Below are 56761 nucleotides of genomic sequence, written 5' to 3'. Positions count from 1 at the left end.
GCCACCTCCTCGTCGAGGACGTGCCCGGGGTGGGCAAGACGATGCTCGCCAAGGCGCTCGCCCGCGCCACGGGCGTCACCGTCCGGCGCGTGCAGTTCACCCCGGACCTGCTGCCCAGCGACCTGACCGGCGTCAGCGTCTACGACGCGGAGGCCCACCGCTTCGAGTTCAAGCCCGGGCCCGTCTTCGCGCACGTGGTCGTCGGGGACGAGATCAACCGCGCGTCGCCCAAGACGCAGTCGGCGCTGCTGGAGTGCATGGGCGAGCGGCAGGTGACCGTCGACGGCACCACCCACACCCTCGCCCGGCCGTTCATGGTGGTCGCCACGCAGAACCCCGCTGAGATGGAGGGCACCTACCCCCTGCCCGAGGCCCAGCGCGACAGGTTCATGGCGCGCGTGTCCATGGGCTACCCGAGCGCGGCCAGCGAGCTGGCGATGCTGGGGTCCCACGGCGCCCGCGACCCGCTCAGCGACCTCGAGCCCGTCAGCGACCCCGGGGAGCTGCGCCGCGCCATCGCCACCGCGGCCGCCGTGCACGCCTCCCCGGCCGTGCAGCAGTACCTGCTCGACATCGTCACCGCCACGCGCGCGCACCCGGCCGTCGCGCTCGGCGCCTCCCCCCGCGCGAGCCTGCACCTGCTGCGGGCCTCCCGGGCCGTCGCGGTGCTGGAGGGGCGCGAGCACGTCCTGCCCGACGACGTGCAGTCCCTCGTCGTGCCCGTGCTGGCCCACCGGCTCGTGCTCTCCCCCGAGGCCTCGGCGGTGCGGCGCACCGCGCAGGACGTCCTGGCCGACCTCGTGCAGCGCGTGCCGGTGCCCGCGTCCGCGAGGGCCTGACGCCGCCGTGGCGCCAGGTCCGCGCCCGCCGCGTCCCGGGCGCCCCGCCACCGGCCGCGCCGGCGCGCTGCTGCGCTCGGCGGGGCTGACCCGGCGCGGCCGCGCGCTCCTGGTGACCGGGGTGCTGCTCGGCGCGGCGGGGCTGTGGCTGGGCCAGCAGGCCCTGCTGCGCACCGCCCTGCTGGTGCTGCTGCTGCCGCTGGCCTCCCTGGCGCTGGCGGTCTTCGCGGGCACGAGCACCGCGGTGAGGCGCACCACCACGCCCGCGCGCGCGGTGGTCGGCCAGCCCTGCCGGGTGCGCCTGGACCTGCGCAACCCCGGCCGCGTGGCCACCCCCGTGCTGCTCGCGCAGGACGTGCTGCCGGCGGGCTGGCCCCGGGCTCCGCGCTTCACCGTCGACCCGCTGCCGCCGGGCGGGCGCGCCGCGGTGGCCTACTCGGCCACCCCGCCGCGGCGCGGCCACCACCGGCTCGGCCCGCTGCAGGTGCGCGTGACGGACCCGCTGGGGCTGTGCGAGCTGCCGGTGCGCGCCGGCGGTCGCGACGACGTGCTGGTGCTCCCCGCGACCTCCGCGGTGCCCGGAGGCGCTGCGCTGCTCGCCGGCAGCGGCGGCGACGACGCCGGCGGCGGGGCGGGCACCGCCAGCGGCGAGCGGGGCATGAGCACCCGCGAGTACCGCGCCGGGGACGACCTGCGCCGGGTCCACTGGCGCTCCACCGCGCGCCGCGGCGAGCTCATGGTGCGCCAGGACGAGCAGCCCCGGCAGCGGCGCGGTGCCGTGGTGCTCGACCGGCGCCCCGGCGCCTTCCCCGACCCCGGTGCCTTCGAGGCGGCGGTCTCGGCAGCCGCCTCGCTCGCGCTGTCGCTGCACGAGGCGGGCGCCGCGGTGCACCTCGAGCTGGGGCGCGCCGACGGGGCGCCCGCGGCGGCGGCCGCGGGCCGCGAGGTGCTGCTGGAGCAGCTGGCGCTGGTCGAGCTGGGTGAGGAGGCCTCCCTGGCCTCGGCCCTGGCCGGCGCCGTGGGCGGGCGCAGCGAGCCCGGCGCCCGGGACGGCGTGCTGGCCGTGGTGGCGGGCACCCTCTCCCGCGCCGACGCCGAGCTGCTCGCCGGCGTGCAGGGTCCGGGCAGGCCGCCGGGGGTCCGCCGGCGCGCCGCGGCGCTGGCCGTGCTCGCCGGGCCGCCGGCCCCGGGCGCGGTGGAGGCGCTGCTGGGCGCCGGGTGGGCCGTGCTCGACACGTCCGAGGGCGAGCCCCTGGCGGACGCCTGGCTGCGCGCCCGGGAGCCCGCCGCCTCCGGGGCCTCCGCGGCGCCGTCCCGCGTGGCCGCCGCTGCCGGGGGGACCGCGCCATGAGCTCCACGGGTCGTCTGCGCCTCGCCGCTGCCGCAGCCGTGCTGGCCACCGCCGCCGGGCTGCACCTGGTGGTGCAGGGCGCCGCCTGGTACGTGCAGGTCGTGCTGGCGGTCGTGGTGGTGGCCGCCGCCGGCGCCGCCGCCTCGGCGCTGCGGCTGCCCGCGTGGGCCGGCGCGCTGGCCCAGCCGGTCGCGCTGGTGGTGGTGCTCTGCGTGCTCTTCGTGCCGGGGCAGGCCGTGCTGGGGCTGCTGCCCGGCCCCGAGGCCCTGCGCGCGCTGTGGGCGCTGGCGCAGGAGGGCCGCGAGACGATCCGCAGCCAGGCCGCTCCGGTCGTCGCCGAGCCGGGGCTGCGCCTGCTGGTGACCGCCGGGGCCGGCGCCGTGGCCGTCGTCATCGACCTGGTGGCCGTCGCGCTGCGCTCCCCGGCCCTGACGGGTCCGGTGCTGCTGGCCGTGCACGCCGTGGCCGTCGTCTTCGCCCCCGGCGGGGTCTCGTGGGGGTGGTTCGCCCTGGCGGTGGCGGCGTGGCTGCTGCTCCTCGCCGCCGACGCCGGCTCGCGCGCTGCCGCCTGGGGCCGCCGCGTGCAGCAGCGCCGCCCCGGCCCGGCGTCGGGGCGCGGCGCCGGCGGGGCGCTCGGGCTGACGGGCGCCGCCGGTGCGGTGGCCGTGGCGGTCGTGGCGCTCGTGGCCGCGGTGGTGGTCCCGCCCCTGGTGCCGGGCACCACCTCGGTGGTGCTGGTGGGCGGCAACGGCCAGGGCATCGGCGGCGCCGCCGCCAACTCGGTCAACCCGCTGCTCGACCTGCGCTCGGACCTGGAGAGCCAGGGCACCGCCGAGGTGCTGCGCTACCGGACCAGCGCGGTCTCCCCCGTGCCGCTGCGCATCGTCACCGTGGACGACTTCGACGGCGACGTCTGGCGCCCCACCGCCATCGACCCCTCGCAGACCCGCGCCCTGCGCGACGGCATGCCGGCCGTGCCGGGCCTGGCCGAGGGCACCCCCACCACCGACGTCACCTACGACGTCACCGTGCAGGCGCTGCGCCAGCAGTGGCTGCCCACCCCGTACCCGGCCCGGCAGGTGCAGGTCGACGGGGACTGGGTGGTCGACACCAGCACCCTCAACATCCGCGCGCAGGGGCGCACCGCGACCCAGGAGGACCAGGAGTACCAGGTGGTGCAGGCGGCGGTGGCGCCGACGCCGGAGCAGCTGCGCGACGCGCCCGCCCCTCCGGCCGACGTCGTCGAGCGCTACACCGCCCTGCCCGAGGACCTGCCGCCGCAGCTGCGCGAGACGGCCCTGCAGGTGGTCGGGGGGGAGACCAGCCCGTTCCTGCAGGCCAGCGAGCTGCAGCAGTGGTTCCGGACCACGGGCGGCTTCTCCTACTCCCTGGAGGCGCCCGAGCCGCGCTCGGCCAACGCCCTGGTGGACTTCCTGGCCGACAAGACCGGGTACTGCGTGCACTACGCCTCCGCCATGGCCGTGATGGCGCGCACGCTGGGCATCCCCGCGCGCGTGGCCGTCGGGTTCCTGCCGGGGGCGACCCTGGGGGACGGCTCCTGGCAGGTCACCCTGCAGGACGCGCACGCCTGGCCCGAGCTGTACTTCGAGGGGGCGGGCTGGGTCCGCTTCGAGCCCACCCCCAGCGCTCGCACCGGCACCGCGCCGGCGTGGACGCAGGCCCCGGTGACCCCCGTCGTCCCCAGCGCGCCGGTCGACGGCAGCAGCGCCTCGGCCGCGGCCCCCAGCTCGACCACCTCCTCCTCGGCCTCGCCCACCAGCAGCGCGACCACCGCGCCCGGTGCGCAGCAGCAGGACGACGTGCCGTGGTCGGGCCTGCTCGTGGCGCTGGCCGTGGTGCTCGGGGTCCTCGCCGCCCCGCTCGCGAGCCGGTCGCTGGTGCGGCGCCGGCGGTGGCGCCGGGCGGGCTCCGAGGCCGCTCGCGCCGAGGCCGCCTGGGCCGACCTCGTCGAGCAGATCGGTGACCTCGGCGTCTCCCTCCCGCCCTCCCGGACCCCCCGGCAGGTGGGCGCGAGCCTGCGGGAGGGCCTGGCGGGCGAGGGCGAGCACAGCGCGCAGGCCCAGGCCGTCGCCCGGCTCGTCGGAGCGGTCGAGGGCGCGCGCTACGGGGCGCCGGCGGACGCCGAGCGGCGCTCGGGCCGCTCGGGCGGCCGGGCCGGCCCGGGCGGGGGCACGGCGCTGGCCGAGGACGTCCGCGAGGTCGTGGGGGCCGTCGTGGCCCAGCGACCCGGCTCAGCGACCTGGCGCTGGCGGCTCCTGCCGCCCTCGGGGGTGGCGCACCTGCGGCGCTGGGGGCGCGCGCTGGTGCGGCGCGGCTGACCCACCGGTCCGCCCGTCCACCGGTCCGCCGGTGTGACGGTCCGCCGGTGTGACGGTCCGCCGGTGTCATGACGAGGAGAGGCCCGCCCCTGCAGGGACGGGCCTCTCCTCGTGGTCAGGGCCAGGACAGGGCCCCGGCGCGCGGGCTCAGCCCCAGCGGTCGTCGCGGCGCCGGTCCCAGCGCTGCTCGAGGCGCTGCATGAAGGTCCCGGAGCGCCGGGCCCGGCCCGGGCGCTGGTGGCCCGCCGAGGGGCGGGGCGCCGGCTGGCCGTCGGCTCCGACGACCCCCACCGGCCCGCCCTCGGTGCGGCCGCCCGCGCCGGAGACCGCGTAGAGGATGCCCGCCAGCATCACCAGGAAGGCGATGCCGCCGATGCCGTACACCCAGCCGCGGTGGGCGGCGGGGATGAAGACCACGGTGGCCACGAGCGCCGCGAGCCCCGCGACGGCGACGCTGACCCCGACGACCACGCTGCGCCGGCCACCGCCCTGGCGGCGGGGGCCGCGCATGGTCGAGGCGAAGCGGGGGTCGTCGGAGAGCAGCTGCTGCTCCATCTGCTCCAGCAGACGCTGCTCGTGCTCAGACAGCGGCACTGCGACCTCCTGCGGTCATCACTCCGGGACCTCAGGATAGGCGCCGCCGGGGGGTGGGGAAAGCCAGTCCTGCACCCTGCGCGCTACGTGTGCGCAACACCGCATTCGCTGTCCCACCTGCACCACCGTCCCCATCTGCACCACGCTGACGGGCGCGCGCGAAGGGCGCCGGCGGGGATCACGAAGGGCTTCCTCCGCGTGCTCCCCCACCGCTGCCCGGCCGCGGCACCAGCAGCGATGCGGGGGCCACCGCGCCGCTGCCGAAGCGGCGCCCTGCCGCGTCCACGGCCCTCTCGGCCTCGCGCCAGCCCCGCTCGGGCTCGTCCAGGCGCAGCTGGCGCGGCACCCGCTCGGCGTCGACCAGGCCCTCCACGCGAACGCCCACCAGCCGGATGCGCGCCCGCTGCAGGCCCATCGCCGCCCACAGGGCCGCGGCGGCGGCGTAGACCTCGCGCCCGGAGTCGGTGGCCTCCCGCAGCGTCCGCGAGCGCGTGACCGTGGTGAAGTCGGCGAAGCGCACCACGAGCACCACCGTCCGCCCGACGTGACCGTCCCGGCGCAGGTGGCGGGCGACCCGCTCGGACATCCGCAGCACCTCGCGCAGCACCACCTCGGGGTCGTCGACGTCCACGGCGAAGGTCTCCTGCGCGCCCGTGCTCCGCTCGGCCACGGCGGCGCTGGGCACCACCGGACGCGGGTCGCGACCCCAGGCCAGCTCGTGCAGGGAGGACCCGAGCGCGTCACCGAGCGCCCGGCGCAGCGTGGCCGACGGCGTGTGCGCCACCTGCCCCACCGTGTGCAGCCCCAGGCGGGCCAGGGCCTCCTGCGTGCGCTCCCCCACCCCCCACAGCGCGCTGGTGGGGAGCGGGTGCAGGAAGGGGACCACCTGGTCGGCGGGCACCACCAGGGCGCCGTCGGGCTTGGCGCGACCGGAGGCGAGCTTGGCGACGGCCTTCGTCGTCGCCAGGCCCACCGAGCAGGTGACGCCCTGCTCGTCGGCCACCCTGTCGCGCAGCTCGGTGGCGATCTGCAGCGGCGTGCCCCAGCGGCGCACCGCGCCGGAGACGTCGAGGAAGGCCTCGTCCATGCCGAGCTGCTCCACCACGGGGGTCACCGAGGTGAACAGGGCGACGACGGCGGCCGAGACCGCGGCGTACCGGTCGGGGTCGGGCGGCAGGACCACGGCGTCCGGGCACAGGCGGCGGGCCCGGCTCATCGACATCGCCGAGTGCACGCCGGAGCGGCGCGCCTCGTAGGTGGCCGAGAGCACCACGCCGCGGCTCGACCCGCCGCCGACGATGACGGGCCTGCCCCGCAGGTCGGGTCGCTCCAGCAGGGAGACCGAGGCGTAGAAGGCGTCCATGTCGACGTGCAGGACCGTGCACCCGGCGCTGGCGTCGCCCGGGGTGTGCTGGCGCAGGCCGGCGACGGAGGCTGCCACCGCCGGGTCGAGCCCCGCCCTGTCGAGCTGGCTGCGGCTCACGCTCCCCCACCCCCGCCCGCTCCCCTGTCCGCAACCAGGCGCTCGGCTGCGGCTCCAACACCCTCCAGAACCGCAACCAGGCGCTCGGCTGCGGGAAGCGGAGGACGACGACGGGGGCGTGCGGCGTCGAGGAGGCGAGCGGTCACCACCCGGCGCTCCCGGAGCTGGAGTGCCACAGCTTGCGCGGGGCGCTCCGGCCGGGGCCGCCGCGCTCGTCCTCGAGGAGGTCCTCGAGGGCGTCGTCGGCCGACCGCTCGGGCGCTCCAGCGCCGCCGCCGTCGCCACCGGCGGCCGCGCCGGCGGCGGACACCCGCGTGTTGCGGGTGTCGCTGCCGGGCGGGGCGACGTCGGCGTACGGGGAGAGCAGGAAGCCGCTGGCGTGCACGAACACCCGCCGCGGCGAGGCGCCCCCCATGCCGCCGGCGCGGCGCGCGCCGTCGTCGTCGGGGCGTCCGGCACCAGACCGGCCGGCGCCGGGGCGGTCACCGACCGGCAGCCCGCTCGCCGCAGCGGCCGCCAGCGCGGCCTCCTCCTGGGCCGCGGCCTCCCGGGTGCCCGCCCCGGCGTACCGCTCGTCGCGCTGGCCCGGGCCGGAGCGACCGGCATCGATCCCGGGCACCGCGCCGTCGTCGCGGCCCTGCCCGATGACCCGCGAGGGCGCCGCGACGGGCCGGCTCGACCGGGACGCCGCCGCCCCCGCCACGGCCGCCGCCCCGTAGCCGGCGGCGGGCTGCCCGGCCATGACCCGGCGCACCCCGTCCACCCCGTGCTCGGACCAGACCCGCCACAGCGCCGGCATCGCCCACGCGCCCGTGGCGCGCAGCGACACCCCGCGCGGGCCGGTGCGCCGCAGCTCCCCGCGCACCACCAGCAGCCACGAGCCGAAGACGGTCGAGGCGTAGGGGCCCTGCGCGTCCTCGAAGAAGGTCGCGTCGAGGGGACCGGTGGAGTCGTCCAGGGTCAGGAACACCACCCGGCGCCCGGAGCGGATCGGCGGGGTCTGCGTGGCCACCTTCACGCCCGCCACCAGCAGCTCGCTGCGCGAGCGCTGGTCGCGCAGCGCGCGCGAGCGCACCACGCCGAGGGCGTCGAGCATCGGGGCGTAGGCGGAGACCACGTGGTGGCTGGCGTCCAGGCCGAGCACCTCCAGCTCGGTGCGCACCTGCTCGGCCGCGGTCATCTCCGGCAGGCCGGACGGCTCGACGTCGCCGGGGGCGTCGCCGAGGTCGAGCGCGAGCTGCACGTCCTCGCCCTGTGCCGACTTTCCTCGATCGTCGCGGGGGGACCGGGACGACGACGACCGGGTCCGGGCGGCGCCGCGCTCGAGCGCGCGGGTGTGGCGGTCGAGGTCGGCCACCTGCAGCAGCAGGTCGCGCCGCGTCACCACGCCGCGCCGGCGCACCGGCGCGGTCAGCCCCAGCCCGTAGACCGAGTCGAGCGCGCCCGTGAGCACGAGCCGCTCCAGAACCGGCCGGGAGGGGCGGGCGCGGTTCCACAGGTCGGCCAGCGAGTGGTAGGGCTGACCGGCGACGATGCGGGCGACCTCGGCGTCGCTGATGCCCTTGACCTCGGCCAGCGACAGCCGGATGCCCCAGTCGCGCCCGTCCGGCACGGCGGCGTCCAGGCGGTAGCGGCTCGCGAACGGGCCGTACCGCTCGGAGGCCTCCCGCTCGCCCCAGCGCGGCGGCTGCACGGGCGCCGGCCGGGGGCGCTCGTCGTCGTCGCGAGCCGGGCCGGCGGGGAACTGCTGCAGCACCGCGGGCGGCGGCTGGTCCCAGGGCGCCACCGGCTCCACCCGGTACTCGCCGGTGGAGGCGTTGACGTCGAGCGGGAGCACCGCGATGCCCATGGTCCGGGCGTCGTCGAGGATGAGGCGCTTGGGGTACATGCCCGGGTCGTGGGTGAGCACCCCGGCCAGGAAGTGCGCCGGCCAGTGCGCCTTGAACCACGCCGACTGGTAGGTGGGCAGCGCGAACGCCGCCGCGTGGGCCTTGCAGAACCCGAACGAGGCGAAGGCCGCCAGCACCTCCCAGATCCGCTGCACCTCGGCCTCGCTGAACCCGGCCGCGAGCGCGCGGGGGCGCCACCAGGTCTCCACCTCGGCCTGCCCGTCGCGGGTGCCCAGGGCCCGGCGGACCTCGTCGGCCTGGGTGAGGCTCACCCCGGCGGTCTCGGCGACGATCTGCAGCACCTGCTCGTGGAAGACCACCACCCCGCAGGTCTGCTCCAGCGCCGGGCGCAGCCGCTCGTGCAGGTGGTCGGGGGCCGCCCAGCCCTGCCGGGCGGCCAGGAACGGGGTGACCATGTCGGACTTCACCGGCCCGGGGCGGAACAGGGAGATGTCGATGACGAGGTCGGCGAAGTCCTGCGGGGCGAACTTGCCCACCAGCTCGCGCTGCCCGGGCGACTCGATCTGGAAGCAGCCCAGCGTGCGGGTGGAGCGGACCAGGCGGAAGGCGTCCTCGTCGTCCAGGGGCAGGGCGTCGAGGTCGATGCGCTGGCCGGTGCTGCGCTCCACCTCGGCGGTCGCGTGCGCGAAGGCCGACTGCATGCGGATGCCCAGCACGTCGAGCTTGAGCAGGCCCATCACCTCGACGTCGTCCTTGTCGAAGGAGCTCATGGGGAAGCTCGTGGCGGACGGCTGCACCGGTGTCCTGTCGAGCAGCCCGGCGTCCGAGAGCAGCACCCCGCACGGGTGCAGCGCGGTGTGGCGGGGCAGCCCGTCCAGGCCCTCCACGAGGTCGTAGAGCAGGTCGAGGCGGGCGTCGGCCAGGCCGGAGGCGCGCAGCTCGGGCAGGTCGCGCAGGGCGTGGCGCACGTCGCGGGCGCGCAGGTGCGGGAAGGCCTTGGCGATGGCGTCGACCTCGCCCGGCGGCATCCCGAGGGCCGCGCCGACGTCGCGGACGGCGTGGCGCACCCGGTAGGTGTCGGTCATGGAGACGGCGGCCACGCGGTCACCGCCGAAGCGCTCCAGCACGGCGTCGTAGACCTCGGTGCGGCGGGCGGACTCCACGTCGACGTCGATGTCGGGCAGCTCGGCGCGGGCGGTGGTGAGGAAGCGCTCCATGAGCAGGCCGTGGGCGATGGGGTCGACCCCGGAGATGCCGAGCAGGTGGTTGACCAGGCTGCCGGCGCCGGAGCCGCGGGCCGCCACGCGCACGCCCAGGCGGCGGGTCAGGTCGCACACCTCGGCGACGGTGAGGAAGTAGGTGGGGAAGCCGAGCGCGCCGATGACGGACAGCTCCTCCTCCATGCGCGCGCGCACCCGCTGCAGGTGCGCCAGCGAGGCGCCCGGGTAGCGGGTGTGGACGGCGGCCTCGCAGCGGGCGCGCAGCACCGCGCCGGCGTCCTCCACGGTGCGCACGGCCGGCCCGGCCACCAGCCACGGCTCGGGCAGGTGGACGGCGCCGACGCCGAGGTCGGCGCGCGGGTCGAGGTGGCAGCGCGCGGCGAGGCGCTCGGTGTCGGCCAGCAGCTGCGCGGCGCCACCGGCCTCACCGGCGCGGGGGGTGCCGGCGGTGGTGGCGATCCGCTCGGCGAGGTCGCGCATGGCCGCGGCCGGCTTGAGCCAGCCGTGGCCGGTGGCCCTGTCGAGGTGGCGGCTGGACAGCGGCACCAGGCGGCGGGCGGCGTCGAGCACGTCGGCGGTGGCGGCGCCCTCGGGGCCGGCGTGGCGCACGGCGTTGGTGAGGACGGCGGGCACCCCGGCCTCGCGGGCCAGGGCCAGGGTGCGCGCGGCGTGCCCGAGGCTGGCGGGGGTGCCCTCCGGGCCGAGGTGGCAGACCACCTCCAGGGCCAGGCAGCCCAGCGGCAGCGCGGAGTACCAGTGCGCCAGCAGCGCCCGGGCCAGGTCGGGGCGGCGGGCCAGCAGGGCGCGGCCGACCTCGCTGTCAGGCCCCAGCAGCACGGTGATCGCCGGAGCGCCGGAGGCCGGGTCGAGCGCGTGCTCGGCGACCTCGGCCAGCGTGGTCACGGGCGTGCCGCGCCGGCCGCCGACCGCGCTCAGCGAGCCGGGCGCCTCCCCGCGGGCGTGCGCGGCGGTGGACAGCCGGCACAGGCGGGCCCAGCCGGCGCCCGTCGGCAGGGGCGGGTCGCCCGGGTCGGGCGTCCAGCCCGCCGCGGCGGTCAGGGAGGTGCTGCTGCCGTGGGCGAGGACGACGACGCGCGGCAGCCGCGCGTCGACGGCGGCTCCGCCGCGCACCGGCGTCCGGCTGGTCCCCGGTCGGTGGCCGGCCCGGTCTGCCCGGCCGCTCAGGTCGCTGGGCTCGACGGCGAGGTCCATCCCCAGCACGGGGACGACGCCCTCCTGGGCGCAGGCGACGACGTGCTTGACGGCTCCACGCAGCCCGTCGCGGTCGGTGAGGGCCAGGGCGCGCTGGCCGTCAGCGGCGGCGCGCTCGACGAGGGCGGCCGGGGTGTCGGTGCCGTGCTGGAGGCTCCAGCCCGAGGCCACGTGCAGGTGCGTGAACGGCGGTGACGGCGGCACCTCGCTCCTCCCCGGCCGGCCCGCGGTGAGCTCCGCGGGGCAGCAGGCCGGGGAAGGTCGGCCTGGTCGAACGCGTGTTCGACTCCACGGACACTACACGCCCCTCGGCGCCGCGCGCAGGCCGACCGCGACAGGGGTGCTCCACCCGGGTGACCCGCGTCGGGAGATCCAAGTGGTTGCCGGCGACAACCGGGCGTAGCGTCGCGCCGCCGTCGAGGACGCGGCACGGAGGAGGAGGACCATGGCCACCGCCAGCCCTGCACCCGCGGGCGCCGCAGGCTCCATCAGGAGCCTGATCCCGGCCCGCATCGACCGCCTGAGGTGGTCGCCGTTCCACACCCGGATGATCATGGCGCTGGGGACGGCGTGGATCCTCGACGGGCTCGAGATCACCATCGCCGGCGCGGTCAACCCGATCCTGCAGGAGAAGGCCACCCTCGCCATGTCCTCCGCGCAGGTCGGGCTCATCGCCACCGTGTACCTCATCGGGGAGGTCGTGGGCGCCCTCGTCTTCGGGCGCATCTCCGACGCGCTGGGCCGCCAGAAGCTGTTCCTGGTCACCCTCGGCGTCTACCTCGGGGGCAACGCCCTGACGGCCTTCACCTGGAACGGCGAGACCTCAGGGCTGGTCTTCCTCTACCTGACCCGGTTCATCGCAGGCGCGGGCATCGGCGGCGAGTACGCCGCGATCAACTCGGCGATCGACGAGATGATGCCCGCGAAGTACCGCGGCCGCGTCGACATCGGCGTCAACGGCACGTACTGGGCCGGCGCCATCCTCGGCACCCTCGGCACCTACTTCCTCCTCAACGAGCTGCCCCTGACCTGGGGCTGGCGCGCCGCCTTCCTCATCGGCCCGGTGATCGGCATCGCGATCTGGGGTCTGCGCAAGCACCTGCCCGAGAGCCCGCGGTGGCTGCTCATGCACGGCAAGGAGGAGGAGGCCGAGGAGAACATCGCGCGCATCGAGCGGCAGGTGGAGGAGTCCGGGCAGCAGCTCGCTCCCGTCGACGACGACCGCGCGATCGAGGTCCGGCCCGCTCCGGCGCAGGGCTACATCACCCTGACCCGGGTCCTGTTCAAGACCTACCCGTCGCGGGCGACGCTGGCCGCCACGCTGATGATCACGCAGTCGTTCCTCTACAACGCGATCTTCTTCACCTACACGCTGGTGCTCACCAAGTTCTACGACGTGCCGGCGGGCAGCACGCCGCTGTACCTGATCGGGTTCGCGCTGGGCAACCTCGCGGGGCCCCTGCTGCTCGGGCACCTCTTCGACACCCTCGGGCGCAAGAAGATGATCTCAGGGACGTACCTGCTGTCCGGCGTGCTCCTGGCGATCACGGCGGTGATGTTCAACGCCGGCATCCTCAACGCCGTCACGCAGACCATCGCCTGGGCGATCATCTTCTTCTTCGCCTCGGCCGGGGCCAGCTCGGGCTACCTCACCGCCAGCGAGCTGTTCCCCATGGAGATCCGCGCGCAGGCGATCGCGGTGTTCTTCGCCATCGCCCAGCTGTTCGGCTCGCTGGGCCCGGTCTTCTACGGCGCGCTCATCGGCGAGGGCGACGACCCGGGCAAGCTCTTCATCGGCTACCTCATCGGCGCGGGCGTGATGGTCATCGGCGGGATCGTGGCGGCCGTCCTGGCGGTCGACGCCGAGGGCAAGTCGCTCGAGGACGTCACCGCGCCCCTGTCCGCGGTGACCAGCCGGCCCCGGGCCACCGGCTGACCCGTCCGGCGTCGGACGGGGCCAGGAGGAGCACCGCGTCTTCCGGCGCCGCAGGACCCGGACACAGCTCGGGAGTGGGGGTGAGGAGGGGCCACCCCCACCCGGGCTGGCACCGGCGCACGGGTCAAGCCGCGTCGCCACGCCGGCGCGTCATGTCGGAACGCAGCCGCGTCGCGTCGGAACCCTGGCGCGTGCTGTCGGAACCGGGGTCTGGTTCCGACATGACGCGCCAGGGTTCCGACCACGACGGGCGCGAGACCTTCGCGCGCGCCGCCCCGCCGCGCGGGCTGCTCGGGGACGGGCCCGCCGGGGCCGGCCGCCGCGTCAGCCCAGGCCGCGGTGGGAGCTCCAGAGCTCGGCGGCGCGGGCAGCAGCAGCCTCGACCAGCGCGGCCAGCTCCGGCCGGTCGGTCGGCACGGGGAAGGAGACGTACCCGCCGCGGCCGCCGGCCACGGGGCGGCCGTAGGCCTTGACCGCCAGGTGCCCGTCGGGCAGCAGCCGCACGGTCAGGGTGGTGAGCACGAACTCCTCGCCACGGCGCACGTCGGTCCAGCGCAGGTCCTCGGGGACCGTCGCGTTCACCGCCAGCCCGTTCAGCTCGACCTCCGCGCCGGCGCCCTCGCTCACGGGCGAGGCCGCGCAGGCACCTCGGGGCCATCCGCGCCGGGAGCCCCGGCCGGCACCCCGACGGGCAGCTCAGCGGGCAGTCCCGCGGCCAGTCCGACCGACGTCCCGACCGGGGCTCCCGGCGCTGCGTCGGCGCCCGGACCCACCCCGGGCAGGCCCTGCGCCGCGGCGTAGGAGGCCGACAGGCGCCGGTACTGGGGGCTGGCCAGCGCCAGGAGCGTGGCCACCAGGCCCATCGCGCCGATGACGACGAACACCAGGGCGATGGCGCGGGCCTGCCCGGTGCCGAACCAGCCGCCGATCGCCCGCGCTCCCGCGCCGTCCCCGCTCATCAGGGGGACGACGACGAACTGCGTCAGCGGGCCGACGAGGAAGGCGGTGACCGGTGCCGCGGCCTGCTCGACGCTCTGGGCGAAGCCGAAGACGCGTCCCTGCCGCTCGTAGGGCACCACGCGCTGGAGCACGGTCTGCTCCGCCGCCTCGGCGAAGGGCATGAGCAGCATGAACACCGCCATGGCCACCGCCAGGCTGACCACCGAGGCGACGAGCGGGAAGAGCATCGTGGCCGTCCAGGCGGCGACGTTGACGAGCAGCAGCAGCCTCACGGGCCGGGTGCCCAGCCCGAGGCGCGCCACCAGCAGGCCACCGACGATCATCAGGGCGCTCAGCCCGCCCCACAGCAGGCCCCAGACCTGCACCGAGACCAGCGAGAGGCCGTAGGCGTCCATGAGGGCCATGAAGCCGCCGCCGATGAAGTTGTTGAAGCAGCTGAAAGCGATGAGCGGCACCAGGCCGGGCACGCCGCGCACCAGCCGCCAGGTGCCGCGCAGGTCCACACCGCCGGCGCCGCCGGCGCCACCGGACGGCCCGACCGCGCTGGCGGGCCCCTCGCCGGCCCCGACCCCGTCCCCGTCGTCGGCCCCGTCGTCGGCCCCGGCCCGCTCACCGGGGGGCAGCGGCGCACCCGGTGCGGGCTCGGGGACGTCGACCCGCGCCAGGTGCACCACCGACGCGGCGAGCACGACGAGGGCGAGCAGCAGCACGTGGAGCATCCCGCCGGAGGCCACGAGCACCCCGCTGATCACGGAGGTGACGAGCATGGAGGTGCCGCTCACCGTGCCCACCAGGCCGTTGGCGCGGTCGCGCCGGTCCTCCGGGACGAGCAGGGTCACCAGGGTGGGCAGCGCGATGGCGCGGGGGTTGCCGGCGATCACCCCGAGCATGAGCAGCACGATGAACGCCCACAGCTGCCAGGACCCTACGTCGCGGAAGGCCTCGGCCGGCGTCAGCAGGTACAGCGCCAGGCACACGGCGTAGACCGCTGCCGAGACCAGCGCGGAGGCCTGCATGACGGCGCGCTTGCGGTGGTTGTCGACCAGGCTGCCGAACCAGATGCCGGTGGCCGCCGTGGCGACCACGAAGATCCCCGCGATCATGCCGGTCGCGAAGACGGACCGGGTCTCGAGGAAGACCCAGAACGTGATGGCGAACCACACCGTGTAGTTGATGACCGACACCACGGCGCTGCTCGCCAGCAGGTGGGCGAACACCCGCTGCGTGCCGTGGCGCAGGTCGAGGCGGGGCGGGACCGGCGCTGCCGGGTCGGCGGTGCTCACTGCGGCTCCTGAGGGGTCGGGCGTGCCGTCACCACGATGACCGCCGGAGCCCCCGCCAGTCATCGGGTTTCTCCGCGGACGCGCTCAGCTGGCGGCGAGCGGCAGGCCGCCCAGCCACACCCGCACGTCGAGCAGGTCCGCGACCAGGGCGGTGAAGGCCTCCGCCTGGGCCAGGTGGGTGTCGGCCTCGGGGGCCAGCACGGCGGCGCCGCGGCCGCTCTCGACGGCCGCGCGGCGCTCGGCGGCGGCGCCGAAGTACAGCGCCCACCCCTCGACCTCGGGGGCGAGGGCGACCAGCGACTCCCAGACGTTGACCGGGCCCCTGCGGCGCCCGCCGACCACCTGACGGGCGGCGACGACGGCGGCACCGGCGCGCAGCGCGGCGAGGTGCGCCTCCACGAAGCGCTCCGCCGGGTCGGTGGCGGCAGCGGCCAGCGACAGCTCGGTGGCGGCGCGCTCGAGCAGCCTGACAGCACCCGGAGGGGCGGGCGCCTGCGCGGCGGCGGGGCCGCGGGGCCTCACGGCCGCCACGTCAGTCCACCACCCGGACGAGGCGCCAGCGCCCGCCGTCGTCCTGGTCACCGCGGGCGGCGGCCGGCTCGCAGGCGAGCTCGAACGTGCCCGGCTCGACCCCGAAGCCGGCGCTGGCGACCACGCGCCACACCTGCTCGTCAGCGGCTGGCCCAGCGGGCCTCGCGCCCCGCTCGCGGGCGAGGGCGCTGCTGCCGCTCACCTCGACGGCCTCGCCGCGCAGGGCCCTGGCCGCGACGCCCTGCCACCACGGCAGGCGCGCGCTCCACGTGGCCAGCACCTCGCGGACCACGAACAGGCGCCCGCGCCACACGAAGGCCGTGGGCGCGCCGGGCTCCCCGCGCCCACCGCTCTGCCCGACCCTCACGTGCACGACCTCGTCGAACGACCGGCTCACAGCTCCTCCTCCTGAGGCACTGGCGGCGCGGCCCCGGGGCTTCCCCTCCCCGGTGGCCGCGCCCACCGTCACCGAACACGTGTTCGACAGCAGCAGTGAACCGCTGGTCACGCCGCTCGTCAACCCGCTGTCCATGGCGCAGACGCTGCCACCGGGGTCCGACAACGCGCTCCGACCTGCAGCGACGCCCTGGCGGCCTCCCAGCGGCGGCCGAGCGGGGCGAACGGGTGTGCGGGCTCGGCTCGGCCGCACGGGTGGACCGCGGCTACCGTGCTGCCGTGGCAACCGAGCGCGCCGACGCCGGCAGCGTCCCCGCGTGCGCGGTCCTGCACCTCTGGCGCGTGCCCACCTCCGCCGTCCCCGTCGCCGTGGCCAGGATGGCCCTGGACCGCCGGCGCCTGCGCTCCAGCGGGGCGGCCTTCTGGAAGCTCCTGGGCACCGGGGACGGGCGCACCTTCACCCCTCGCGACGCGGACCCGCACCACTGGGCCGTCCTCACCACCTGGGACGACGAGGCGGCCGCGACGGCCTTCGAGCGCTCGCCGGTGGTGCGCGCCTGGGACCGGCTGGCCGCCGAGCGCCTGCGGGTCGAGATGGTGCCCGTGGCCAGCCGCGGCCAGTGGTCGGGTCGCGAGCCGTTCGGAGACCCCGCGCCCACCCGCGCCGGGGCCACCGGCCCGGTCGCGAGCATCACCCGCGCGCGGATCCGCCTGGGCCGCGGACGCTCCTTCTGGGGCGCCGTCCCCCCGGTCTCCGCCGACCTCGGCGCCGTCCCCGGCCTGCGCCTGGCGGTCGGCATCGGCGAGGCCCCCGTGGGGCTGCAGGGCACCTTCAGCCTCTGGTCGGACTCGGCCTCGCTGCGCGACTTCGCCCACCGGCGCGCCGCCCACCGCGACGTCGTGGCGCGCACCGCACGGGAGCGCTGGTACGCCGAGGAGCTCTTCGCGCGCTTCTCGGTCCGCTCGCTGGAGGGCACGCACCGCGGGACCACCCCGTGAGCGCCGCCGGTACCGCGCAGCTGCGCCGGCCGCTGCCCACGGCCCGCGGGCAGCGCGCAGCGCTCGTGCTGGCCGCGGTCGCCGTCCTGCTCCAGGTCGCCCACCCGCTGCTGTCCGGGGACGTGCTGACCACCGCGACGGTGGTGTCCGTGCTGGTCTTCGCCGCGGCCTCCCTGGTCAGCGCCGCGGCCACCCACGGCGCCCGGGCGGCGGTGGTCCTGGCCGCCGGTGCCGGCGGGGTCGGGCTGCTCGCCGAGGCCGTGGGGGTCAGCATCGGCTTCCCCTTCGGCGACTACGCCTACGCGGGGACGCTGGGCCCGCAGGTGCTCGGCGTGCCCGTCGTGGTGCCGGCGGCCTGGCTGATGATGGCCTGGCCGACCGCGCTCGCCGGCCGCTCCGTGGTGGACCTGCTGCGCCGCCGCGGCGTCCCCGTCCCGCACTGGGCCGCGGTGCCCCTGGCGGCGTGGGCGCTGACGGCGTGGGACCTCTCCCTGGACCCGCAGATGGTCGCCGCGGGCCACTGGGCCTGGGAGCACCCGGCGCCCGCGCTGCCGGGGATCCCCGGCATCCCGCTGACCAACTACGCCGGCTGGCTGCTCGTGTCCCTGGTCGTGCACGCCGTCCTGCACCTCGGCGTCCCGCGCGGCGTGCGGCCGGGGGTCTCCCCCGCGGCCGCCCTCGGGGCCGGGGCGCCGGCGCTGCTGCTCGGCTGGACGTGGCTCGGCTCGGCGCTGGGGAACGCCGTCTTCTTCGGGCGGCCGTGGGTGGCGCTGTGGGTGCTCGTCGTGATGGGCGTGGTCGCGCTGCCGGCGCTGGCCCACCTGCGCCGCCGCCGACCGGTCCCCGGCGCGCCCCCCGCCACGGGCGCGTGAGCGCCGGGCTGCGGGCGGTGCAGGCGGCCAGCGCCGCCGCCGTGCTCCTCGCCGCCCACACCGCCGTCAACGCCGCGCTGCTGCGGCGCCCGGCCGGCGCCCCGCCCCCGGTGGCCGAGCGGGTCAGCGTGCTGCTGCCCGTGCGCGACGAGGCGCACCAGGTGGGCGGCGCCCTGGCGGCGGTGCTGGCGAGCACCGGCGTGCCCGACCTGGAGGTGCTCGTCCTCGACGACGGCTCCGCCGACGGCACGGCCGCCGCGGCGCGGGACGCCGCCGCTGGCGACCCGCGGGTGCAGGTGCTGGCCGGAGCGCCCCTGGCGGCGGGCTGGCTGGGCAAGCCGCACGCCCTCGCGCAGCTGGCGCACGCCGCCACCGGGTCGGTGCTCGTCTGCCTGGACGCCGACGTCCGGCTCGCCCCGCGCGGCCTCGCGGCCACCGTCGACCTGCTGCGCCGCCACGGGCTGGCGCTGGTGAGCCCCTACCCGCGCCAGGTGGCGGTGACGCCGGCGGAGCGGCTGGTGCAGCCGCTGCTGCAGTGGAGCTGGCTGGCCACGCTGCCGCTGCGGCTGGCCGAGCGCTCACCGCGCCCGTCGCTGTCGGCGGCGAACGGCCAGCTCATGGCGCTCGACGCCGCGGCGCTGGAGCGCGCGGGAGGCTTCGCCGCGGTGCGCGCGGAGGTGCTCGACGACGTCGCGCTGGTGCGAGCCGTCAAGGCCGCCGGCGGCCGCGGCGGGGTGGCCGACGGCACGGCGCTGGCCACCTGCCGGATGTACGACGGCTGGCCGGCGCTGCGCGACGGGTACGCCAAGTCGCTGTGGTCGGCCACGGGGTCGCCGGCCGGGGCCGCGGCGCTCGTGGCGGCCCTCGCCGCCGTCTTCGTGCTGCCACCGGCCGCAGCCCTGACGGGCCTGGGCGGGCGCGCGGGGCGGTGGGCGGGCCTGGCCGGGTGCGCCGCGGGCGTCGCCTCGCGGGCGGTCGCCGCCCGGCGCACCGGCGGTCGCGCCTGGCCGGACGCCCTCGCGCACCCGGTGTCCGTCGGCGTGCTGTGCGCCCTGGTGGTGCGCTCCTGGCGCCTGCGCCGCACCGGCGGCCTGGCCTGGAAGGGCCGCGCGCTGCCCTGAGGTCGCCCGTGGGTGGATCCGGTCCCGTCCCTCGCGGGCGCAGGGTGGCCCTGGTCCCGTCTGACGGGACCAGGGCCACCCTGCGCCCGCGGGGGGCGGGCGCCTACCGTGGCGGGCGTGGCCCGGGTGATCGTCGTGGGCGCGGGCCTGGGCGGGCTCGCCGCCGCAGCGCGCCTGGCCGCGCTCGGCCACGACGTCACCGTCTGCGAGCAGGCGGACGCCGTCGGCGGCAAGCTCGGCTGGTACGAGCACGAGGGCTTCGCCTTCGACACCGGGCCGAGCCTGCTCACCTGGCCCGACCAGCTGCGCCACCTCTTCGCCGCCGCCGGCGCCCGGCTCGAGGACGCGCTGGACCTGCGGCCGGTGGCACCGACCGACCACCGCTTCACCGACGGGTCCCGCCTCCACCTGTCCGACGACCTCGGCCCCGGCTGGCGCCGCCTGCTGGACCGCGCCCGCCGCATCTGGGAGGCCACCGAGGGCCCGTTCCTGTCCTCCCCGCTGCACGGTCCGCGCACGCTCGCCCGCCTCGCCGCGGGCCGCGGGGGCGTGAGGGCGCTGGCCACCATCGCCCCCGGCACGTCGCTGCGGGCCCTGGCCGAACAGCACCTCGACGACCCCCGGCACGTCGCCCTGGTCGACAGGATGGCCACCTACACCGGCTCCGACCCGCGGCGCGCCCCGGCGGCCCTGGCCTCGGTGCTGCACCTGGAGCTCACCGGTGGCTCCTGGTACGCACCCGGCGGCCTGCGGCGGGTGGTCGACGCCGTCGCCGACCTCACCCGCGAGCGCGGCGCGCGCGTGGTGGTCAGCGAGCGGGTGGAGGAGGTGCTGGTCGAGGGGGGTCGAGCCGCGGGCGTGCGCCTGGCCGGCGGACGGCGGCTGGCGGCCGACGTCGTCGTCGCCAACGCCGACGCCGCCGCGCTGTACGGCGTGCGCACCCCGCCCGGGCAGCACCCGCTGCTGCCCGCCGGGGCAGCGCGGCGCACCCGCGGCGCGCGGGCCGGCCTGGCCGCGACCACCCCGTCGCTGTCGGGGTTCGTGCTGCTGCTGGCCCTGCGCGGGCGCACGCCGGACCTGGCCCACCACACGGTGCTCTTCCCGGACCTGGCCGGCGCCGGCTACGACGACGAGTTCGACGCCGTCTTCGGGTCGGGACGACGACGGGGGCGCAAGAGCGCGGTGCCTGACCCGGCGGTCTACGTCAGCGCCCCCGACGACCCCGCGCTGCGTCCCCACGACGACGCCGAGGCGTGGTTCGTGCTGGTCAACGCCCCCCGTCACGCCCCGCACGACCCGCGCGCCGGCGTGGACTGGCGCGCACCGGGGTTCGCGGACGCCTACGCCGAGCACGTGCTCGCGGTCATGGCGGCCCGCGGCCTCGACGTGCGCGACCGCGTGCTCTGGCGCCAGGTGCGCACCCCGGCCGACCTGGAGGCGGCCACCGGCAGCGTGGGCGGCTCGATCTACGGCTCCTCCAGCAACGGCGCGCGCGCGGCGTTCCTGCGCCCTGCCAACCGCTCCCCCGTGCCGGGGCTGCTGCTGGTGGGCGGCTCCAGCCACCCCGGCGGCGGGATCCCTCTGGTGCTGGCCTCGGCGGCGATCACCGCGGGCCTGGTCGGCCCGGCCTGACCTCCAGCGGCTCAGGGCAGGCGGACCAGCAGCTCCCCGTGGAGCAGGGCGATCCACCCGTCCTCGGCGCCCGCCCAGCGCCGCCAGGACGCGGCGACCTCCTCCAGCTGGGCGGCCGTCGCGGCGCCGGTGGCAACGGCCTGCTCGGCGAAGGCCGACGCCGTCGCCCGGCCCGCCCACGACGTGCCCCACCACTGGCGCTCGGCGGGTGAGGCGTAGCACCACGCCGACGCGCTGGCCGTGACGCTGCCACCGCTGCCGCCGTCGCCGGTGAGGCCCGCCGCGCGGGCCCAGGCGAGCAGGCGCCGCCCGGCGTCGGGCTCCCCGCCGTTGCCGCGCGCCACCCGCTGGTAGAGGTCCAGCCATGCGTCCAGGCCCGGCTCGGGCGGGTACCAGGTGGTGGCGGCGTAGTCGACGTCGCGCACCGCCAGCAGCCCCCCGGGGCGCAGCACGCGCGCCGCCTCCCGCAGCGCGCCCACGGGGTCGGGCAGGTGCTGCAGCACCTGGTGGGCGTGGACGACGTCGAAGGTCGCGTCGGCGAAGGGCAGCGCCAGGGCGTCACCGGTCACCCACTCGACCGCGGCGCCGCGCCGCTCGGCCAGGGCCGCCGCCTCGGCGAGCACGCCGGGCGCCGCGTCGAGGCCGACCACCCGGCCGGGCGCGACGCGCCCGGCGAGGTCGACGGTGATGGTCCCGGGGCCGCAGCCGAGGTCGAGCAGGTCCAGGCCCGGGCGCAGGTGGTCCAGCAGGTAGCCGCAGGAGTTCTCCGCGGTGCGCCAGCGGTGGGAGGCCAGGACCGGCTCGGCGTGCCCGTGCGTGTACGTGCTCACACCCCGAGCGTGCACCTGCGTCTCACCCAGCGGAACCCGCGTCTCGACTACTGAGACGGTAGGGACCGGCGCACCGCCACCAGCAGCTGCAGCAGCCCGACCAGCGCGGCCACCGCCGCCGCCCACGCGCCGACGCCCGCCCACGTGGCGGCGACCTGCGGGTAGGTGCCGCAGCCCAGGGCGAACATCGCCGCCACCGCCACGCGCGTCGGGCGCTCGGAGACGGTCACCGCCCCCGGCCCGGCCATCCCCTCGGCCTGGGCGCGGGCGCGCACGTACTCGTGCAGCTGGCCGGCGCCCAGCGCCACGAGCACGGGCAGCGCGGGCGCCCCGAGCAGCCACAGCACCCCCAGGGCGGCGGCGTCGGCCAGGCGGTCGCAGGCGGCGTCGAGCACCGCACCGCTGCGGGAGGCCGTGCCGCCCAGCACGGCGACGGCGCCGTCCAGGCCGTCGGCCAGCGCCGCCGCTGCGAGCAGCAGCGGCACCAGCAGCGCCCACCGGCCCCCAGCGTGCACCTGCGCGGCCGCGGGGACCAGCGCCACCAGGGCCAGCAGCAGGCCCACCACCGTGATCGCCGAGGGCCTCACGCCCGCCGCGGCCAGCGGTGAGGCCACCGCGCGCACCCCGCCGAGCCAGGCGCGCACCAGGGGCGAGGCCGCGGTGCCGCCGTGGGCCGCTGACCAGCGCCTCAGGTGCTCCTCGCGGGTCACCTCCCGCGCCCCACCGGCCACAGCTGGTGACCCTAGACGGTGACGCGCGTCCCTCGAGGGGCGCCGACCGTCGATCGCGGGCCCCGGTCCCGCATAGGCTCCCCGCGTGAGTCCGGCCCACGTCCTCGACGCCGATGACCTGCGGGCGCGCGTGCAGACCGAGCTGGACGCCGTCCTGGCGGGCCAGGCGGCGGTCCTGGCCGACGTCAGCGACGACTGCGACGCCCTCGTGGCCGCCGTCGCCCGGCTGGTCGCGGGCGGCAAGCGCCTGCGCCCGGCGTTCTGCTGGTGGGGCTGGCGCGGCGCCGGCGGCGACCCGGCCGACCCCTCCGCCGGCGAGGCCGTCATCCGGGTGGCCACGGCGCTGGAGCTGTTCCAGGCGGCAGCGCTCATCCACGACGACGTCATGGACGCCTCCGACACCCGGCGGGGCATGCCCGCCACGCACCGCTACTTCGCCAGCATCCACGGCGAGGGCCGCTGGGACGGGGACGCCGACAGGTTCGGCGACGCCGGCGCGATCCTGTCCGGGGACCTGTGCCTGGCCTGGTCCGACGAGGTCTTCCGCAGCGCGCAGCTGACCTCTGACCGCCGCCGCGAGGCCGAGCTGGTCTTCGACCGGATGCGCACCCAGCTCATGGGCGGGCAGTACCTCGACATGCTCGCGCAGGCCGCACCGCTGCGCCGCATCGCCGCCGCCGCCGTGCACGGCGGCGGGTCGGGCGGCGCCGCCCCCGCCCCCCGCCGCAGCGACGACGGGGCCGGGCCCGAGGCGGCCGACGAGGCCGCCCTGCGCCGCGCCGAGGCCGACGCCCTGCTGCAGCGGGCCCGCCGCGTCATCTGCTTCAAGAGCGCCAAGTACTCCGTCGAGCACCCCCTGCTGGTGGGCGCCGCCCTCGGCGGCGCCGGCCCGGACCTCACCGAGGCCTACTCCGCCTACGGCCTGGCCCTCGGCGAGGCCTTCCAGCTGCGCGACGACGTGCTCGGCGTCTTCGGCGACCCCGCCCAGACCGGCAAGCCGGCCGGGGACGACCTGCGCGAGGGCAAGCGCACCGTGCTCGTCGCCTGCGCGCTCGGCGCCTCCAGCGCCGCCCAGGCCGACCTGCTGCACCGCCACCTCGGCGACCCCCGCCTCGACGCCGACGGCGTGGCGGCCCTGCGCCGCGTGATCGTCGAGACCGGCGCCCTCGCCCGCGTCGAGGAGATGATCGACGACGGCGTGCGCCGCGCCCGCGAGGCGCTGGCCGCGGCCCCCGTCACCGCGCCGGCGCGCGAGGCGCTGGGCGCCCTCGTCGTCGCCGCCACCTCGCGCGCCGCGTGACCCCCTCCGCGCCGGCACCCCGTCCCCACCCCGACCCACCGCTCCGCGTCCAGCCCCAGGCCAGGAGGCACCCCGTGACCGCGCTCTCGTCCCCCCTGCTCAGCACCTCGCCCGGCGTCGCGCTGCGGCGCGCCGCCGACGCCGTCATCCCCGGGCGCCAGCGGGGCGTGGTCGGGCCGACCGACCACGTCGTCGTCGTCGGCGCGGGGCTGGCGGGCCTGTCCGCCGCCATGCGGCTGGCCGGTGCCGGCCGGAAGGTCACCGTGGTGGAGCGCGAGGCGCACCCCGGCGGGCGCGCCGGCCGCCTCACCGTCCCGGCGCCGGACGGCGCGGGCGACTACCGCTTCGACACCGGCCCCACCGTGCTGACGATGCCCGACCTCATCGCCGACTGCTTCGACGCGCTCGGCGAGGAGATGTCCGACTGGCTGACGCTGGAGCCGGTGAGCCCGCTGTACCGCGCGAGGTACGCCGACGGCTCCTCCCTCGACGTCCACGCCGACCCCGAGGCCATGACCGAGGAGATCCGCCGGGTCTGCGGGCCGGAGGAGGCCGCGGGGTACGAGCAGTTCGTGCAGTTCGTCTCCGAGCTCTACCGCGCGGAGATGCGCACCTTCATCGACAGGAACATCGACACCCCGCTGGACCTGGTCCGCCCCGACCTGCTGACGCTGCTGCGCCGCAAGGGCTTCTCCAAGCTCGCACCGGTGGTGGCGCAGTACCTCAAGGACGACCGCCTGCAGCGCGTCTACTCCTTCCAGGCGCTCTACGCGGGCCTGTCCCCCTACGACGCCCTGGCCATCTACGCCGTCATCGCCTACATGGACTCCGTGGCCGGCGTCTTCGCCGCCCGCGGCGGCATGAGCGCGGTCCCCTCGGCGATGGCGGCGGCCGCTGCCGCGCACGGGGTGGAGTTCCGCTTCTCCACGACGGTGGAGAGCGTGGAGCACTCCGGCGGCCGCGCCACCGCGGTCATCACCTCCGGCGGTGAGCGGATCGCCGCGGACGCCGTCGTCCTCAACCCCGACCTGCCGGTGGCCTACCGCGACCTGCTGGGCGTCAAGCACCGCCGCCTGCGGCCGCTGGTGTACTCCCCCTCCTGCTACCTCATGCTCGCGGGCTCGAAGGCCTCCTACCCCGACACCGCCCACCACACGATCCTGTTCGGGCGGGCGTGGAAGGAGGTCTTCGAGGAGCTCACCGGGGGCCGCCTCATGAGCGACCCCAGCGTGCTGCTCTCCACCCCCACCGTCAGCGACCCGGGCCTGGCCCCGGACGGGCGCCACGTCTACTACGTGCTGTTCCCCACCCCGAGCCTGTCCGCGGGCGCCAAGCACGGGCTGGACTGGAACGAGGTCGCCCCGCGCTACCGCGAGCACGTCATCGCCACCCTCGAGCGGCGCGGCTACCCCGGCTTCGGCGACGGCATCGAGGTGGAGGACGTCACCACCCCGCTGGACTGGGAGGCCCGCGGCATGGCCGACGGCGCACCCTTCGCCTCCTCCCACACCTTCGGGCAGACCGGGCCGTTCCGCCCCGGCAACCTGTGGGGGGAGAACGTCGTGTTCACCGGCTCGGGCACCCAGCCCGGCGTCGGGGTGCCCATGGTGCTGGTCTCCGGCCGCCTGGCCGCCGAGCGCATCACCGGCCGCGACCCGCGCTACCGCTCCCGCGCGTGGCGGTGAGCGGGCTGAGCAGCACGACGACGGCGGCGTCATCGCCGTCCCCGTCGTCCTCGCTGCGCCGCAGGCCGCCCGGCAGCTCCAGCCTGGACGCCGCCGGCGTCAGCGACCCGCAGCTGCGCGCCGACCTGCTGGAGTGCCGCCGCCTGCACGCCGAGCACGGCAAGACCTACTTCCTGGCCACCGCGCTGCTGCCGCCGGCCAAGCGGCCGTGGGTGTGGGCGCTGTACGGCTTCGCCCGCTACGCCGACGAGTTCGTCGACTCCCTCACCGACCCCGACCCAGACGCGCTGGTCACCTGGTCCGACGGGTTCCTGGCCAGCCTCGACGGGCGCGAGGAGCCGACCGAACCTGTGGGCCGGGCGATGCTGGCCACCGTGCGGCGCTGGGACGTGCCGCTGAGCACGGTGACGGCCTTCCTGGAGTCGATGCGCGCCGACATCACCACCACGCACTACCCGACCTACGCCGACCTGCAGGGCTACATGTACGGCTCGGCCAACGTCATCGGCCTGCAGATGCTCCCCGTGCTGCAGCCGCTGCCGGGCGCCGAGGCGGAGGCCGCCCGCCGCGCGGAGCTGCTGGGCGAGGCGTTCCAGGTGAGCAACTTCATCCGCGACGTCGGCGAGGACCTCGACAGGGGCCGCACCTACCTGCCCGACGAGCACCTGGCGGCCTTCGGGGTGACGCGTGAGCTGCTCGAGGCCGGGCGCCGCGCCGGCCCGGACGCCCCGCTGGACCGGCGCGTGGCGGAGCTGCTGCGCTTCGAGGTGGCCGAGAACCGCAAGGTCTACCGCGAGGCCGAGCCGGGCATCGACCTGCTGCACCCCACCAGCCGCGACTCCATCCGCTGCGCCTTCGAGCTGTACGGCGGGATCCTCGGCGCCGTGGAGGACGCCGGCTACCGGGTGCTGGCCCAGCGCGTGTCCGTGCCGGTGCCACGCCGCCTGGCGGTGGCGCTGCCGGCGCTGGCCCGCGCCCGCGCCGCCCGCCGGGAGATGGCCCGGTGGAAGGCCCTCCCCCGCCAGTGACTCCCCCTCCCCCCGTGATCATGGGCGATCGGCCGCCGCGGAGTGGCCGGTCGCCCATGATCACGGGGACGGGACCGTGGGCGCGGTGAGGGCGCAGGACCGGGAGGTGCTGCGGCTCGCGGTCCCCGCCCTGGGCGCGCTGCTCGCCGAGCCGCTGTTCCTGCTGGCCGACTCCGCCATCGTCGGCCGCCTCGGCGTGCTCCCGCTCGCCGGCCTCGGCGTGGCCGGGGCGCTGCTGGCCACCGCCGTGTCGGTCTTCGTGTTCCTCGCCTACGGCACCACCGCCACCGTCGCGCGCCGCGTGGGCGCCGGCGACCTGCGGGCCGCGCTGCAGGGCGGTGTCGACGGGATGTGGCTGGCCCTCGGCCTGGGCGCGGTGGTGGCGCTGGTCGTCTTCGCGGCCAGCGGGCTCCTGGTCGACGCCCTCGGCGCCTCCGAGGCCGCGCGCCCCTTCGCCCGCACCTACCTGCACTGGTCCCTGCCGGGGCTGCCCGGGATGCTCGTGGTGCTGGCCGCCACGGGCGTGCTGAGAGGCCTCCAGGACACCACCACCCCGCTCGTCGTCGCGGTCACCGGTGCGGTGGTGAACACCGCGCTGAACCTCCTGCTCGTCCACGGCGCCGGCCTCGGGGTGGCCGGGTCCGCCGCGGGCACGGCGCTCACGCAGCTGGGCATGGCCGCTTGGCTCGCGGCCGTCGTCGTGCGCGGGGTCCGCCGCGAGACGGGCTCGTGGGCGGCCCTCGCCCCCCGCGGGCTCGGGGTGCTGCGCAGCGCCCGCGACGGCGTGCCGCTGCTGGTGCGCACCCTGGCGCTGCGCGCCGCGCTGCTGCTGACCACGTACGTGGCGGCGCGCCAGGGCGACGCCGGCATCGCCGCGCACCAGGTGGCGGGTGTGCTGTGGACCACGACGGCGCTGGCCCTGGACGCCCTCGCCATCGCCGCGCAGGCGCTGGTCGGGCGGGCCCTCGGGGCGGGGGACGCCGTCGGCGCCCGCGCCCAGGTGCGCCGCCTCGTGGTCTGGGGCGCGGGCGCAGGGGCGGTCATGGGCCTCGCGCTCGCCGTCCTCGCCGTCCCCGTGGCCGGGCTGTTCACCCCTGACCCGCAGGTCCGGTCCGCGCTGGCCGCCGCGACCGTGGTCCTGGCGTGCTGCCTGCCGCTGGCGGGCTGGGTGTTCGTGCTCGACGGGGTGCTCATCGGCGCCGGCGACGGCCGCTACCTCGCCGGCGCGAGCCTGGTGTCGGCGGCCCTGTACGCGCCGCTGGCCCTGGCCGTGCTCGCCTGGGCCCCGCCGGGGCGCACCGGCCTGGTGTGGCTGTGGGTGGTCTTCGCCGGTGCGTACACCGCCGCGCGCCTGGCCACGCTCGTGCCGCGCGAGCGCGGCGGCGCGTGGCTGGTCACCGGCGCGGTGCGCTGAGGCCGCCCGAGGCGCGCCCCGCCGGGCGGGTCAGTAGCCGAGCACCTGCGCCCGGCGGCGCACGGGGGCGATGCGGTTGGCCCGCAGCGCCTCCGCGGGGGCGCAGCCGAGCGCCTCGTCCGGGGTGAACAGCCACCGCAGCGCCTCGGCGTCGCTGAAGCCGGCGTCGAAGAGCACCGTCAGGGTGCCCGGCAGGCTGACCATCGGCTCGGGCTCGACCAGCAGCGCGGGAACCTGCAGCACCTTGGGGCTGCCGCGGCGCACGCCCAGCAGCAGGTGCTCGTCGAGCATGCGCCGCACCTTCGGGACGTCGCTGTCCAGCCTCTCGACGATGTCGGGGACGGTCAGCCAGCCGTCGTCGGGGACCAGGGAGGAGAGCAGCTCGAGCTCCTCGGACGTGTCAGCCACGCCGCAGAGCCTGCCACCGACCGGCTTGTGGAGAGACGCCACCCGGCGGCGGAGCGCGACCGTAGACTCCCCGGCGTGGCGACAGCGGTGAAGGACCCCCTCGTCGGGCGCCTCATCGACGCCCGCTACCTGGTGCACGACCGCATCGCCAGCGGCGGCATGGCCACCGTCTACCTGGCCACGGACACCCGCCTGGAGCGGCCCGTCGCGCTCAAGGTCATGCACAGCCACCTGGCCGCCGACGCCTCCTTCGTGGCGCGGTTCACCCGCGAGGCCAGGTCCGCGGCACGCCTGAGCCACCCCGGCGTGGTGTCGGTCTACGACCAGGGCGCCAGCGACAGCACGGTCTACCTGGCCATGGAGTACATCCCCGGCCGCACGCTGCGCGACCTGGTCGCCGCGTCCGCGCCGCTCACCCTCGGTGACGCCCTCGACCTCATCGAGGAGGTGCTCGACGGCCTGGCCGCCGCGCACGCGGCGGGCCTGGTGCACCGCGACGTCAAGCCCGAGAACGTCCTGGTCGGCGACGACGGCCGGCTGCGCGTGGCCGACTTCGGGCTGGCCCGGGCCGCCACCACCGCCACCGGCGGCGCCACGAGCACCCTGATCGGCACCGTCGGCTACCTCGCGCCGGAGCTGGTGCTCGACGGCGCCTCCGACGAGCGCGCCGACGTCTACGCCGCCGGCGTGGTGCTCTACGAGCTGCTCACCGGCCGGGCGCCCTTCGCCGGCGGCGCGCCCGCCCAGGTGGCCTTCCGCCACGTCAGCCAGGACCTGCCGCTGGTCTCCGAGGTGCGCCCCGGGCTGCCCCCGGGCGTCGACGAGCTGGTGGCCAGCGCCACCGACCGCGAGCCCGACCGCCGTCCCCGCGACGCCGGCGTCATGCTCGACCAGGTGCGCGCCCTGCGCGACGCCCTGCCCGACGCCGCGCTCGACGCACCGCCCGCGCTGGTCCCGCAGGCCCCCGCGGCGGGGCTGCTCGAGGGCACCCGGGTGCACGGGGGCGAGCACGTGGTGGCCCTGCCCGTCAGCGAGCTGCGCGACGCCGCCGCCCCCTCCCCGACCCGCGCCGAGACCCGCGCCGAGCTGCGCGAGCAGCAGCGCGGGGCCACCCGGGCGCTCCCCCGCCCGGCCCCGCCCGGGTCGGGCCCGCTGGGCCTGGCCGACGCCGACGACGACGCCGGTGCCGCCGAGCGGCCCTCACCCGGGCGCGCGCGGCGCCGCGGGCCGCTGCTGCTGGCGCTGGTGGCCGCCGCCGTCGTCCTCGTCCTCGCCGGCGGGGGCGCAGCGCTGTGGGCCTACACCGCCGGGCCGCTGGCCCGCCTGGCCGTGCCCCAGGTGGTCCCGGGCACCCGGGCCGCCGCGGAGCGGACGCTGGAGGCGCGCGGCCTGCGCCCCGCCCTGGACGAGAGCTTCAGCGACACCGTCGCCGTCGGCGGTGTCATCTCCACCAACCCGCCCGCCGGCGCCCGCGTGGAGAAGGGCGCCACCGTCACGGTGCTCATCTCCCTGGGCGCCGAGCTGCGGAAGGTGCCCGCGCTGGCCGGCCTCGACGAGGACGCCGCGGAGGAGGCCCTGCGGGACGCCGGGCTCGAGGTCGGAGACGTCGGCGAGGGCTGGTCGGAGGACGTGCCGAAGGGCCGGGTCATGGCCCAGCAGTGGGCCCCCGACCCGCCGCTGCGGGCTGGCACCCCCGTGGGCTTCACGCTGTCCCGGGGCCGCGAGCCGATCACGGCGCCGGCCGACCTGACCGGCAAGACGGTCGCCGAGGCGACCAAGGCCATCACCGACGCCGGGCTGCAGGTCGGCAAGACCGACCGCCGCGACGACGACGACGTCCCGAAGGACTCGGTCATCTCCGCGACCCCCAGGCCGGAGGGCGGCCAGCTCCACCGCGGCGACCGCGTGGACCTCGTCGTCTCCGACGGGCCCTCGCAGGTCGAGGTGCAGGACGTGCGGGGGCGGTCCCTGGACGAGGCCCGCGCCGCCCTGGAGGGCCAGGGGCTGCAGGTGGTCGAGCAGCGCGTCTTCATCGGGCAGCGGGTCTTCGACCAGCAGCCCGCCCCCGGCACCCCCGTCGACGTCGGCTCCAGCGTCACCCTCGTGGTCGGCTGAGGCCGCCGCACCCGCTCAGCGGCCGAGCAGCTCCCCCAGGACGGCCGCGGCCAGGTCGGTGCCCTCGTCGTCGACGTCGAGGTGGGTCACCAGGCGGGCGGTGCGCGGCCCGAGGGCCGACAGGGCCACGCCCCGCTCGGCGGCGGCGAGCACCAGGGCGCGGGCGTCGTCGACGTCCAGCACCACGATGTTGGTGTCCACGGCGCCGGGGTCGGTGCAGCCCGGACGGGCCGCGGCCGCGGCCTCGGCGAGGCGGCGGGCGCGGGCGTGGTCGTCGGCGAGGCGCTCGACGTGGTGGTCCAGGGCGTGCAGCCCGGCCGCGGCGAGCAGGCCGGTCTGGCGCATGCCGGCGCCCATGCGCTTGCGCCAGGTGCGGGCCGTCGCGATGTTGTCCGCCGAGCTCACCAGCACCGACCCGACCGGCGCGCCCAGGCCCTTGGACAGGCACACCGAGGCGGTGGCCACCACGCCCCCGACCTCGCGCACCACGCCCTGCCAGCCGCCGGGGTGGTCGGCGCCCTGCACGACGGCGGCGTTCCACAGCCGGGCGCCGTCCAGGTGCAGGGCCACGCCCGCGGCCGATGCCTGCTCGTGCAGCCGGTGCAGCGCCGCCAGCGGCTGCACGGTGCCGCCGCCGAAGTTGTGCGTGTCCTCCACGGCCACGGCGGCGGTGGAGACCAGGTGCGGGCCGGCGTCCGGGGTCATCATCGCGACCACGCGGTCGACGGCGTCGTCGTCGAGGAGGCCGCGGGAGGCGTCCCACGTGCGCGTGGTGACCCCGGAGGTCACCGCGTGCGCGCCCAGCTCGGCGCGCACCACGTGGGCGCGCGCGTCGCACAGCAGCTCTTCGCCCGGCCCGACGAGCAGCCGCACCCCCAGGACGTTGGCCAGCGAGCCGGAGGGGGTGAACAGCCCGGCCTCGTGGCCGAGCAGCTCGGCCACGCGGGCCTCGAGGGCGGTGGTGGTCGGGTCCTCGGCGTAGACGTCGTCGCCCACCTCGGCCTCGGCGACCGCTCGCCGCATGGCCGGGGTGGGCCGGGTCAGGGTGTCCGAGCGCAGGTCCACGCGGACCGGCGGGCCGCTGCGGGGCGCCGGGGCCCCGTAGCCGCTCGCGCCGGCCGCGGCGGACGTGCTGGTCGGGCCGGTGGTGCCGGAGGCCATCAGGCGGAGCGCTCCTGCAGCATCTCCGCGACGAGGAACGCCATCTCCAGGGACTGCTGGTGGTTCAGGCGCGGGTCGCACAGCGACTCGTACGCCGTCGACAGGTCGGCGTCGACGATGTCCTGGTGCCCGCCGAGCACCTCGGTGACGTCGCCGCCGGTCAGCTCCACGTGCAGGCCGCCGGGGATGGTCCCCAGGGAGTTGTGCACCTCGAAGAAGCCGCGGACCTCGTCGATGACGTCGTCGAAGCGCCGGGTCTTGTACCCCGAGGGGCTGGTGATGGTGTTGCCGTGCATGGGGTCGCACGTCCACACCACCTGGGCACCGGAGTCGGCGACGGCGTCGACGACGGCGGGCAGGTTGTCGCGGATCCTGCCCGCACCCATGCGCGTGACGAAGGTCAGGCGGCCCGGGCGGCGCTGGGGGTCGAGCTTGTCCACCAGGCCGAGGACCTCGTCCTTGGTGGTGGTCGGGCCCAGCTTGACGCCGATGGGGTTGCGCACGCGGGAGAGCAGGTCGACGTGGGCGCCGTCCAGCTGGCGGGTGCGCTCCCCGATCCACAGGAAGTGCGCCGAGACGTCGTAGAGCTTGCCGGTGCGGGAGTCGGTGCGGGTGAGCGCGCGCTCGTAGGGCAGCAGCAGCGCCTCGTGGGAGGCGTAGAACTCCACCCGGCCCAGCAGCTCGTCGCTGTAGGCGCCGCAGGCCTCCATGAAGGAGATGGCGCGCTCGATGTCGCGGGCGGTCGCCTCGTAGCGCGCGTTCGCGGCGTTGCGGGCGAAGCCCTTGTTCCAGGTGTGCACCTGGCGCAGGTCGGCCTCGCCGCCGGTGGTGAAGGCGCGGATGAGGTTCAGCGTCGCCGAGGAGCGGTGGTAGGCCTCCACGAGGCGGCGCGGGTCGTTGCGGCGCGCCTCGGGGGTGAAGGCGAAGTCGTTGACGGCGTCGCCGCGGTAGGCGGGCAGCGTCACGCCGTCGCGGGTCTCGCTGCCGCTGCTGCGGGGCTTGGCGAACTGGCCCGCCATGCGGCCGATCTTGACCACCGGCGTGCTGGCGGCGTAGGTGAGCACCACCGCCATCTGCAGGATGGTGCGCATCCGCTTGCGGATGGAGTCCGCGGTCGCGTCGGCGAAGGTCTCGGCGCAGTCCCCGCCCTGCAGCACGAAGGCGCGGCCGGTGGCGGCAGCTGCCAGGCGCTCGGTGAGCAGGTCGCACTCGCCGGCGAAGACCAGCGGCGGCAGGGTGGACAGCTCGGCGACGACGGCGGCCAGCTCGGCCTCGTCCCACTCCGGCTGCTGCTGCGCGGGCAGCTGCGCGGGCAGGTCGGCCACGGCGCCGTTGGGCGCGGCGAGGGCGTCGAGGGCGGAGCGGTACGCCACGCCGGCCGGCGCCCCCTGGGGCGAGGAGGCGGGCGGGACGGCGCCGGGCTGCGTCGTGGTGCTCACGACCGCCCAGGGTACGGGCGGGCGGCGCGGACGGTCACCGCCGCCCGCCGCCGTAGCCCGCAAGGACGGCGGCGGGCCGCCCGCGCCACCCGGTCGGCGGCAGGGACGGCCCGTCAGCGCGGCCGCGGGGGCCGCAGCGCTCGGCCGGTCGTCAGCCGGAGACGTGCGCCAGCTCGTCGATGCGGGAGGCGGTCACCGTCTTCAGCTCACCGGTGGCCTCGGCCAGCGGCACCTGGACGACCTCGGTGCCGCGCAGCGCCGCCATCGTGCCGAAGTTCCCCTCGGCGATGGCGGTGACGGCCGACAGGCCCGAGCGGGTGCCCAGGATGCGGTCGTAGGCGGTGGGGGTCCCGCCGCGCAGCAGGTGGCCGAGCACCGTGACGCGGGTGGGGAGGTCGGGCAGCTTCTCGTTGAGGATCCGCTCGAGCGCCTCGCCGGCGCCCTTGAGCTGCACGTGGCCGAAGGCGTCGAGCTCGGCGCCGGTGTGGGTGACGTCGCCGCCGGCGGCGATGGCGCCCTCGGAGATGACGACGAGCGGGGCCTCGCCGCGCTCGGCGACCCTCGCGATGGTGGCGGCGACCTCGTCGGCGTCGTACTCCTGCTCGGGCAGCAGCGTGACATGGGCCGAGGCGGCCATGCCGGTGTGCAGGGCGATCCAGCCGGCGTGGCGGCCCATGACCTCGACGATCATGGCGCGGTGGTGGCTGGCGCCGGTGGTGGCCAGGCGGTCGCAGGCGTCCACGGCGATCTGCACGGCGGTGTCGAAGCCGAAGGTGTAGTCCGTGGCCGACAGGTCGTTGTCGATGGTCTTGGGAGCCCCGACCACCTTGATGCCCTGGCCGTGCAGGTGCGTGGCCACGCCGAGGGTGTCCTCGCCGCCGATGGCCAGCAGCGCGTCCACGCCGAGGCGCTCCATGGTGGCGCGGATCTTCTCGACCCCGCCCTCCATCTTGACGGGGTTGGTGCGGGACGAGCCGAGGATCGTGCCGCCGACGGGGAGGATGTGCTCCACGACAGAGCGGTCGAGCGGCGTGGTCAGCCCCTCGACCGGGCCCTTCCAGCCGTCGCGGAAGCCCACGAACTCGAACCCGTACGTGTCCGTGCCCTTCAGCACGGCTGCACGGATGACGGCGTTGAGGCCGGGGCAGTCTCCGCCCCCGGTGAGAACTCCGATGCGCATGGTCACCCACCCTAGCGAGGGACGGCGAGCGCTCCCCCGGCGCGGGAAAGGAGATGACGGGCCGTCACCGCGGCGCCACGATGGGGCCCGTCCCCACCGTGCACGCCCCAGGAGGTCCGCATGCCTGATGACGCCCGCGACGACGCGCCCGCCGAGAGCGCCGCCGAGGCGCAGAAGCGGCGCTTCAAGGAGGCCCTGGAGCGCAAGCAGGGCGCGCAGCACCCGCACGACGAGGTGTTGGGCGGCAAGAACCTGCACGGCCGCGGGGGCGCCACCGCCCGCCAGGAGTTCCGGCGCAAGTCCGGCTGAGCCACGGCCGTCCCGGCCGTCACCCCCGTCGGCCAGCCCGACACCAGGTCAGCGACGTCGTCGGCGCCCCGGGCCGCTCGCCGGGCGCGCAGGCGGGGCCCCCTCCCCGGCGGCGCCGGTCGGCGCGCCGACGGCGGCAGCGGCCTCGTCGAGCGCTCCGGCGACCTCCAGCAGGGAGGCGGTCAGCTGGGCGTGCTGCTCCGGTGGCAGGTGCGCCACCGAGGCGTGCACCGCCAGGCCGATCGGGCGGTACACGGCACCCAGCTGCTGCCACCTCTCCGGGCGCAGCGCGATGCTCACGGCGCGGCGGTCGGTGGGGTCCTGGCTGCGGGTGACCCACCCGGACCGCTCGAGCCTGTCGACCAGGGCGGTGACCGCCGGGCGGGTCAGGTGCAGCGCTCCGGCGAGCCAGGCGGCGCTGCGGGGCCCGTCCTCGAGGAGGTTCAGGGCGCGCAGGTCGTTGCGCCCCAGGCCCAGGTGCTGCGCCGCGGCGTGCTCGCAGGCGCCGACCGCCTGGTACAGCGCCCGGCACGCGAGCAGCAGCGGGGCGTCCGGCGGCACGGCGCCCGGGTCGTCGGACTCGCTGGGCCGGTGGGGTGCGCGCGACCCGTTCATGGTGCGATCATCTCACTGTTCGACCAGTGAACTGATGTGGAGGTGGAGGGACCGTGCAGTGGACCGAGACCGTCGTCGTGCAGGCCCCGCTGGAGCGGGTGCGCCGAGCCGTGGCCGACGAGCACGAGGTGATGAGGTGGTCGGCGTGGCCGCAGGCGACCGGGTGCACCTGCGCCGTCGACGGCGACGGCACCTCGCCCGGCTCGGAGATCGTCTTCACCGACCCACGCGGCCGTGAGCAGGGGCGCCAGCGCCTGCAGGGCGTCACCGAGGCCGGCGCAGGGCACGGCGAGGAGGTCGTGGTGGCCTACCGCCTGAGCAACCGCGGGCCGGGCGGGCGCACGATGCACCCCGAGGTCGACTTCCGGCTGGGGGCCACCGGCCCGACCACCACGCAGGTCGCCTTGGACTTCCGCGCCACCCCGCCGCTGCCCCCGCCGCTGCGCCAGCTGGCCGAGCGGGTCATGGCACCGCGGGTGCGGGCCCTGCACGTCAAGGACCTGGAGCAGCTCAAGGCCCACGCCGAGACGGCCGCCGTCGAGGAGGAGCGGTGAGCGAGCCGGCGCAGGACACCTGGGACGACGACGTGGCCCGCGGCCTGGTGCCCCCCAGCGCCTGGGCCGCTGACGAGCAGGCCCGCGCCCGCGGACGCGTCGCCGTCTTCAACGCCGGCCGGCCCGGCGGGCTGGACGGCTGGACCATGGACGCCCGCCAGTACGCCGCGCTGAGGGAGCTGATCCTCGAGGTGCTCGCGGAGGCCGGTCCGGACGGCGTGCTGCTCAAGGACCTCGTCGCGCGCACCCAGGCCGAGCTCGGCGAGCACGAGCTCTTCCCAAAGGGGCGGCTGCGCAACTACTGCACCTTCACCAAGGTCGACCTGGAGGCGCGGGGTCTGGTGCGCCGGCTGCCGGTCCGCGGCGCCCAGCGCGTCGCCCTCGTCGACGCCGCGGACGACCCCGTGCCCGGCTGACCCCGTGCCCGGCTGACCGCGTGCCCGGCTGACCGAGCCGGGCGCACCGCTCAGCGGCCGCGCCACGCGCGGCGCAGGTCGGCCAGCCACGCCTCGCCCAGCGCGGCGCCGCCCGGGAGCCGGTCCTCGACGTCGTAGCGCCAGCTGGTGGCCAGGGCCCGCCCCAGCAGCCGGCACTCCTCCAGCAGCTCGCGGTCGACCCCGGGGCAGGCCTCTCCCACCCCCGCCGGCGCGTGGGCGAGGTCGTGCTCCACCGGCCCCCGGCAGCAGGTCTCCCAGTCGATGAAGACCGGGCCCTGCTCGGTCACCAGCACGTTGCCGGGGTGCGGCTCCCCGTGCAGCAGCTGGTCCCTCCCTGCGCGCTGGACCCGGTCGGCCCCCTTGGTGAGGACCTCCAGCAGCAGGTCGCGGTCCGCGGGGGCCAGGCGCGGCGTGCGCGCCGGGTCGGCGACCAGCCTCCGGGCCCGCTGGGCGCGGTCGGTGACGTGCGGGGCGACCACGGCCACGCCGCGCAGCGCCGCGTGCAGCCGCTGCAGGGCCCCCGCCAGCTCCGCGACGCCCAGCGGCGGCGCAGGCCTCGCCCCGCGGTAGGCCCAGAAGGTGGTGACGCAGCTGCCGCGCAGGTGGGGCGCAGCCGGCACCCGGTGGTCGAGCGGGACCACCGGGGCGCCGAGGCGCTCGAGCTGTCGGGCGACCTCGACCTCCAGCACCGCGGTGCGCAGGGCGGCCTCGACGGACGCGGCGCCGGCTGCCGGTCTCACCCGGGCGACCACGTCGCACGGCAGGAGCCGCAGGAGCACCGCGGTGGACTCGCTCAGCACCGCGACCCGGTCGACCTCCAGCCCGAACGACGCGGCGACGGCCGAGGCCGACCCGGCGGCCCGCGCCGACCTCCCTCCCGGCAGGGACTGGGTGCTGCGGTGCTCAGCAGCGTCCACGACGGCTCAGAGCCGCTCGAGGAGCAGGGCGTCCGGCACCCCCCGACACTCCCAGACGGCCGCGCACCCGCGCACCCGCGCACGCGTGGGGCCGCGCACCCGCACCCCTGTGCGCCGCACCACAGCCGTCTCCTGCCGTGCTGCCGCTCGTCACCGACCGCCACGGGGTGAGACTGGTCCGGTGGGCGCCGGGCGTGAGGACGAGGGCGCCGGGCAGCCCCGCCTGGCGCGCCGCGGGGTGCTCCTGCTGACGCTGCTGGGGGCCGCGACGCTGGTGGCCGGGCTGGTCAGCGGGTCGCTGACGGACCGGGACGGGAGCGCCGGCCCGGCTCCCTACGGCGTGGCGGGCTGCGAGCGGCCGGTGGCCGCCGCCCCGGTGGACGTCACGGTCACCGCCCGGGCGGTGGGGTCCGACGGCGCGCCCACCGGCGTGCTGGGCGGCACCGGGGCGCAGGACGGACCTGGCGGCGGGCTGCAGGTCGGCGCCAGCGTCCGCGACCTCGCCGGCTACGCCGCCCGCGCCGTGGTGGCCTGCGAGGTGGTGCAGGTGACGGTCTACCTGCACGACGCCACCGGCGGCGGCGCGGTGCCCGGCTCGCTGGAGCGCGCCGACCGGCTGCTGCAGGTCGAGGGCCAGGGCGGGCGCGGGCGCGTGGCAGCCCTCGACTGGCGCACCTGGGAGGCGTCGCTGCCCGAGGGCGCGCGCGCCGGGGAGCTGCAGGAGCAGGCGAGCTGGCTGGTCACCCTGCTCGACCCGCAACCGGGCACCTACCGGCTCACCGGGCGGGTGACGGCGTCCGGTGAGGGCGCACCAGCCACCAGCGGTGACGTCGAGGTGCTCCTCACGCTCGCTCCGCACGCCGGGTAGCGGGCCGGACCCGCCTCCGGGCGACCACCGGCTCGACCGGCGGGTCAGCGGGAGGGGCGGCGCAGGGGGGGCAGCAGCAGCACCAGCGCCGTGGCGAGCAGCACCACCGCCCCCACCACGCCGAGCACCGGCACCGGGCCGGTGACCAGGCCCCCGTCCGGCCCCGGCAGCGCCACGAGGACCGCGAGCGCGACCACCTGGGTGCCCGCCTGCACCGCCGCCCACCGCGCCAGCGGCCGGCGCACCGCCGCCAGCTGCACCCGGGCGCGCGCGGGCAGCACCCGGGCGAGCGCGGTGAGCACGTGCAGCAGGTGCAGCCCGGCGAGCAGGGCGAAGAAGCGCGGCTGCACGGGCAGCAGCGGCTGCAGGACCTGCGCGCCCGCCAGCACGAGCACCAGCGCGACCACGACCGGTGGGGAGGGGCGCAGCGCGACCACCGCGCCGACCGCCACCGCCAGCTGCCAGCTCCCCGGAATGGCACCGGCGACCAGCACGGCGGCCACCGCGCCCGCCACCAGGCGCAGCACGAGGGCGGGGACCGCGGGGCCCACGTCGGGCCACGCGGGGGCCGCCACCTGCGGGCGCCGCCCCCACGAGGGCCGCGCGACCCGGGAGGTCAGCGCGTCCCACCCGGGCACCCTCATCGCGACCTCACCGCGCCCCGACCGCGCCCCGCGGCGCCGGCCGGCGCCGCGAGAGCGCACGCAGCTGCGCCCGCCGCCCCGCCGTCCCCGCGGCACCCGCCCAGGAGACCACCTCCACGCCCACGGAGCGCAGGTCTTCCAGCCTGTCCTCCCGCTCAGCGGCCACCACCCGGTGCGCCAGGCGCTGCGCGGGGGTGCTGCCGCCCAGGCGGGGCGCGGGCAGCACGTCCACGGCCACCACGCGGTGCCCGCGGCTGCGCCAGGTGCGCGCCGCCGCGCCCGCGACGTCGTCGAGGAAGGTCGAGAGCACGTACACCAGCGCCGCAGGCGGCACGGGCGGCAGCCGCCGCACCCCGCTGAGCACCCCGGCCGCACGGGTGGTGGCCACCGCCGCCAGCACCCGGCGCAGGTGCCGGTCTCCGGAGCCGACCGCGGTGGCGCGGTGGGCACCACCCAGCTCGCAGAAGCCGACCCGGTCACCGCGCCTGACCGTGCCCGCCGCCAGCGCGCTGGCCGCCTGCCGGGCCAGGTGCAGCGAGCTGGTGCCGCGGCGCTCCGCCCGGTTCGCGCCCCACTGCGCCACCACCTCCCCGACGTCGTCACGGGAGTCGAGGACGACGACGGCGGCGGCGTCCGAGGTCGCCAGGCTGCGCCGCACGTACAGCTCGCTCACCTCCCCCGGGGTGCTCGAGCGGCGCGCGGTGGTGCGCCAGTCGATGCGCCGCAGGCGGTCACCGGGCACGAACGGCCCGACGTCGCGGAAGTCGCCGCCCTGGCCCGGGCGGGAGGAGTCGTGCACGCCGCTGAGCCCCCGCAGGCCCGGGGGCAGCGGCAGGTCGGCGACGGGGGCGAACGCCGGCGCGAGCACCCGCTCGGCGCTGACGGGCCCCAGCGGTCCGGCCACCAGGGCGGCGTCGCCGGTCGCCAGGCCCAGCTCGGCGCGGGCGACCTCCTGCGGCCCGGAGACGCCCAGCAGGGCGACCTCGCCGCGCAGCTCGGTGGTGCCCGGCCCGACGGCCAGCACCCGCGAGCGCCCTCCGACCAGCCGCAGCCGCACCAGCGCCAGCTCGGTGCCCGGGGGCACGGCCAGGCCCACCCGGTACTCCACCCGCGGGCGGGTGGAGCCGTCCTCGCGGCGGTCCAGGCGGCTGTCCACGGCCACGTCCAGGCCCGCCTCCCCCGCCGGGGGCCGCTGTCGGCCGAGGGCGGCGGTGAGCAGCAGCGGCGCGCCCAGCAGGGCGACGTCGGGCCGCCCCAGCACCAGGCCGGCGGCGGCGAGCACCACGCCCAGGCCCAGGGCCAGCGCCGGGGCGGCCGTCCATGTCCAGTCCGGCCGCTGCCTCACGGGCGGGCCGCAGCGGCGGCCGTGGCCGGCCCGGGCACGGTGGCCACCACCGCCCGGACCACCTCGGCGGTCTCGGTGCCGGCCGCCCAGGCGTCGGTGGTCAGCACCAGGCGGTGCGCCAGGACGGGCCCGGCGGCCCGCTTGACGTCCTCGGGCTGCACCCACGCGCGCCCGTCGAGCACCGCCAGCGCCCGGGAGACCAGCAGCAGGGCCTGCGAGCCGCGCGGGCTGGCGCCGACCTGCACCGAGGGGTGGGCGCGGGTGGCCACGGCGAGGTCCACGCAGTAGCCGGCGACGTCCGGGTCGACGTGCACGGCCTCCACCGCCGCCTGCATCGCGAGCACGGCGGCGGCGTCCACCACCTGCTCCACGGGCGCGGCCTCCTGGCGGCGCCCCACGCGGTTCAGCAGGATCCGCTGCTCCTGGGCCCGGTCGGGGTAGCCGACGGCCAGGCGGACCATGAACCGGTCCAGCTGGGCCTCGGGCAGCGCGTAGGTGCCCTCGTGCTCGACGGGGTTGGAGGTGGCCACCACCCGGAACGGCTGTGGCAGGGGGAAGCTGCGGCCCTCCACCGTGACCTGCCCCTCGGCCATGGCCTCCAGCAGCGCCGACTGCGTCTTGGGCGGGGTGCGGTTGACCTCGTCGGCCAGCAGCAGGCTGGTGAAGACCGGCCCGGGCTGGAAGGTGAAGGCGCGCTCGGCGGGGTCGTAGACGAAGGAGCCGGTGATGTCGGCGGGCAGCAGGTCCGGCGTGCACTGCAGGCGCCGGAAGTCCAGCCCCAGGGCCGAGGCCAGGCTGCGCGCCGCCAGCGTCTTGCCCAGGCCGGGCACGTCCTCGAAGAGCACGTGCCCGCCGGCCAGCAGCGCGGCCAGGGCCAGCTCCAGGGCGTCGTCCATCCCCACCGCCACGCGGCCGACCCGCTCCAGCACCTCCCGCGCCAGGCGGGCGACGTCGTCCACCTCCAGCCGGGCGCCCCCGGCCCCCGCGCCCTCCTGCTGCTCGCTCACGCGTCTCCCTCCGGTCCTGACGACGACGGCGGCGGCTGGGCGCCGCCGGGTCCCAGCTCCTCCAGCCTGGCCAGGCAGTGCGCCACGGCCCTGACCCCCGGCGTCGGGGAGGAGCGCGAGAGCAGCACCCGCACGGCGGGTGCGCCCAGCAGCCCCTCCGCCGCCGCCCGGCCTGCGGGGTCGTCCAGGTCGAGCCCGCGGCGGCGCAGCCGGGCTCGGCCCAGCGCCTGCACGCGCACCAGGCCGGCCTGGCCCATGCCGCCCTGGCGCGCGGTGAAGGCCACCGACAGGCCCACCAGGTCGCTGCGCGAGCCCGGCTCGGAGGCCGCTGGCTCCGCGGGCCAGCGGTGGGCGTCCTGGCGCGGCAGCGCGACGCCCACCAGGCCCGCGCACAGCAGCGCCAGACCGATCGTGGTGACCTCCGCCGCGCTCCACCCCGCGACGGCCATGGCCACCACGAGCACCGCCACCACCGCGGCCGCCACCTGCACCCGGGTGCGGCGCGGCTCGCGCAGCAGCTCGCGGACCGCCTCCCGCAGCGCCTCAGCCGCCACGCGGCACCTCCCCCTGCACCGGGGCCTGCACCGGGGCCTGCACCGGGGCCTGCACCGGGGCCGGGGCCTGCACCGGGGCCGCACCGGCGGCGTCCCAGGAGCGGGCCAGGGCGCGCAGGGCGGCGCGGGCGCGGTCGGCGTCCTGGCCGTCCGCTGCGCCGCTGCGCCGCTGCGCGGCGGTGCCGAACCGCGCCCGGGAGTACAGGGCGCGCAGCACCTCCACCGCCTCGCGGTCGGCGGGGACGCGGGCGAGCAGACGGGTGGTGAACTCCGTCGGCGTCTCGGAGGCCAGGCGCGCCAGCCCGGCGTCCTGCGCGGTCTCCTCCAGGCCCAGCCAGGCGCGCACCACGGCGTCGTCGAGGTCGCGCGGCCCTTCGAGCTCCTCCAGGGACCTGGCGATCCCGCGGCGCACCACCGGAGCGCTGGCGACGTCCAGGGGCTCCCCGGACGTCCCCTCGACCGGCGCCAGGCGCTCGCGGCGGCTGGTGCGGCGCCGCCACAGGCGCAGCACGAGCAGGGACAGCAGCAGCACCAGCACCACCACGCCCACCGCCAGGGCCGGCAGGGCGAGCGCCGACAGGTCCAGCGGCGCGGCTCCGGGCAGCACGTCCAGCTCGCTGGAGGTGCGGGTGGGCGTCGGCGTCGGCAGGGGGGCTCCGGGGATCGGGGGCCGCCGCCCGGAGGGGGTGGTCAGGCCCTCGGCGGCGGCGGCGAGCACCACCAGCAGCACCGCGACGGCGGCGCCGACCACGAGCCGGTGCTGGCGCACAGCCCCTCCCCCGCCGCTGGTCACCACGGGCCGCCGCTGCTGCAGCCCTCGGGTGCCGGGGCGCCGGCGCCCCGCAGCACAGACAAGCACGCCCCGGCCGGCCGGCTCCGCCCGGGGCGGCCCGGCCCAGCCCGCGGGTGCAGCGGCCTCAGCGCCGCCGGTACCAGGTGGTGCGGTAGCGGGGCCCGGTGCGGGAGGTGGCCCAGCCCCCGCCAGCCGGCTCACGGCGCTCGGCGGACCACGCGGCCGGGTCGACGTGCGGCGCGAGCGCCTGCTGGGACCGGTCACCCCCCACCTCGAGGTCGACCTCGGTGACGACGAGGACGTCGAGGACGCCCTCGTCCAGCGCCAGGGCGTACACCTGCGCGCCGCCGATCACCCACACCTCGCCGTCGGCGCCGTCCCCGGGCTCGGCGGCGGCCGCGAGCGCCTCCGGCAGGGTCGCGGCGGGCACCGCACCGGGCGCGGTCCAGGAGCGGTCACGGGTGAGGACGACGCAGCGGCGGCCGGGCAGCGGCCGGAACCGGTCCGGCAGGGAGTCCCAGGTGGCGCGGCCCATGACCACGCCGTGGCCCCTGGTGGTGCGGGAGAAGAGGGCGAGGTCCTCGGGCACGTCCCACGGGACGGTGCCGTCGGCGCCGATGACGCCGCTGCGGTCCTGCGCCCACACGGCGCCGACCGCGCTGCCGGCCCCGCTGCCGGAGGCCCTGTCGGGCCCGGTGGCGCTCACACGGCCACCGGCGCCTTGATGGCCGGGTGGTGGGAGTAGCCGACCACCTCGACGTCCTCGACGGCGTGCTCCAGCAGCGGCGCCGGGCGCAGGCGCAGCTGCGGGAAGGGGAACGGCTCGCGGGAGAGCTGCTCGCGCACCTGGTCGACGTGGTTGTCGTAGACGTGGCAGTCCCCGCCAGTCCAGATGAAGTCACCGACGTCCAGGCCCACCTCGGCCGCGACCATGTGGGTCAGCAGCGCGTAGCTGGCGATGTTGAAGGGCACGCCGAGGAAGAGGTCGGCGCTGCGCTGGTACAGCTGGCACGACAGGCGGCCGCCGGCCACGTAGAACTGGAAGAGGGCGTGGCAGGGCGCCAGCGCCATCCTGTCCAGCTCGGCGACGTTCCAGGCCGAGACGAGCATGCGGCGCGAGTCCGGGTCCCGCCGCAGCGTGTCGAGCACCTGGGCCAGCTGGTCCACGGTGCCGCCGTCGGGAGTGGGCCAGGAGCGCCACTGCACGCCGTAGACCGGGCCGAGGTCGCCGTCGGGGCCCGCCCACTCGTCCCAGATGGTCACGCCGCGCTCCTGCAGCCAGCGGACGTTGCCGTCTCCGCGGAGGAACCACAGCAGCTCGGCCACGACCGAGCGCAGGTGCACCCGCTTGGTGGTGACGAGCGGGAAGCCCGCCGACAGGTCGTAGCGCAGCTGCGCGCCGAAGACGCTGCGGGTGCCGGTCCCGGTGCGGTCGGCCTTGGGCGCGCCGTGCTCCATGACGTGGGCGAGGAGGTCCTCGTACTGCCGGTCGACGGGCCGGTCGACGGGCCGGTCAACGGGCGCGTCGGCGGGGGCGAGCTGCTCCGGGGTCACCGCGGCAGGCTAGACCGCGCCGACGACGACCGGGCGCCGCCACAGGGCCGCCGTCCGCCTTCCCCCTGGGCGCGGGGTGGCCCTGGTCCACTCCTGCGAGAGCAGGGCCACCCTGCGCCCAACCGGGGTGGGAGCGGCTCCACCCGGGACCGCGCAGGAGCGCGGGGCAGCATGGGCTCGTGGACGTGCCTGCGACCCGCGTGCTGCTCATCGGCTTCGAGCCCTTCGACGGCGACCGGGCCAACCCCTCCTGGCCGGCGGTGCAGCGGGCGGCCGAGCTGCTGGAGGACGACGCCCGGCCCGCGGGCGGCCTCCTCGTCACGACGAGGCTGCTGCCGGTGGAGTTCGGGCGCAGCGCCGACCTCCTGCGCGCCGCCGTCGACGCCGCGGGCGCCGACGTCGTCGTCTGCGCCGGGCTCGCCGGGGGCACCGACGCCGTGCGGGTGGAGCGGGTGGCGGTCAACCTCGACGACGCCCGCATCCCGGACGCCGCCGGCCACCAGCCCGTCGACGTCCCCTCCGTGCCCGGCGGCCCGGCGGCCTGGTTCGCGACGCTGCCCGTGAAGGCGGCGGTCCGCGCCGTCGCCGACGCCGGGGTGCCGGTGCAGCTGTCGCCCAGCGCGGGCGGCTTCGTGTGCAACCACGTCTTCGCCGCGCTCATGGACCACCTGCAGCAGCGCGGCGAGGGCTCCCGCGGCGGCTTCGTGCACCTGCCGTGGGCGAGTGAGCTGCCGCACCCGCCGGGCGTGCCGCACCTGCCGCTGGAGGAGCTGGCCCGGGCCCTGGTGGCCGTCGTCCGTGCGGCGCTGACGACCTCGGAGGACCTGCGCGTCCCCGGCGGCCGGCTCCACTGACGCGGTCGGCGGCGCGGGGGACGTCGCGCTGGGTCGCGCGCCGTCAGGCCGGCAGCAGGCGCACCCCGTCGTCGTCGCCCACCAGCCGCACCTGGGACAGGTCGACGACGAGCGCGTCAGCCCCGGCCTGCTGCAGCTGGGCGACGCGGTGCGTCGTCGCGACCGCCAGCGTCGCGCACCCGGCGGCCCGGCCCGCCGCAATCCCGGCGGGCGCGTCCTCGACCACCAGGCAGCGCGCCGGGTCGACCCCGAGGCGCCGGGCGGCCAGCAGGTAGGGCGCCGGGTCGGGCTTGCCGCGCTCGACGTCGCTGGCGGTGACCACGACCGCGGGAGCGGGCAGCCCGGTGGCGCCGATGCGCGCGGTGGCCAGCGGGCGGGTGCAGGAGGTGGCGATGGCCGCCCGCGGCGCCGGCAGCGCCGCGAGCGCGTCGCGGGCGCCGGGCAGCACCACGATGCCGTCGGTGTCGGCCACCTCGATGTCGTCGATGCGCTGCGTGGCCGACGCCCACCGGTCCGGGGGCAGCAGCCGCTCCACGATCTGCGCCGAGGGGATGCCGTGCATGCCCGCCAGCCGCGCCGGGTCGACGCCCTCCTCGGCCGCCCAGCGGTACCAGGAGCGCACCACCACGGGGCCGGAGTCGATCAGCGTGCCGTCCATGTCGAACAGCACCGCCTCGAAGGTCCGCGCGGCCAGGGCGTCCAGCCCGAGGGGCAGGCCCTGCGGCGCGGGCAGGGGCTCGGTGTCCACGGCGGGCAGACTAGAGCCGGTGAGCACCCCCGACGGCCGGCCCACCCCCGCCGGCCGCCCCGCCGCCACCGCCGCGGCCGCCGGTCCGCGGCGCCAGCGCCTCGTGGGCGTCGACGCCGCCCGCGGCCTGGCGCTGCTGGGGATGATGGGCACCCACCTGGTCTCGCGCACCACCGCCGACGGCTCGGTCAGCTGGGTGTACGAGGTCTTCAGCGGCCGGGCGTCGGCGCTGTTCGCCGTGCTGGCCGGGGTGGGGCTGGCGCTGGCCACCGGCCGCACCGACCCGCCGCGCGGCCGGGAGCTGCGCGCGGCGCGCGCGGGCGTGCTGGCCCGCGCCGCCGTGGTGGCCGGGGTCGGCCTGCTGGTGGGCCTGGCGCCGGGCTACATCTACGTGATCCTCGTGTACTACGGGCTGCTCTTCGCGATCGGCTCGCTCTTCGTGGGACTCCGCTGGCGCGCCCTGGCGGTCCTGGGCGGCACGTGGCTGCTGGTGGGGCCGGTGGTGGCGCGCCTGGTGCGCCCCCTGGTGGCCGGTCCCGGCGGGGCGCCCACCTTCGACGTCCCCGACCCCACCTCGCTGCTGAGCCCGCTGCAGCTGCTCACCGGCCTGCTGGTCACGGGCGTCTACCCGGTGCTGACGTGGACGGGCTACCTGCTGGTGGGGATGGCCGTGGGCCGCCTGCCGCTGCAGCGGGCGGCGGTGGCGGGCTGGCTGGCGGCCACCGGCGCGGTGGCCGCCGTGGTGGCGCCGCTGGCCTCGGCGGCGGCGCTGGGCGCGGCCGGGGGCCCGCAGGTGCTGCAGGGGCAGGCGCCGCCCTCCTGGCAGCTCTCCGACCTGCCGCTGGCGCTGGAGACGTTCCTGCCCGGGGCCACGCCGACGACGACGTGGGCGTGGCTGCTGGTCGACACCCCGCACTCGGCCACCCCGTTCGACCTGGTGGGCACCACCGGCAGCGCGCTGGCGGTGCTGGGCCTGGCCCTGCTGGTGGGGCGGTCCGTGCCGTGGCTGCTCGCGCCGCTGGCCGGGGCGGGCGCGATGACGCTGACGCTGTACTCCCTGCACGTGGTCACCTCCCGGCCCACGGCCGAGGTGCTGGGGGGTGAGGCCGCGTGGCTGTTCCACGCTGGCGCCGCGGTGGTGGTCGGGCTGGCCGTGCGCGAGTCGGGGCGGAGGGGCCCGCTGGAGGCGGTGGCCGCCGCGGCCACGCGGGCGGCCCGCGACCTGGTCCTCAGCCGCTCGGCCACCCGGTGAGCGCGGGCGCGCCGCTCAGGCGGTGACGGGCGGCAGGTCGGCGTCGACCACGGCGGTGCCGTCGGGGTCGAGCACCTGCACCCTGGCGGCGTCGGCGCGCAGCACCGCGGCGTTCATCGTGCAGTCGATCGCCCCGCCGGTGCCCAGGACCGTCCCGGCGACCACCGCGCGGCCGGCCTCGTCGACGACCACCACCTGGTAGGTCTCACCCGCGGCGAGCCCGTCCAGGTCGAGCACGGTCTCGGTGCCCCACCGGTGCGCGACCACCGAGGCCGTCGCGCCCACGCCGGGTGAGGTGGTCACCGCGACCTGCTCGACGGCACCGAGGGTCCCGGGGGGACCGACGACGACGGCGGGCCGGGCCCGCTCGTCCAGCGCACCGCGCACCAGCGCCCCGCCCAGGCCACCCACCGCGAGCAGCAGGCACGCGGCCAGCGCCAGCCCCGCGGTGCGCCGCGCCGAGCGCTCACCCGGGCGCCGCGCGGAGCGCTGGCGCGGCAGCTGCGCCGCCGGCGCGGGCGCGCGTCCCGGCTCGTCCTCCTGCGGCAGCGGGCGCGGCGCGGTCTCCCGCCACGCCGCCGCGGGCTCGCGCAGGGGCTCCAGCTCGGCCAGCACCCCGCGCAGCTCGGCCAGCTCGGCCGCCGCCCGCGGCTCGCGCGCCAGCAGGTCCTCCAGCTGCGCGCGCTCGCCCTCGTCGAGGTGGCCGGTCGCCGCGGCGGCGAGCAGGGCCCGGTCAGCGTCGTCCACGGTCGTCCACCTCCTGCAGCTCGGTCCGGAGCGCCTTGAGCGCGTAGAACATCCTCGTGCGCAGCGTGGCCACGGCGACGCCCGTCTCCTGGAATACGTCCGCGTAGTCCCGTCCGTTCAGGTGCACCTGGACCACCACCTGGCGGTGCTCGGGGCTCAGCTGCGCCAGGGCCTGCGCCAGCCTCATCCGCTCCACCACCGCGGCCGGCGCGTCGCGCGGGTCCGCGACCTCGGGCAGGGAGGCGTCGGCGGCCACGGGAGCCCGGCGCGCGCGGGCGCGGGCAGCGTCGACCACCACGTTGCGAGTGATCGCGAACAGCCAGGTGCGCACCGACCCGCGGTCGGGGTCGTGGCGCTCCGCGGAGCGCCACGCGCGCAGGAAGGCCTCCTGCACGCAGTCCTCCGCCAGGGCCCTGTCCCGCAGGGCGCTCGCGGCGAAGGCGACCAGGGACGCGCCGTGCTCGGCGTAGGCCGCGCGCACGTCGAAGGCGCTGCGTCCCACCGTGCTCCTCCCGCTCACCGCTGGCGCCGCGCGGCTCCTGCGCGGCCCGGCCCGCGAAAAAGTACAGACCGCGCTGAACGCGGGCGATCCGGGCGTCGTAGGACCGGGTGAACCCCCCGACAGCGGAGGGGTCCGCTCACACGGAGGAGAAGTCCATGCGCCCCACCCGCACCGCCGCCGCCGCTGCCGCCGGAGCGATCGCCCTGTCGGCCCTCGGGGTCGGCGCCGCTCAGGCCACCGGACCCAAGGGCGGCGGTCCCCAGGGCGGCCAGGCCGTCGTCGCGCTCGCCGGCCAGGGCACCTCCCTGGTGCAGCTGCGCGTCACCGGCACCGTCCGCGCCATGGAGGCGAAGAAGGTGACCGGCTTCCTTCCCGAGGAGGACACCAAGCTCGTCGGCATCGACCACCGCGTCCAGGACGGCAAGCTCTACGGCGTCGGCGACAAGGGCGGCGTCTACACCCTCGACGCCGGCAGCGGCGCCGCCACCAAGGTCGCCCAGCTGACCGTCGCCCTGCAGGGCAGCGCCTTCGGCGTCGACTTCAACCCCGCCGCCAACGCGCTGCGCATCATCAGCGACACCGGCCAGAACCTGCGCCACCCGTTCGCGACCCCCGGCGCCGCCACCGTGGCCGACACCGCGCTGAACTCCCCCACGGCCACCCCGCCGGTCACCGGCACGCAGGGCGTGACGGGCGCCGCCTACACCAACAACGACCTCGTCGACACCACCGGCACGGTCCTGTACGACATCTCCACCGCCAGCGACCAGCTGCTCATCCAGTCCCCCGCCAACTCCGGCGCCCTGGTGCCGGTGGGCGCCCTCGGCGTGGACGCGCAGGGCGACGCCGGCTTCGACGTCCTGTCCGAGCTGCGCGACGGCAAGGCCGTCGGCGCGAAGGCGTGGGCCTCGCTCACGGTGGGCGGCAAGGCCGGCCTCTACGAGGTCAACCTCGTCAACGGCTCCGCCTCCAAGGTCGGCGACCTGCCCGCGGGCGTCACCGACATCGCGGTGCCGCTGGCCCGCTGACCCCGGGAGGGGCGCGCAGGCAGCGGACGTCGGGCCGGAAGAGGGGGCCGGCCCGGCGTCCGCTCAGGCGCTGGTCGAGGACCGGTGCAGCGCGCCCGCGCGGCGCATCGCCGCGCGGGCGCGCTTGCGGTCACCGGCGACGTCGTAGGCGCACGCCAGCCGGAACCACGAGCCGAAGTCCTCCGGGGCGGCCTCGGTCTCGGCGCGGTAGCGCTCGAAGGCGGCGTCAGCGGCGGCCCGCTCGATGCGGCCCGCCTCGTTGCGCGGCAGGTCGTCGGGGGGCAGGCGGCCCTCGGCCGCCAGCTGGCGCGCCATCGCCTCGGTGCGCACCCCGAAGAGCAGCTCCCGCCCGATGGCCCAGACCACCAGGACCGGGAGGATGAGCACCCCGACGCCGAGCGCCACCGCCGCGGGCTCACCGCTGGCGACGAGCACCACACCGCGCTGGCCCAGGAGCACGAGGTAGAGCAGCAGCGCGGCCAGCAGCAGCCCGATGACGGCCTTCGTCTTCACGCCCGCTCCACTCCCCCGCCGCGGCCGGTCAGACGCCGAGCAGGTGCTCGAGGCCCACGGTGAGGCCGGGGCGCTGCGCCACCTCGCGCACCGCCAGCAGCAGCCCGGGGGCGTAGGCGGTGCGGTCGGTGGCCTCGTGGCGCAGGGTCAGCACCTCGCCGTGGTTGCCCAGCCAGACCTCCTGGGCGGCCATGACGCCGGCCATCCGCAGGCTGTGCACGGGCACGCCCTCGACGCTCGCGCCGCGGGCGCCCTCCATCGACGACGTCGTCGCGTCAGGGGCCTGTGCAGTGCCGGCCTCCCGGCGGGCGGCGGCCACGAGCTCCGCCGTGCGCACCGCCGTGCCGCTCGGGGCGTCGACCTTGGCCGGGTGGTGCGCCTCGAGCACCTCCACCGACGTGAACCAGCGGGCGGCCTGCTGCGCGAAGCGCACCGCCAGCACCGCCCCGAGGGCGAAGTTGGGGACGACGACGACGCCGGTGCCCTCCGGCGCTGCGTCCAGCTGCGCGCGCAGCCGGCCCAGCGCGGCCTCGTCCCAGCCGCTGGTGCCCACCACGACGTGCACGCCGGCGGACACGAGCGCCCCGACGACGCCCGGGGACGCGGACGGCACGGACAGGTCCACGGCCACCCGGGCGCAGGACTCGCGCGCCAGGGCAGCGGGGTCGTCACCGCGGCCGGCGCGGGCGACGAGCTCGAGGTCGTCGGCGGAGCCGACGGCGTCGCACGCCATGCGGCCCATCCTCCCGCCGGCACCGACCACGAGCACGCGGGTGGGTCCGTCCGGACCGCCGCTCACGGGGCGACCCCCACGGGGTCGGCGTCGAAGGGACCCACCACGGTGAGGTGGTGCGGCGCGGCCCACAGCTCCGCAGCCAGCTGCTGCACGTCCTCGGCGGTCACCGAGGCCGCGCGGGCCAGGGCGTCGTCCAGGGACAGGAACTCCCCGTGCACGAGCTCGGCCTTGCCCAGGCGGGACATCCGGGATCCGGAGTCCTCCAGGGCCAGGACGGTGCCGCCGCTGACCTGGCCGATCGCGCGCTCCAGCTCACCCTCGCGCAGGCCGTCGGTGGCCAGCAGCTCCCACTCGCGGGCCAGCAGCTCCACCACCTGCGGCACCCGCGCCGGCGTGCACCCGGCGTAGACGCCGAACAGGCCGGCGTCGGCGTAGCCGGAGGAGAACGAGTACACCGAGTACGCGAGCCCGCGGCGCTCGCGCACCTCCTGGAAGAGGCGGCTGCTCATGCCCCCGCCCAGGACGGCGTTGAGCACGGCCAGGACGTGGCGGCGCGGGTCGCCCGCGCGCAGCCCGGCGCCGCCGAGCACCACGTTGGCCTGCTCGGTGGGCCGGTCGACCGTCAGCACCGAGGTGGCGGGCAGCCCGTCGGCGATGCCGCGGGCCCCCCGGCCGCCCGAGGAGCGGCGCGGCAGCGGCGTGCGGTCGTCCCGGGGCCACCCCGCACCGGCCAGGGCCGCCGAGACCGCGTCGCAGACGGCGTCGTGGTCCAGGCCGCCGGCGGCGGTCACCACGAGACCGGGAGCGGTGTAGTGCTGCTGGTAGTGCTCCCAGACGGCGTCGCGCGGCACGTCCAGGATGGTCTGCGCGGTGCCGCCGATGGGGCGGCCCAGCGGGGTGCCCTCGCCGAAGACCTGCTCGGTGAAGCGCTCGTGGGCGACGTCGACGGGGTCGTCGTCGTTCATCGCCAGCTCCTCGAGGATCACCTGGCGCTCGCCCTCGAGGTCGTCGGGGTCGAGCGTGGCGGAGGTGACCATGTCGGCGATGACGTCGACCGCCAGCGGCAGGTCGGTGTCGAGCACCCGCGCGTAGTAGGTGGTGTGCTCCTTGCCGGTGGCGGCGTTGGACTCCCCGCCGACCGCGTCGAACGCCGAGGCGATGTCGAGGGCGGAGCGGTTGCGGGTGCCCTTGAAGAGCAGGTGCTCGAGGAAGTGCGTGGAGCCGTGGTGGCCGTCGGCCTCGTCGCGCGACCCGACGCCCACCCAGGCGCCCAGGGTCGCCGAGCGCAGCCCGGGCACCGCCTCGGTGAGCACCCGGACGCCTCCGGCCAGGACGCTGCGGCGCACGGTGGCGCCGGCGTCCTGGCCGGAGAGGACCAGGGTGCCCTCCTGCTCCAGGGGCAGGGGGACGGCCGTCATGTCAGCGGGTCAGTCCTCAGATCGCCGCGGCCGGAGCGTCGGCCTCGGAGGCCTGCTCGCCGGGGGCGTCGGAGCCCTCGACGACCGGGGACAGGCTGAGCTTGCCGCGCGGGTCGATCTCGGTGATCTCCACCTGGATCTTCTGGCCCACGGAGACCACGTCGTCGACGGACTCCACGCGCTTGCCGCCGGCCAGCGCGCGCATCTTGGAGATGTGCAGCAGGCCGTCCTTGCCCGGCGTCAGGGAGACGAAGGCGCCGAACGCGGTCGTCTTGACGACGGTGCCGACGTAGCGCTCGCCCACCTCGGGCATCTGCGGGTTGGCGATGGCGTTGATCGCGCTGCGCGCGGCCTCCGCCGACGGGCCGTCGACGGCGCCGATGTACACGGTGCCGTCGTCCTCGATGGAGATGTCGGCGCCGGTGTCGTCCTGGATCTGGTTGATCATCTTGCCCTTCGGGCCGATGACCTCGCCGATCTTGTCGACCGGGACCTTCACCGAGATGACGCGCGGGGCGGTGTCCGCCATCTCGTCGGGGCTGTCGATGGCCTCGGCCATCACCGACAGGATGTGCAGGCGGGCCTCGCGGGCCTGGGTCAGCGCGCTGGCGAGCACCGAGGCGGGGATGCCGTCGAGCTTGGTGTCCAGCTGGATCGCGGTGACGAACTCGGAGGTGCCGGCCACCTTGAAGTCCATGTCACCGAACGCGTCCTCCGCGCCCAGGATGTCGGTGAGCGCCGCGTAGCGGGTCTCACCGTCGACCTCGGCGGAGACCAGGCCCATGGCGATGCCCGCGACGGGCGCGCGCAGCGGCACACCGGCGTTGAGCAGCGACAGGGTGGACGCGCAGACCGAGCCCATCGAGGTGGAGCCGTTGGAGCCCAGCGCCTCGGAGACCTGGCGGATCGCGTAGGGGAACTCCTCGCGGCTCGGCAGCACCGGCACGAGCGCGCGCTCGGCCAGGGCGCCGTGGCCGATCTCGCGGCGCTTCGGGGAGCCGACGCGGCCGGTCTCGCCGGTGGAGAACGGCGGGAAGTTGTAGTTGTGCATGTAGCGCTTGCGCGTCACCGGCGAGAGCGTGTCGAGCTGCTGCTCCATGCGGAGCATGTTCAGCGTGGTGACGCCCAGGATCTGGGTCTCACCGCGCTCGAACAGCGCCGAGCCGTGCACGCGGGGCAGCACGTCGACCTCGGCCGAGAGCTGGCGGATGTCGCGCAGGCCGCGGCCGTCGATGCGGGTGCCGTCGCGCAGGATCGACTGGCGCACGAGCGCCTTGTTCAGCGAGCGGAAGGCGGCCGAGACCTCCTTCTCGCGCCCCTCGAACCGGGCCGCGAGGGCGTCCTTGACCTTGGCCTTGGCGGCGTCGGTGGCGGCCTCGCGCTCCTGCTTGTCGGCGATGGCCAGCGCCGCCGTGAGGTCCGCGGTGCCGGCGGCCTCGACGGCCTCGTACACGTCGTCGGAGTAGTCCAGGAAGCGCGGGAACTCGACGGCCGGCTTCTGCGCGGCGGCGGCCAGCTCGGCCTGGGCGCGGCACAGCTCGGCGATGAAGGGCTTGGCGGCCTCGAGGCCCTGCGCGACGACCTCCTCGGTCGGCGCCGGGGCGCCGCCCTTGATGGCGTCCCAGGACGTCTCGGTGGCCTCGGCCTCGACCATCATGATCGCGACGTCGTCGCCCACGACGCGGCCGGCGACGACCATGTCGAAGACGGCGCGCTCGATCTCGGAGTGGCGCGGGAAGGCGACCCACTGGCCGTCGATCAGGGCGACGCGGACGCCGCCGATCGGGCCGGAGAACGGCAGGCCGCTCAGCTGGGTGGACGCGGAGGCCGCGTTGATGGCCAGCACGTCGTACGGGTCGTCGGGGTGCAGCGCGAGCACCGAGATGACCACCTGGACCTCGTTGCGCAGGCCGCTCACGAACGAGGGGCGCAGCGGCCGGTCGATGAGGCGGCAGGTGAGGATCGCGTCGGTGCCGGGGCGGCCCTCGCGGCGGAAGAACGAGCCGGGGATCTTGCCCGCGGCGTACATCCGCTCCTCGACGTCGACGGTGAGCGGGAAGAAGTCGAAGCCGTCGCGCGGCTGCTTGCCGGCGGTGGTGGCGCTCAGCAGCATCGTCTCGCCGTCGAGGTAGGCGGCGACCGAGCCGGCGGCCTGCTTGGCGAGGCGGCCGGTCTCGAAGCGGACGGTGCGGGAGCCGAACGAGCCGTTGTCGAGGACGGCGGTGGCGGCGGAGATCTCGGGACCCTCCACGGGTTCCCTCTCTTTCTCTCGATGGGCCGGGCGCGAGCGGGCGCTGACCGGCCATCGATCGAAGCCGCCGGTCCGCCCCCGCGGGCGGGGGTTCCGGCGGCCACTGTCGAGGACCGGGCCTCGCGCGGACCGCCCGGTGCTGTCAGGGACTGCGGGGAAGCGCTGCGACCCCCGGCGGGCGCCGGGGGTCGCAGGAGGTCAGCGGCGGATGCCGAGCCGCTCGATCAGCGAGCGGTAGCGGTTGATGTCCGTCTTGGTCAGGTACTGCAGCAGACGGCGGCGCTGGCCGACGAGCAGGAGCAGGCCACGACGGCTGTGGTGGTCGTGCGGGTGCTCCTTGAAGTGCTCGGTGAGGTCCTTGATGCGCTGCGTGAGCAGCGCGACCTGCACCTCCGGGGAGCCCGTGTCGCCCTCGGCGGTGGCGTACTCGGTCATGATGCGCTGCTTGGTGGCGGCGTCCAGGGGCATGGCGCGGCACTCCTCGTGGTGTCTCGTTGCGCGGCGCTCCGGGGCTGGTCCACCCGGGCTCTTCGGTCCGCGGCCGGTCGAACGGCAGCCCCCATGCTACAGCCGCGCGCCGCACCCCCCGCCACGGGCGGTCCGGTGCCCGCCTCAGCCCTGCGAGGGGTGCGCGGCGAGCACCTGGCGGCAGCGCACCACGTCGGCGTCCATCTGCTCCACGAGCGCCTCCACGGAGTCGAAGCGCAGCGTGGGCCGCAGCAGCTCCACGACGTCGACCCCGACGCGCTCGCCGTACAGGTCCAGCTCCGCGGAGGCCTGCGCCCCGACCAGCGCGTGCGCCTCCAGGCGGCGCTCCAGGCCGTCGAAGGTGGGGTTGGTCCCGATGGAGACCGCGGCCGGCAGCACCCGGCCGCCGCGCGCGGCGGCCTCGGCGTCGGAGGCCCCGGCCAGGCCCAGCCGCACCAGCCACCCGGCGTAGACGCCGTCGGCGGGGACGAGCACCTCCACCTGGCCCAGGTTGGCCGTGGGGTAGCCGAGCTCGCGCCCGCGGTGGTCGCCGTGGACGACGACGCCCTCCACCCGGTGGGGCCTGCCCAGCTGCTCGGCGGCGGCCGCGGCGTCGCCCTCGGCGAGCAGCTCGCGCACCCAGGAGGAGCTCCAGCGCCGCTCGCCGTCGTCCTGCTGACCGCCGTCGCCGTGGACGTCCTCCAGGGCCACCGTCTCGAAGCCGTGCTCGGCGCCCAGCGCCCGCAGGGTCTCCAGCGAGCCCGACCCGCTCCTGCCGAAGCGCGCGTCGCGCCCGGCGCAGACCACCTCGGCGCCCAGGGCGCCCACGAGCACGTCGGCGACGAAGCGCTCGGGAGGCCACGAGGCCAGCTCGGGGGTGAAGGGCAGGACGAGGACGGCGTCCAGGCCGGTCTGCTCCAGCAGCTCCAGCTTGCGCCGCAGCGCGGTCAGCAGCGGGGGCGCCGCCTGCGGGCGCAGCACGGCCAGGGGGTGGGGCTCGAAGGTGACCGCCACGGCCTGCCCGCCGCGGCTGCGCGCCCGGGCCACCACCGCCCGCAGCACGCTGGCGTGGCCGCGGTGCACCCCGTCGAAGTTGCCGAGCGCCACCACCGAGGGGCCGAACCCCGCCGGGACCTGCTCCAGGCCAGACCACCGCTGCACGCCGACAGTCTGGACGCCGTCCCGGCAGGGCCGCCGAGGGGGGCCGCAGGGAGGGCCGCCGGGAGGACCGCCGGCGTGCGGGAGCCGGTGGTGCGGCCGATCATGGCGGGATGGCAGGGATCCTCGACAAGCTCACCCGCTTCGCCCGCAGCCCGCAGGGGCAGCGCGCCATCGGCACCGCCAGCCGCAAGGCCCAGGAGTACGCGCGGGACCCGAAGAACCGCTCGAAGATCGAGCAGCTGCGCTCGCGGCTCGGTGGCCGCGGCGGCTCGGCCGGCGGGGGCAGCACCCCGCGCTGACCGGCCGCTGACCTCACCGCGGCTCGCAGGCCGCGGCGAGGTCGCCGTGGTAGGCGAGCACCACCGGGCCGCCGGCGCAGACCGTGCTGCGGCCCGGCTCCAGCGCGCTGCGCGCCTCGCGCCCGTGGTCGGGCGCGGCCAGGCCCAGCAGCGACTCCAGCGCGCCCGGGCCGGTGACCCGGTCCACGCGGGTGTCGTCGGGGTCCTGCCCGGCGGACTGCGCGGCCCGGCGGTAGGCCTCGTCGTAGCCGAGCACCGCGTCCGCCAGGCCGACGTCCACGGCGGTCTGGGCGTCGTAGAGGTAGGCGCCCAGCTGGTCCCTGACGGTGGCCTCGGGGATGCCGCGGCCCTGGGAGACCCACGCCACGAAGGCGTCGTACTCCCGGGCCAGGCCGGCGGTCCACACGGCCCGCTCCTCCTCGGTCATGTCGCGGTAGGGGTTGCCGAAGTCCTTGCCCCTGCCCTGCGACAGGTACTCCTGGGTGATGCCGCCCTCGGTGGTCACCCCGGGGGCGAGCAGGGAGCCGGGGATGCCGGTGACGTCGCGGTAGCGCTCGAAGGGCCCCGAGATGACGCCGATGCTGCCGACCAGGCTGCCGTGGTCGACCACGACGTCGTCGACGCCGGCCATGGCGTACATCCCGCCGGAGGCCGACAGCCCCTGCACGAACGCCGTGACCGGGTTGCCGGTGCGCTCGGAGTAGCGCTGCACGGCGTCGGCGATCGCCCGCGAGCCGTGGATGGTGCCGCCGGGGGTGTTCATCTCCAGCACCAGGCCGTCGGCGTCGTCGGGTCCGAGCTGGTCGATGGTGCGGGCCACCTCGTAGCCGTAGGTGGCCGCGCCGAAGGTGGCGCCGTCGCTGGGCCCGCCGAGGATGGTGCCGCTCACGGGGACCGCCACCAGCCGGCCGGTGGCGGCCGGGTTCCCCCAGACCGTCTCGGTGGCCCGCTGCCCGGGGCCGGTGGCCGTTCCCGCCAGGCCCGCCAGCCCCGCGACCAGCGCGGCGACCAGCGCCCCGCCGACCACCAGGCAGACCGCGCCGAGCACCAGGCCGGCCCCCAGGCTCGCGCCGAGCCCGAGGCCGAACCCGCGGCGGAACCCGCCGCGCTGGCGCGGCGGGGGGGCCGGCTGGGCCGCCGGCGGGAACCCCTGCTGGGGCAGCTGCGGCGCGGCCGTCCCGGGGCCCTGCGGGGGCAGCGGTCCGGAGCTCCCGGGCGGGGGCGCTCCGTACGGGTCGTGCGGGGGCGGGGTGCTCATCGTGGCGCTCCGTCGTGGTC

The 56761-nt window shown here is 77.3% G+C and carries 53 protein-coding genes (1 of these 53 cut by a window edge); 21 read left to right on the top strand and 32 right to left on the bottom strand.

All coding sequences use genetic code 11. The annotated features are described in order from the left end of the window. The 3 genes in view from ACUN9U_RS04235 to ACUN9U_RS04225 are tightly spaced (at most 7 nt apart) and all read left to right on the top strand, a layout consistent with a single transcriptional unit that may run on beyond the window. Positions 1 to 839, top strand: partial view of an AAA family ATPase gene (locus tag ACUN9U_RS04235; protein ID WP_445483667.1) — the 3' portion only. Its footprint begins 154 nt before the window's first position; 839 of the gene's 993 nt are visible here — the last part of the coding sequence; its start codon lies beyond the left edge, outside the window; the stop codon is at positions 837 to 839. Between the two features lie 7 nt (positions 840 to 846). Next, entirely contained in the window at positions 847 to 2190 is a 1344-nt protein-coding gene (locus ACUN9U_RS04230; RefSeq protein ID WP_445483666.1) for a DUF58 domain-containing protein, read from the top strand. Continuing rightward, complete coding sequence (locus ACUN9U_RS04225) at positions 2187 to 4529, top strand: transglutaminase family protein (RefSeq protein WP_445483665.1); 2343 nt, start codon at positions 2187 to 2189, stop codon at positions 4527 to 4529. Before ACUN9U_RS04230 ends, ACUN9U_RS04225 begins: the two co-directional genes overlap by 4 nt. Positions 4530 to 4676: 147 nt before the next feature. On the opposite strand, the gene ACUN9U_RS04220 is transcribed toward ACUN9U_RS04225, so the two are convergent. The 3 genes from ACUN9U_RS04220 to ACUN9U_RS04210 all read right to left on the bottom strand — a co-directional run bounded on the left by ACUN9U_RS04220 (position 4677) and on the right by ACUN9U_RS04210 (position 11092). Beyond that, positions 4677 to 5123 (bottom strand): DUF3040 domain-containing protein, encoded by a 447-nt coding sequence (locus ACUN9U_RS04220; protein WP_445483664.1) that lies wholly within the window; start codon positions 5121 to 5123, stop codon positions 4677 to 4679. 178 nt (positions 5124 to 5301) lie between these two features. Then, complete coding sequence (dinB, locus tag ACUN9U_RS04215) at positions 5302 to 6606, bottom strand: DNA polymerase IV (RefSeq protein WP_445483663.1); 1305 nt, start codon at positions 6604 to 6606, stop codon at positions 5302 to 5304. Positions 6607 to 6748: 142 nt separating this feature from the next. After that, entirely contained in the window at positions 6749 to 11092 is a 4344-nt protein-coding gene (locus ACUN9U_RS04210; RefSeq protein ID WP_445483662.1) for a DNA polymerase III subunit alpha, read from the bottom strand. Between the two features lie 241 nt (positions 11093 to 11333). Between ACUN9U_RS04210 and ACUN9U_RS04205 the strand changes: the two genes are divergently transcribed. Beyond that, complete coding sequence (locus ACUN9U_RS04205) at positions 11334 to 12824, top strand: MFS transporter (RefSeq protein WP_445483661.1); 1491 nt, start codon at positions 11334 to 11336, stop codon at positions 12822 to 12824. 324 nt (positions 12825 to 13148) lie between these two features. Here the strand turns inward: ACUN9U_RS04205 and ACUN9U_RS04200 are convergent, their stop codons facing one another. The 4 genes from ACUN9U_RS04200 to ACUN9U_RS04185 form a co-directional block, all read right to left on the bottom strand. Beyond that, a complete protein-coding gene (locus ACUN9U_RS04200; RefSeq protein WP_445483660.1) occupies positions 13149 to 13451 on the bottom strand; it encodes a hypothetical protein in 303 nt (100 codons plus the stop codon). Then, positions 13448 to 15067, bottom strand: a complete 1620-nt coding sequence (locus ACUN9U_RS04195; protein ID WP_445483659.1) for an MFS transporter — start codon at positions 15065 to 15067, stop codon at positions 13448 to 13450. Before ACUN9U_RS04195 ends, ACUN9U_RS04200 begins: the two co-directional genes overlap by 4 nt. 84 nt (positions 15068 to 15151) lie before the next feature. After that, positions 15152 to 15589: an SAV_6107 family HEPN domain-containing protein gene (locus ACUN9U_RS04190; RefSeq protein ID WP_445483658.1), complete on the bottom strand. Its 438-nt coding sequence runs from the start codon at positions 15587 to 15589 to the stop codon at positions 15152 to 15154. Between the two features lie 10 nt (positions 15590 to 15599). After that, positions 15600 to 15995: a DUF6504 family protein gene (locus tag ACUN9U_RS04185; protein ID WP_445483657.1), complete on the bottom strand. Its 396-nt coding sequence runs from the start codon at positions 15993 to 15995 to the stop codon at positions 15600 to 15602. A 278-nt stretch (positions 15996 to 16273) separates the two neighbouring features. On the opposite strand from ACUN9U_RS04185, the gene ACUN9U_RS04180 reads away from it, so the two are divergent. The 4 genes from ACUN9U_RS04180 to ACUN9U_RS04165 all read left to right on the top strand — a co-directional run bounded on the left by ACUN9U_RS04180 (position 16274) and on the right by ACUN9U_RS04165 (position 20618). Then, positions 16274 to 16993 (top strand): monooxygenase, encoded by a 720-nt coding sequence (locus tag ACUN9U_RS04180; RefSeq protein ID WP_445483656.1) that lies wholly within the window; start codon positions 16274 to 16276, stop codon positions 16991 to 16993. After that, positions 16990 to 17865 carry a carotenoid biosynthesis protein gene (locus tag ACUN9U_RS04175; RefSeq protein WP_445483655.1) on the top strand — a complete coding sequence of 292 codons (876 nt, stop codon included), beginning with the start codon at positions 16990 to 16992 and terminating at the stop codon, positions 17863 to 17865. The genes ACUN9U_RS04180 and ACUN9U_RS04175 overlap by 4 nt, the downstream gene beginning before the upstream one ends. Further along, positions 17862 to 18986 carry a glycosyltransferase gene (locus ACUN9U_RS04170; RefSeq protein ID WP_445483654.1) on the top strand — a complete coding sequence of 375 codons (1125 nt, stop codon included), beginning with the start codon at positions 17862 to 17864 and terminating at the stop codon, positions 18984 to 18986. Before ACUN9U_RS04175 ends, ACUN9U_RS04170 begins: the two co-directional genes overlap by 4 nt. Positions 18987 to 19103: 117 nt before the next feature. Next, positions 19104 to 20618 (top strand): phytoene desaturase family protein, encoded by a 1515-nt coding sequence (locus ACUN9U_RS04165; RefSeq protein ID WP_445483653.1) that lies wholly within the window; start codon positions 19104 to 19106, stop codon positions 20616 to 20618. Positions 20619 to 20629: 11 nt separating this feature from the next. Here ACUN9U_RS04165 and ACUN9U_RS04160 read toward each other — a convergent pair whose 3' ends face one another. Both ACUN9U_RS04160 and ACUN9U_RS04155 read right to left on the bottom strand, forming a co-directional pair. Beyond that, on the bottom strand, positions 20630 to 21448 hold the full coding sequence (locus ACUN9U_RS04160) for a methyltransferase domain-containing protein (RefSeq protein ID WP_445483652.1): 819 nt from the start codon (positions 21446 to 21448) through the stop codon (positions 20630 to 20632). A 47-nt stretch (positions 21449 to 21495) separates the two neighbouring features. Then, positions 21496 to 22179, bottom strand: a complete 684-nt coding sequence (locus tag ACUN9U_RS04155; RefSeq protein WP_445483651.1) for a CDP-alcohol phosphatidyltransferase family protein — start codon at positions 22177 to 22179, stop codon at positions 21496 to 21498. Positions 22180 to 22264: 85 nt separating this feature from the next. Between ACUN9U_RS04155 and ACUN9U_RS04150 the strand changes: the two genes are divergently transcribed. The 4 genes from ACUN9U_RS04150 (at position 22265) to ACUN9U_RS04135 (ending at position 27606) form a co-directional block, all read left to right on the top strand. Next, on the top strand, positions 22265 to 23479 hold the full coding sequence (locus ACUN9U_RS04150) for a polyprenyl synthetase family protein (RefSeq protein ID WP_445483650.1): 1215 nt from the start codon (positions 22265 to 22267) through the stop codon (positions 23477 to 23479). 167 nt (positions 23480 to 23646) lie between these two features. Then, positions 23647 to 25164, top strand: coding sequence for a phytoene desaturase family protein (gene crtI / locus ACUN9U_RS04145; protein ID WP_445483739.1), 1518 nt, complete (start codon positions 23647 to 23649; stop codon positions 25162 to 25164). Further along, positions 25155 to 26192 (top strand): phytoene/squalene synthase family protein, encoded by a 1038-nt coding sequence (locus tag ACUN9U_RS04140; RefSeq protein WP_445483649.1) that lies wholly within the window; start codon positions 25155 to 25157, stop codon positions 26190 to 26192. Before crtI ends, ACUN9U_RS04140 begins: the two co-directional genes overlap by 10 nt. Positions 26193 to 26277: 85 nt before the next feature. Beyond that, positions 26278 to 27606: an MATE family efflux transporter gene (locus tag ACUN9U_RS04135; protein WP_445483648.1), complete on the top strand. Its 1329-nt coding sequence runs from the start codon at positions 26278 to 26280 to the stop codon at positions 27604 to 27606. Positions 27607 to 27636: 30 nt separating this feature from the next. Here ACUN9U_RS04135 and ACUN9U_RS04130 read toward each other — a convergent pair whose 3' ends face one another. After that, positions 27637 to 28014 (bottom strand): Rv2175c family DNA-binding protein, encoded by a 378-nt coding sequence (locus ACUN9U_RS04130; protein ID WP_445483647.1) that lies wholly within the window; start codon positions 28012 to 28014, stop codon positions 27637 to 27639. Between the two features lie 75 nt (positions 28015 to 28089). Here ACUN9U_RS04130 and pknB point away from each other — a divergent pair, with 75 nt between their 5' ends. After that, positions 28090 to 30129 carry a Stk1 family PASTA domain-containing Ser/Thr kinase gene (gene pknB, locus ACUN9U_RS04125; protein WP_445483646.1) on the top strand — a complete coding sequence of 680 codons (2040 nt, stop codon included), beginning with the start codon at positions 28090 to 28092 and terminating at the stop codon, positions 30127 to 30129. 15 nt (positions 30130 to 30144) lie between these two features. On the opposite strand, the gene ACUN9U_RS04120 is transcribed toward pknB, so the two are convergent. The 3 genes from ACUN9U_RS04120 to ACUN9U_RS04110 form a co-directional block, all read right to left on the bottom strand. Next, positions 30145 to 31152: a threonine aldolase family protein gene (locus ACUN9U_RS04120; protein WP_445483738.1), complete on the bottom strand. Its 1008-nt coding sequence runs from the start codon at positions 31150 to 31152 to the stop codon at positions 30145 to 30147. Positions 31153 to 31289: 137 nt separating this feature from the next. Next, positions 31290 to 32615 (bottom strand): class II 3-deoxy-7-phosphoheptulonate synthase, encoded by a 1326-nt coding sequence (locus tag ACUN9U_RS04115; protein ID WP_445483737.1) that lies wholly within the window; start codon positions 32613 to 32615, stop codon positions 31290 to 31292. A 265-nt stretch (positions 32616 to 32880) separates the two neighbouring features. Next, complete coding sequence (locus ACUN9U_RS04110; protein ID WP_445483645.1) at positions 32881 to 33909, bottom strand: ATP-dependent 6-phosphofructokinase; 1029 nt, start codon at positions 33907 to 33909, stop codon at positions 32881 to 32883. 120 nt (positions 33910 to 34029) lie between these two features. On the opposite strand from ACUN9U_RS04110, the gene ACUN9U_RS04105 reads away from it, so the two are divergent. Then, the gene (locus tag ACUN9U_RS04105) at positions 34030 to 34218 is read left to right on the top strand and encodes a DUF5302 domain-containing protein (RefSeq protein WP_445483644.1); all 189 of its coding nucleotides are present in this window, start codon (positions 34030 to 34032) and stop codon (positions 34216 to 34218) included. 48 nt (positions 34219 to 34266) lie between these two features. On the opposite strand, the gene ACUN9U_RS04100 is transcribed toward ACUN9U_RS04105, so the two are convergent. Continuing rightward, entirely contained in the window at positions 34267 to 34833 is a 567-nt protein-coding gene (locus ACUN9U_RS04100) for a MarR family winged helix-turn-helix transcriptional regulator (RefSeq protein WP_445483643.1), read from the bottom strand. Positions 34834 to 34886: 53 nt separating this feature from the next. Here ACUN9U_RS04100 and ACUN9U_RS04095 point away from each other — a divergent pair, with 53 nt between their 5' ends. Together ACUN9U_RS04095 and ACUN9U_RS04090 are read left to right on the top strand one after the other, a co-directional pair. Then, the gene (locus ACUN9U_RS04095) at positions 34887 to 35387 is read left to right on the top strand and encodes an SRPBCC family protein (RefSeq protein WP_445483642.1); all 501 of its coding nucleotides are present in this window, start codon (positions 34887 to 34889) and stop codon (positions 35385 to 35387) included. Then, positions 35384 to 35803 (top strand): DUF6958 family protein, encoded by a 420-nt coding sequence (locus ACUN9U_RS04090; RefSeq protein ID WP_445483641.1) that lies wholly within the window; start codon positions 35384 to 35386, stop codon positions 35801 to 35803. The genes ACUN9U_RS04095 and ACUN9U_RS04090 overlap by 4 nt, the downstream gene beginning before the upstream one ends. Before the next feature lie 50 nt (positions 35804 to 35853). Here the strand turns inward: ACUN9U_RS04090 and ACUN9U_RS04085 are convergent, their stop codons facing one another. Further along, positions 35854 to 36741 (bottom strand): aminoglycoside phosphotransferase family protein, encoded by an 888-nt coding sequence (locus tag ACUN9U_RS04085; RefSeq protein ID WP_445483640.1) that lies wholly within the window; start codon positions 36739 to 36741, stop codon positions 35854 to 35856. Positions 36742 to 36922: 181 nt separating this feature from the next. Between ACUN9U_RS04085 and ACUN9U_RS04080 the strand changes: the two genes are divergently transcribed. Continuing rightward, positions 36923 to 37609, top strand: coding sequence for a hypothetical protein (locus tag ACUN9U_RS04080; RefSeq protein ID WP_445483639.1), 687 nt, complete (start codon positions 36923 to 36925; stop codon positions 37607 to 37609). Between the two features lie 44 nt (positions 37610 to 37653). Here the strand turns inward: ACUN9U_RS04080 and ACUN9U_RS04075 are convergent, their stop codons facing one another. From ACUN9U_RS04075 to ACUN9U_RS04045, 7 genes are all read right to left on the bottom strand, one after another. Then, complete coding sequence (locus ACUN9U_RS04075) at positions 37654 to 38253, bottom strand: hypothetical protein (RefSeq protein WP_445483638.1); 600 nt, start codon at positions 38251 to 38253, stop codon at positions 37654 to 37656. Positions 38254 to 38260: 7 nt separating this feature from the next. Next, positions 38261 to 39598, bottom strand: a complete 1338-nt coding sequence (locus ACUN9U_RS04070) for a DUF58 domain-containing protein (RefSeq protein ID WP_445483637.1) — start codon at positions 39596 to 39598, stop codon at positions 38261 to 38263. Continuing rightward, positions 39595 to 40605 (bottom strand): AAA family ATPase, encoded by a 1011-nt coding sequence (locus tag ACUN9U_RS04065; RefSeq protein WP_445483636.1) that lies wholly within the window; start codon positions 40603 to 40605, stop codon positions 39595 to 39597. Before ACUN9U_RS04065 ends, ACUN9U_RS04070 begins: the two co-directional genes overlap by 4 nt. Further along, positions 40602 to 41159, bottom strand: a complete 558-nt coding sequence (locus ACUN9U_RS04060) for a hypothetical protein (protein ID WP_445483635.1) — start codon at positions 41157 to 41159, stop codon at positions 40602 to 40604. Before ACUN9U_RS04060 ends, ACUN9U_RS04065 begins: the two co-directional genes overlap by 4 nt. Then, a complete protein-coding gene (locus ACUN9U_RS04055; RefSeq protein WP_445483634.1) occupies positions 41149 to 41928 on the bottom strand; it encodes a DUF4129 domain-containing protein in 780 nt (259 codons plus the stop codon). The genes ACUN9U_RS04060 and ACUN9U_RS04055 overlap by 11 nt, the downstream gene beginning before the upstream one ends. Positions 41929 to 42076: 148 nt before the next feature. Further along, complete coding sequence (locus tag ACUN9U_RS04050; protein ID WP_445483633.1) at positions 42077 to 42658, bottom strand: dihydrofolate reductase; 582 nt, start codon at positions 42656 to 42658, stop codon at positions 42077 to 42079. Next, on the bottom strand, positions 42655 to 43410 hold the full coding sequence (locus tag ACUN9U_RS04045) for a thymidylate synthase (protein ID WP_445483736.1): 756 nt from the start codon (positions 43408 to 43410) through the stop codon (positions 42655 to 42657). Before ACUN9U_RS04045 ends, ACUN9U_RS04050 begins: the two co-directional genes overlap by 4 nt. A 275-nt stretch (positions 43411 to 43685) precedes the next feature. Between ACUN9U_RS04045 and ACUN9U_RS04040 the strand changes: the two genes are divergently transcribed. Then, positions 43686 to 44360 carry a pyroglutamyl-peptidase I family protein gene (locus tag ACUN9U_RS04040; protein WP_445483632.1) on the top strand — a complete coding sequence of 225 codons (675 nt, stop codon included), beginning with the start codon at positions 43686 to 43688 and terminating at the stop codon, positions 44358 to 44360. A 43-nt stretch (positions 44361 to 44403) separates the two neighbouring features. Here ACUN9U_RS04040 and ACUN9U_RS04035 read toward each other — a convergent pair whose 3' ends face one another. Then, on the bottom strand, positions 44404 to 45108 hold the full coding sequence (locus tag ACUN9U_RS04035) for an HAD-IA family hydrolase (protein WP_445483631.1): 705 nt from the start codon (positions 45106 to 45108) through the stop codon (positions 44404 to 44406). Positions 45109 to 45127: 19 nt separating this feature from the next. On the opposite strand from ACUN9U_RS04035, the gene ACUN9U_RS04030 reads away from it, so the two are divergent. Next, the gene (locus ACUN9U_RS04030) at positions 45128 to 46360 is read left to right on the top strand and encodes a heparan-alpha-glucosaminide N-acetyltransferase domain-containing protein (protein WP_445483630.1); all 1233 of its coding nucleotides are present in this window, start codon (positions 45128 to 45130) and stop codon (positions 46358 to 46360) included. 15 nt (positions 46361 to 46375) lie between these two features. Here the strand turns inward: ACUN9U_RS04030 and ACUN9U_RS04025 are convergent, their stop codons facing one another. Together ACUN9U_RS04025 and ACUN9U_RS04020 are read right to left on the bottom strand one after the other, a co-directional pair. Next, entirely contained in the window at positions 46376 to 47107 is a 732-nt protein-coding gene (locus ACUN9U_RS04025; RefSeq protein ID WP_445483629.1) for a hypothetical protein, read from the bottom strand. After that, positions 47094 to 47609, bottom strand: coding sequence for a sigma-70 family RNA polymerase sigma factor (locus tag ACUN9U_RS04020; protein WP_445483628.1), 516 nt, complete (start codon positions 47607 to 47609; stop codon positions 47094 to 47096). The genes ACUN9U_RS04025 and ACUN9U_RS04020 overlap by 14 nt, the downstream gene beginning before the upstream one ends. A 155-nt stretch (positions 47610 to 47764) precedes the next feature. On the opposite strand from ACUN9U_RS04020, the gene ACUN9U_RS04015 reads away from it, so the two are divergent. Then, on the top strand, positions 47765 to 48637 hold the full coding sequence (locus ACUN9U_RS04015) for a DUF4394 domain-containing protein (RefSeq protein WP_445483627.1): 873 nt from the start codon (positions 47765 to 47767) through the stop codon (positions 48635 to 48637). Between the two features lie 63 nt (positions 48638 to 48700). Here ACUN9U_RS04015 and ACUN9U_RS04010 read toward each other — a convergent pair whose 3' ends face one another. The 6 genes from ACUN9U_RS04010 to ACUN9U_RS03985 form a co-directional block, all read right to left on the bottom strand. Beyond that, positions 48701 to 49150, bottom strand: a complete 450-nt coding sequence (locus ACUN9U_RS04010; protein ID WP_445483626.1) for a hypothetical protein — start codon at positions 49148 to 49150, stop codon at positions 48701 to 48703. A 28-nt stretch (positions 49151 to 49178) separates the two neighbouring features. After that, positions 49179 to 49949 carry a 4-hydroxy-tetrahydrodipicolinate reductase gene (gene dapB, locus ACUN9U_RS04005; protein ID WP_445483625.1) on the bottom strand — a complete coding sequence of 257 codons (771 nt, stop codon included), beginning with the start codon at positions 49947 to 49949 and terminating at the stop codon, positions 49179 to 49181. Further along, positions 49946 to 51304, bottom strand: coding sequence for a M16 family metallopeptidase (locus ACUN9U_RS04000; RefSeq protein ID WP_445483624.1), 1359 nt, complete (start codon positions 51302 to 51304; stop codon positions 49946 to 49948). The genes dapB and ACUN9U_RS04000 overlap by 4 nt, the downstream gene beginning before the upstream one ends. 16 nt (positions 51305 to 51320) lie before the next feature. Further along, the gene (locus tag ACUN9U_RS03995) at positions 51321 to 53555 is read right to left on the bottom strand and encodes a polyribonucleotide nucleotidyltransferase (protein ID WP_445483623.1); all 2235 of its coding nucleotides are present in this window, start codon (positions 53553 to 53555) and stop codon (positions 51321 to 51323) included. 198 nt (positions 53556 to 53753) lie between these two features. Then, complete coding sequence (gene rpsO, locus ACUN9U_RS03990; RefSeq protein WP_445483622.1) at positions 53754 to 54023, bottom strand: 30S ribosomal protein S15; 270 nt, start codon at positions 54021 to 54023, stop codon at positions 53754 to 53756. A gap of 144 nt (positions 54024 to 54167) precedes the next feature. Further along, positions 54168 to 55184 (bottom strand): bifunctional riboflavin kinase/FAD synthetase, encoded by a 1017-nt coding sequence (locus tag ACUN9U_RS03985; RefSeq protein ID WP_445483621.1) that lies wholly within the window; start codon positions 55182 to 55184, stop codon positions 54168 to 54170. Positions 55185 to 55294: 110 nt separating this feature from the next. Here ACUN9U_RS03985 and ACUN9U_RS03980 point away from each other — a divergent pair, with 110 nt between their 5' ends. After that, on the top strand, positions 55295 to 55483 hold the full coding sequence (locus ACUN9U_RS03980; protein ID WP_445483620.1) for a hypothetical protein: 189 nt from the start codon (positions 55295 to 55297) through the stop codon (positions 55481 to 55483). 13 nt (positions 55484 to 55496) lie between these two features. Here ACUN9U_RS03980 and ACUN9U_RS03975 read toward each other — a convergent pair whose 3' ends face one another. Further along, complete coding sequence (locus ACUN9U_RS03975) at positions 55497 to 56741, bottom strand: S49 family peptidase (RefSeq protein ID WP_445483619.1); 1245 nt, start codon at positions 56739 to 56741, stop codon at positions 55497 to 55499. Positions 56742 to 56761 lie beyond the last annotated feature (20 nt).

The sequence above is a fragment of the Quadrisphaera sp. KR29 genome (genome assembly GCF_052644995.1).
Note: the sequence above shows the minus strand (reverse complement) of the source record. Positions and strands in the feature narration are given on the sequence as shown.

What these genes read in the sequence shown, in the direction of transcription:
- ACUN9U_RS04225 (WP_445483665.1), top strand. Translation starts at nt 2,187, where the DNA reads ATGAGCTCCACGGGTCGTCTGCGCCTCGCCGCTGCCGCAGCCGTGCTG.
- ACUN9U_RS04205 (WP_445483661.1), top strand. Translation starts at nt 11,334, where the DNA reads ATGGCCACCGCCAGCCCTGCACCCGCGGGCGCCGCAGGCTCCATCAGG.
- ACUN9U_RS04120 (WP_445483738.1), bottom strand. Translation starts at nt 31,152, where the DNA reads ATGCGGCGAGCGGTCGCCGAGGCCGAGGTGGGCGACGACGTCTACGCC.
- ACUN9U_RS04110 (WP_445483645.1), bottom strand. Translation starts at nt 33,909, where the DNA reads ATGCGCATCGGAGTTCTCACCGGGGGCGGAGACTGCCCCGGCCTCAAC.
- ACUN9U_RS04105 (WP_445483644.1), top strand. Translation starts at nt 34,030, where the DNA reads ATGCCTGATGACGCCCGCGACGACGCGCCCGCCGAGAGCGCCGCCGAG.
- ACUN9U_RS04100 (WP_445483643.1), bottom strand. Translation starts at nt 34,833, where the DNA reads ATGAACGGGTCGCGCGCACCCCACCGGCCCAGCGAGTCCGACGACCCG.
- ACUN9U_RS04075 (WP_445483638.1), bottom strand. Translation starts at nt 38,253, where the DNA reads ATGAGGGTGCCCGGGTGGGACGCGCTGACCTCCCGGGTCGCGCGGCCC.
- ACUN9U_RS04045 (WP_445483736.1), bottom strand. Translation starts at nt 43,410, where the DNA reads ATGGAGCACGGCGCGCCCAAGGCCGACCGCACCGGGACCGGCACCCGC.
- ACUN9U_RS04015 (WP_445483627.1), top strand. Translation starts at nt 47,765, where the DNA reads ATGCGCCCCACCCGCACCGCCGCCGCCGCTGCCGCCGGAGCGATCGCC.
- ACUN9U_RS04000 (WP_445483624.1), bottom strand. Translation starts at nt 51,304, where the DNA reads ATGACGGCCGTCCCCCTGCCCCTGGAGCAGGAGGGCACCCTGGTCCTC.
- rpsO (WP_445483622.1), bottom strand. Translation starts at nt 54,023, where the DNA reads ATGCCCCTGGACGCCGCCACCAAGCAGCGCATCATGACCGAGTACGCC.
- ACUN9U_RS03980 (WP_445483620.1), top strand. Translation starts at nt 55,295, where the DNA reads ATGGCAGGGATCCTCGACAAGCTCACCCGCTTCGCCCGCAGCCCGCAG.
- ACUN9U_RS03975 (WP_445483619.1), bottom strand. Translation starts at nt 56,741, where the DNA reads ATGAGCACCCCGCCCCCGCACGACCCGTACGGAGCGCCCCCGCCCGGG.